Here is a 50,224-nt window from a genome sequence, read left to right on the forward strand (position 1 = left end):
TGTACAAGGTCACCATCCTGGCCCGCGGTCGCACCGGTGGGCACGCCATGACTTCGCAAGAAGATGACAAGGGCATGTACACCCGCGATGAGCTTTTCTCCCGCTTAGTCTTTGCCATGGGCGGCCGCGCGGCCGAGGAACTGGTCTTCGGTGCGCCGACGACCGGTGCGTCCTCCGATATCGAAAACGCCACCAAGATCGCTCGTTCCATGCTCACCGAGTACGGTTTCTCGCCGGAGCTCGGCACCGTGAAGTACGGCAAGGAGCAGGGCGATCCCTTTAGCCAGATGGGTGGCGGTGGCTCCATCGATTACTCCGATGAGGTTGCCTCCAAGATTGATGAGCAGATGCGCTACTTGCTCGAGCGCGCGCACGAGCAGGCCTATGACATCCTGCGCAATAACCGCTACTACCTGGATAAGCTGGCCGAGGCCCTGCTGGAGAAGGAAACCCTGCGCCGCCCCGACCTGGAGCGCATCTTCGATGGCATCGAGCCACGCGAAGCCTTCGACGTTTTCCCAGGCGAGGACGATCGCTTCCCCCGCCAGATTGGTTATGCGCCGGTCAAGACCCCGGTCGAGCTGGCCAAGGAGCGCGGCGAGGAGCTGCCTAAGCGCATGACGCTTCTCGATGCCTCCCGGGCCGCCCGTGAGCGCCGCCTCGCCGGTGAAGAACCGAAGGGTGAAGTGGGCTTCAACTTTGGCCAGCACGCTGGCGATTACGTCGATCCGGACACCGCCCGCGAGTTGGGAAGCACCCCAACAAACCAGGGCAAGGAGTCCACAGACACCAAACGAGCTGGTGCACAGCCTGATCGGCCGGCTCAGCCTTCCGAACCCGCTGAGCGTCCGACGGCACGCCCTGCCGCACGCCCCGCTACGGGCGGCGGTAAGCATCACAAGCCGGATGCCGGCGCGGATGCTGAGGCTGAGACCAGCCAGTGGTTTAATCCTGGCTGGGACGAGAAGGATCGCCGCAAGAATCCCTATGCGCGCGAGGACGACAAGCAAGAAGATAACTAATGCCTGATAATCACATTCCCGCCCGCGCCGCCTTCGACCAAGATCGGGCGGAGGCGGCGGTACGCGAGTTGCTCCTTGCGGTGGGGGAGGACCCCGACCGCGAGGGTCTGCGCGAAACCCCGGCCCGCGTAGCCCGCGCCTACCGCGAGGTCTTTGCCGGTCTGCACGAGGACCCAACTGAGGTCTTGCACAAGACCTTCGCCGAGGACCACCAAGAACTGGTCCTGGTGCGCGATATCCCTATCTATTCCACCTGCGAGCACCACTTGGTGCCGTTCTACGGCGTGGCGCACATTGGTTATATCCCAGGTAAAGACGGCCACGTCACCGGCTTGAGCAAGCTTGCCCGCCTAGCGGATATGTACGCCAAGCGCCCCCAGGTCCAAGAGCGCCTGACCCAGCAGGTCGCGGATGCCCTGGTGGAGGTCCTTGGCGCGCAGTCCGTCATCGTGGTCATCGAGTGCGAGCATTTGTGCATGGCCATGCGCGGCATCCGCAAGCCCGGTGCGACGACGACCACCTCCGCGGTGCGCGGAGGCTTCAAAAATAATGCTGCCTCTCGTGCAGAGGTACTCAGCCTGATTCGTAGCTAAATTCGGTTCACCATTAAAAGCCTTAAGGAGCACGCCATGCAGCAGGCAACCTCGGTTTCGGATCTCACCAGGAGCAATCGCACTCTGGTGATGGGCATCGTCAACGTTACGGAGGATTCCTTTTCCGATGGCGGCCGGTGGTTGGACTTTGATGCCGCCATTAATCACGCCCGCGAGCTCGTGGCGCAGGGTGCTGACATGATTGACGTCGGCGGCGAATCCACCCGCCCGGGCGCGGTCCGCGTGGAGGCGGACGTCGAGGAGCGCCGCGTGGTGCCCGTCATTCAGGCCTTGAGCAAGCTCGGCATCCGCACCTCCGTGGATACGATGCGCGCCTCGGTGGCACGTGCGGCGACAGCGGCCGGCGTGGACATGATTAATGATGTCTCTGGTGGCCTGGCGGATCCTGAGATGTATCGCGCGATGGCCGAGGCCGGCGTGCCCGTGTGCCTCATGCACTGGCGTACGCTGCAGGAGGGCGCATTCGGCTCCGCGGCCGGCAGCGCGGATCACGGCGGCGATGTGGTGCGCGATGTGCGAGAAACCCTAGAACGCCTGGCGAATAACGCGCTAGACGCCGGCGTGCGCCGCGATAATATCGTGCTCGATCCGGGCTTGGGCTTTGCCAAAACCCCGCAGGATAATTGGGCGTTGCTCAAGGCCCTGCCGGAGTTCCTCGGCGGCGAATTCCCCCTCCTGGTAGGAGCATCCCGTAAACGCTTCCTGGCCGCCATTCGGGAGGATCGCGGCGTGGAGTCCAGCCCGCTGCTGGCAGATCCCGCTACCGCGGCCGTAACCGCCATTTCCGCCCAGATGGGGGCGTGGGGTGTGCGCGTGCATGAGGTTGCCGTCTCCCGCGACGCCGTGGATGTGGCGGCCGCTTGGAACGCCGGCAATGACTACACAGGCGGGGTCAACGCCAGCGGCAGCTATAGCAATGGCGCTGATGGCAATGGAACTATGAAGTCCACGGCTCTATCACGTAAACCTGAGGAGTAAATCATGGCAGACCGCATTGAACTCACCGGCCTGGAATGCTTTGGCTACCACGGCGTCTTTGAGGAAGAAAAGCGTACCGGCCAGCCTTTCATCGTGGACATCACCTGCTGGTCCGATTTCGCCGAGGCCGCCGCTACCGATGATCTGACCAAGACCATCAATTACGCCGAGCTTGCCGACGTCGCTGCAAACATCATCGAAGGCCCCGCCCGCGACCTCATCGAGACCGTCGCTAGCGAGATGGCCGATACCATCATGGCTACCTTCGAGGGCCTGCACGCCGTCGAGGTCACGCTTCATAAGCCGAAGGCACCGATTCCGCGCACTTTTGCCGATGTCGCCGTGGTCGCCCGCCGCTCCCGCAAGCACGCGAGGACGCTCTAATGCGCGCGGTGCTATCCATCGGATCCAATATGGATGACCGCGTGAAGCTATTGCGCACGGTATTCGACGAATTCGCCGGCGACATTGTCGCCGCCTCGCCGGTTTATGCCACCCCGCCGTGGGGAGTAACGGACCAGGACGAATTCCTCAATGCCGTGCTCATTGTGGATGTGGACGAGTCACCCAAGGAACTGCTGCGCCGCGGGCAGAAGCTCGAGGAGGCCGCGGAGCGGGTGCGGGTGCGTCACTGGGGCCCGCGCACGTTAGACGTAGACATCGTGGACATCGAGGGATACACCTCCGATGACCCGGAGCTCACCGTCCCGCATCCTTATGCCCACGAGCGCGCCTTCGTGCTGATTCCCTGGTTGGCGGCCGATGGTGGTGCTAGGTTGAGTGGGGAGGGCGTCGCCAAGCGGGTGGCAGCACTCGACCCGAAGGAGCGCGCCGATATTCGCCGGTTGGGCATGATGGAGGAGCTATGAAACGGACCTCGTTGGGTGCCCTCATTGGCACCGGGGTCTTCTTTGCCGCCGCCGCGGCCATCCTCACTACGCGCTTTTATGGCTCCATGCTGCACATCCCAGTGACGGTTTCGGCCACGCTGTGGCTCATGGCGGTCATCTGCTTAGTGCTGACCTGGAAGGTGGACCAAGCCACCGAGGACGAGCATGGCATCGGCCTAGATAGTTCGCAGCTTAATCCCATGACCATCACGCAGTTCATGCTGGTGGGCAAGGCCTCGGCGTGGACCGGAGCCATCGTGGGGGGAATCTATGCAGGCGTGGCCGTCTACGTTATCCCCAACGCCGGCACGCTTGCGGCCGCCTCCGATGACCTGGTGGGGGTCATTGCCTCGGCGCTCGGTGGCCTTGCCATGTGCGCTGCTGGCCTGCGGCTGGAGCGACACTGTGAGACCCCGCCCCCACCAGATGGGGTACAAACGGTACATTAGTGAGCATGACTGAGCCGCGCTCTTCTTCTCACACTACTTCCGCCAAGACGTCCAAGCCGGATCTGGGCCAGATCGGGCTCATCGTCCTCGTGGTGCTGGCCGTCCTAGCCAGCATCGTCATGCTGATTTCCGGCTCTGCCGCAGCGCTAAAGATTGCGCTCATCGCCGCCCTATGGGCCGCTGTGCTCGGCTTCTTCCTAGTGATGCGCTACCGCCGCCAGGCAGAAGAATCCGTGACCAAGCTGGAACTGCAGGAGCGCGCCCACCGCGCCGAGCTGAAGCAAGCCCGCGCGGCCGATGGCCAGCCCCTACCGGACCAGGAACTGCTCGATGAGATCCGCACCGAGCTGGCGTCCATCCGCAAGCAGATTGAGGATCTTTCCGGCCACGAATTCACCTATGAGCCGGCCGCCCTACACGCAGAAGCCCGCCGCATCATGCAGCTGGAGGCCCAGACCGCGGCCGCCGCGCGCCCGGATGCGGAGGAAGGCAACGTGGACTTCACCCAGTCTTCTTCCGGCGCCCCGTCCGCCGATGCTATCGCCGGCCGCCTGGGGAACCAGCCGTCCGCGGCGCACGCTGAGTCCAACCCACTCAATGACATCATTAGTGAAAAGACGCGCGCGCAGCGTACCTCCGGCAAGTCTTCTGGCGCCTCTACCTTTAATACCGGCGGTTTCCAGGCCGTGCGCTGGGATACCGGTGGCGATGACTCCTTGAAGACCACCCACGCTTCCGCCTCCAGCGAGCACCACGGCAGCCACCGTAAGCCGGAGGCTGCGACCACGGCCAATGACGAGACCCAGGACATCCCGCAGCAGCCGGCATCGCAGCGCGATGAGCGCGCGGAGTACCCGGGCTCCGGCCAGCACGTGGCCCCAGAAAAGTCCGAGCCAGTACGCCAGAAGGCGGCCCGCTCGCATCATCGCGCGGCTGCTGAGGAGCCGGAGTCGCGTGGCCGCCGCCGCAGCGACGATAAGCGCGAGGGCGCGGTCTCCGTGGCCGAGCTGCTGGCCCAGGCAAAGAATAAGAAGGATAAATAAATGCGCCCGCCACGCATGCGGGTAGCTCTCTTTGGCCGTAGCTTGGCCGGTTTTACCTTGGCCAATGCCATGGAACGCGCCGGCCATGAGGTGCAGATGCTCTCGGATCCAGCCGAGCTTTCTTCCTTCGAGACTCTCATTATCGCCGTGGGCGATGCCCGTCTGGAAGCTACCGTGGAGTTACTCGAGCCACACGTCCATCGCGGACTAATCGTCTTCCACACCTGCCTTTCGCGCGGAGTGCAGGTATTGGATCCCCTGGAAACCCACGGCTGCGTTGTCGCGGCGCTCGCCCCATTTACACTGAAGCGCTGGGCGGTGACCACCCTGGATGAGTTGGGCGAGACCGTGGTGGAACTTAATATCGCCGAGTTTTACGCAGAGACCGTAGCGCTTTCCGACGCCGAACGTGCCCCCTTTGCCGCCCGCGCCTACTACGCCGAAATGCTGCGGCGCTTGCATATCTCTGCGGCGGTTGATGCTCATTTCCTCTCGCCCTCAGAAGAGCCACCCCTGGTGGGTGAGGACATGGACACCGAAGAAATTATCGCCGCCTACCGCGGCGCCACTGACCCCGGCTTGCGGCGCAGCTACGTGGAAGTTGCCCGCCGCCTAGGAGAGGTGGACGGCCGCGAAGAGCTAGAAATGTGGGCCCTACAAGAGGAGAGCCGATGAGCCTGGAGCTGGGAAACGCTACCGTCATCAACGATATTGAGCGCATCCGCATGGTCGGTAGTGCTTTTCACAAGACTGGCCGCCCGGTCGCCTTCGTGCCGCTGACTACCGGCGTGCACGCCGGTCATATCGCGCTGGTGCGCGCGGCGAAGCGCATCCGGGGCGCCGTTACCGTCGTGGCCCTGCAGTCCCCGCAGAAGGAGGACCTTGAGCTTCTGCGGGCCGAAGGAGTGGACATCGTGTGGGAGTACTCGCCCGAGTCCTTGTGGCCACACGGACGCCGCATCGCCGTAGCACCGGCCGACGCCGCCACCGCTCTCGAGCCGGATCTCAGCGGGGATCTCACGCTTTACCTCGCGCTCATTTTGACGCTTGCGCCAACCGACGTCCTTTTAGGCGAGAAGGACTACGAGCTTCTCCTTGCCATCCACCATGCGGTCCAGGACTTCCACCTAGGAGTCCGTGTGCAAGGCGTACCCGCTGTGCGCATGCCCGACGGCGTGGTAATGAGCCTGCGCAATACCCACGTGCCGGCCGAATCCCGCGAGCAGGCCGCGGCACTATCTGCCGCGCTCACCGCTGGCGCGCACGCCGCCGAGGCCGGTGCGCAGAAGGTACGTGAGGTTGCCGCGGAGGTGCTTCGCGCCGCGGGGGTTGAACCCGAGTATCTCGAGGTGCGCGGTCGAGATTTAGGGGCCCCTCCCGTAGAAGGTGATGCCCGCCTGCTTGTTGCCGCGACAATCGGTGGCGTCCGGCTCATCGATAATGTGGGCCTGCCGCTGGGCATCGGTTTTAATAATATTGAAGAACACGAAGCCAAGGCCGAGCTCGAACGCGAACAGCAACGCGAGCAACAGCGCGCACAAGATGCCGCTTCCCAACAGCTATCGGAGGACTAATGACCGATATCCAGATCCGCGACCTAGACCCGCGCGATGAACCCCAGGCCATTTCCTTTGCCATTGAAGGCATGCATCTGCACTGGTTTGTGAAAAATCCTCGCTTCGAGCGCGCCTATGGCCGCTATTTTTGGGATTTAGAGCGCGCCAAGGCCACCGATATCTTGGCCGCTTACGATGGCGACCGCTTCCTCGGCGTGCTGCTGGCCTCCATGAAGGGCAAGCCCGCGTTGCCATATCCGTGGTGGCGCAAGGCATTTGTCCGCGCGGTGGAAATCTTTAATAATCTGCGCCCGGGCGGGCACCGCGATGATTACGATGCCGCCAATCAGGACATGCTGCTCAAGTACCTAGGCGAGCATTCCATTGACGGCGAGATTGGTTTCCTCGTCGCCGACCCCAACTCTGGCGTAAGCGGCGTGGGCACGGCACTACTTGAGGCCTTCGAATCTCGCCATTCAGGGAAGAATATCTACCTGTACACCGATGGCGGCTGCACTTATCAGTTCTATGACGCCCGCGGCTTTAGCCAGGTGGGCGAGCGCACCATCGCGGTCAACGAGGACCGCGACTTGGTGTGCATGCTCTATGTGCGGCGCTTGGGCGCACCGCAGACCTAGCGCGCCAAGGCCCCCATCGGGTCCCAGGCCGGCAGGGTAGTCACGGACTCGGACTGCAAAGCCGCTTGGTATTGCTCCGGCAGTCGGGAAGGGTGCACGGCGATTTCGAAGACGAACTCATCGAACCAGTCATCGGCCATGGTCCAAAAGCCCTTATCGGCCTTCTTTGGACCCCAGGAATTCTCCACGCGCCAGCTTTGTACTGCGCCGCCTTCGGCGATATCGGCGCCGGTAAACACCATCGCGTGGGTCATCATGGACTCGTGCAGGCGCAAACGCTGTGCCTTGTCCAGATCCATCTCCACGCCGTAGAAGGCCTCATAATCGTGCAGCTGCTTGGCCCACACGCCGTGCTCATCATCGGATTGCTGGTCGGTATCGCAGCCGAACCACACCGGCTGGCCATCGTTGATGGAGTCACGCGCGGCATCGCGCAGCACCTCCACCGGCGCGTTCAGATAGGTTACGCGCTCGCCGGCCACATTGCCCAGGTATTCCACGGTGTAGAGCTTGCCGTAGGCATTGCGGGGATCATTGACAACGCACACGTACTCGCTAAGGTCCGCGGGCAGGTATTCCTTGGCAAACTCCTGCGGGGTAAAGGTGCCCGCGCGGTGGAACTCATCATCCTTATCGCGATACTGCCAGACAAAGTCCTCCGGCGGCAGGCCCAGGTTGGCGGTGAGGATACGGTAGACGTCGGCAAGCGCCTGCTTGTGCGCGCCCTCTTCGCCGCTGCGGATCCGGTGCGCGGCGCGGCGCAGCACGGTCTGCAGGTTACGGTTCAACATCGCCGTGGCCTCCGAAGAAGCGGTTTCCGGCATGGCGTACTGCGGTACTACACCGTATTTTTCCACCAGTGCGACAAACATGGACCACTGGCCGCCGTCATCGATCGGATCATCCATGAGCTTGGTTACGGGGCGGTCCGTAATATCGCGGTCCTTCAGCTCAGCCATGGCGCTAAGGAACCAATTGGCCTTCTCGAGCTTGTCAAAGAAGTAAATATAGGTCTGGGAAAGCTCAAAATCTTTAAGCTTGGCCTTGTCCATCAGCCCACCGCGCAGGGAATTCAGGCCGGCAAAAATCCAGCAGCGGCCCGAAGCCTTCTGGTCGGCCACGCCCCAGGAATCTAGCTTATGGCTGGTCACCCGGTTAAGGGTGTGCAGTACCTCGCGGTCGAGGCTGAGCTTATCGACGCCTTCCTGAGCCACCCCATTGCGTACCAAGCGCAGCGTGGCATCACTGGCGAGCTCAGCATTGGCGGCATGAACCTCGTTCGGGTTAATCTCGGTCATTTCTCGATTCTCCTTAGTTCATCCGGTCCCAGAGGGGAAGCTCAATCGGTTCGGTATCTAGCGCCTGAGAAAGCTCATCGCTCAGGTGCTCCTTGCGCACGGCGATGTGGAAGACGTTCTGGTCAAACCAGGCATCGGACATGGTGGCAAAGCCCTTGCCGGGCACATCCTCGCCGTCTTCCTTGCGTGGTGGCTTGGAGCCCCAAGAGTTCTCCACGCGCCAAGCTCGGTCCCCATCCACACCGGTGAGCGCCATCGCGTGGGTAGGCGCGGTCTCGCCGGAGGTAAAACGCTCCTCCTTAGTCATGGTGGAATCGATGCCGTAGAGGCCATCGGTATCCACCAGTCCCTCGTCCCATACGCCGTTGAGGAAAGAGAATTGACGGTTGACGTCGCAGCTAAACCACACCGGCTCGCCGGCGGCTAGGCTGCGCTTGGCGGTCTCCTTGAGCTCTTCCACGGTGACGTTTAAGTACTCTTGTGGCGCGCCACCCAGCACATTGCTTTCATCAGCGCTGCTAAATACGCGATGCTTGGGGTTGGTGGAACGGGGGTCATCAGCCAGCACCACGAACTCGTCGAGGTGGGGTAGGTATTTCTTGGCAAACTCGCGCGGGGTGGAGTGCAGGCGCACGAATTGCTCGTCCTTGGTGCGATACGCCCAGGTAAAATCCTCGGGCGGGGTGCCCAGGTGGATGGCCAGGATGCGGTGGAAATCTTTGCGTGCCTGAGCAAGGATGTCCTCGCGCGGGCCATCTAGCGCGGCGGCGCGACGCACCACCGTGGCGAGATCGCGGTTCATTTCCGCGGTATGTCCAGACGAGCGGACCTCCGGCATGACCTCGGCAGGTACCACGCCGTACTTGGCCACCAGGTTGCTAAAGAAGCACCACCAGCCGCCGTCGGCTCCAGCGTGGTCGAGCACTGCGGCCACGGTGCGCTCATCCCAACCAGCGTCCTTTTTATCCAGCAGCTGATTGAGAACCAGGTTGGCCCGCTCCAGCTTGTCAAAATACTGCAGGTAGGTGAAGGAAAACTCGAAATTATCTACGTTGAGTTCCTGCGCAGCGCGGTGGCGGAAGACGTTTAACGCAGCGAACATCCAGCAGCGGCCGGAACGCTTTTGATCCGTTACATCCAAGCTATCCAGCTTGGTTTCCGTGGTGGGGTATAAGGCGGTAATGCGGTCGCGGTCAAGCGCCGCCTTGGCCGCGCCAACGTTGGTGATGGCGTTGCGGGCCAGCCGCTGTCGTGAATCGGCCGCAGCCTCCTTGCGCAACTGGGACAGGTATTCCTTGGTGAGCAAAGTCATATTTCGGTTTTAGCAGACTAGAAATCCTGATGGGGCTGGTTGGGGGAAGAGCTAGAGAAATTCCGCCAGCTTTTCGACGGCCCCCGGAGTCCCCACTTCCTCCGGCAGCCACGGAACCTCGCGCACTGGGGTCTGCGGGAGCTTGGCGCGGAGAAGTGCGAGCGCCTCATCTTCGGCCGCGCGACGGGCGGCGAGGAATTCTCCCTGGTTGGCAGGGGTACGGCGGTTAACCAGCATGGACCCCACGCGCACGCCATTTCCGGTGAGGTCCGCGTGGAACTCGGCGGACTCGAGTACGGGCAGGCGCTCGGCGGTAAGGACAATATGGAAGACCGTGCGCGGTGAAGTCAGCGCCGCGCGCAGCTGGGAAAAGCGCTCGCGCCGCTGGAAAAGAGTGGCGCGAATTTCCTGATTGCGCCGGTCCACGGGGTCATTATTCGCGCTGTTGCCGGGCGACATTCCGCGTACTAGCGAGCCGAATTTATCGGATTTCTCGCGCCGGGAAAGTAAGCCATCGGTATAGGCGGCCATGATTTCTGGCAAAGCCATCAGCCGCGAGGTAGGCCCAGACGGGGCGGTATCGAAGATGAGGAAATCGACGTCGGACTCTTCGCCGACGAGCGCCGCAATACGCTCCAATAGTGCTGCCTCCTGCGTGCCGGGCGATTGCCGGGCCAAGTCCAGGTGCTTTGTGACCTCGCCATGCAGATGCTCGGGCATGAAACGGCGCATCGCAGAACCTACCTGCGCAAGATGTTGTTCCGTGGCGCGCGCCGGGTCGATCTCGATGGCGGAGAGGGAAGGGGTGAGGGCCACGGGGGCATCGCCAAGCGCGGTGCCAAAGATGTGCCCCAAGTTGTGCGCTGGGTCCGTAGAGACCAAGCAGACGCGGTGATCGCGGGACAGGCGCAGCGCGGTGGCGGTAGCCAGGGTGGTCTTTCCCACCCCGCCCTTGCCCCCAAAGAACATGATGGGTGCAGTCTCTAACAACATTGAATATTCTCCAGCGGGGATCTTTCCATTCCCATGCGCGTATGCCAGGCGTGGAAATCCTCATAGACCAACGGCAAAAGCTCCAGGGTGTAGTAACTGGCCGGGTTGGGAATGCCCAGGGCCTCCGAGACCACCAGCATCATGAAGAGATCGTCTTCCTGCTGCTGGGCTTTGGCAAAACTGGCGCGGTACGGGGCCTGGTAGAACTCATTGAGACCAGCCCCGAACGCCCTAAGCTTGTCGAGCATGCTCGGGCAGCGGGGCGTCAAGATCATCATCGGACCACTCCAGTGGGGCCTCCTTGCGGGCACGAGAGATGGCACCGACGGCCTCCACAATGACCCAGATGGTGGCGACCACGATGATGGCGTCCATGCAGAACAGCAGCCAGTTCTGGCTAGTAAATAGCGACTTTAGCTGCAGGAGCGCGGCCCACAGGGACATGGCGGTAACGAAGATGAGCGGGATGACCACTGGCCACGTCGGCCGACGTAGGTGGGTGAGGATGACTACCACGATGGCCAAGGAGAGTCCTGCCATGAGCTGGTTGGTGGTACCGAATAGCGGCCAGATGGTCATGCCGCCCGAGCCATCCACGCCGGCGGAGAAGGTCAGCCCAAAGGCCAAGCCCACCGCAATGACGGTGGCGGCCAAAGCCTTGATGCGTACGCCTATGATTTCGCCGATTTCTTGGACCACCAAACGCTGCAGGCGCACACCCGAGTCCATCGTGGTAGCCGCAAAAAGCACGGCCATGGTGGCCAAGATGGTGCCGGAAAGGGAGGTAGGAATACCCAAGCCCTCATTCATGAGCGCGCCGCCGCCTTGCACAAAGGCGTCCACGCCGCCGGCGTTCCACTCGGAGTAGATTTCTTCCCACTGCGCGGCGGTCTTGAAGCCAGCGGTAGTAGCGATGATGGTGCCCAGTGCGAGCAAGCCCTCGCCCACCGCGCCGAAGTAGCCCACAAAGCGCACGTCGGTTTCTTTATCCACCTGCTTGGAAGAGGTACCGGAGGCCACCACGCCGTGAAATCCGGAGACAGCGCCGCAGGCGATGGTGACAAAGAGCAGTGGAAAGATGCCCGGGGTGCCGTCTGGTACGTTATCGCGCAACGCTGGCGCCATAATCGAGGGCCGAGTGATAAGGAAAGACCCGTACAAGATGGCCAAACCTACGAAAAGCTGCAGGCCGTTGATGTAATCGCGTGGCTGCAGCAGCACCCATACCGGCAGCATCGAAGCGATGAAGGCGTAGATGAATAACAAGATGATCCACACGCCGTTGGCGGGAATCCCCAGGACGGTATCCGGCAAGACCACGGGAACGCGGTCACCGATGATCATCAGCGCGTAGAGCGCGATCACACCCACGATAGATACCAGCGGTAGGTTCCACTTCAGGCGGTAGATGGCTTGGCCGATAAGTAGCGCGACGGCGATGGCGCCCCACGTGGGAATGACGGCCATGGGAGTGGATACCAACAGGTTGGAGATGACCACTGCGAAGGCAGTATTCACCATCAAAAGCAACAGGAAAATGACGATGAGGAAGAGGTTGCGCCCGCGCTTGCCGATATAGCGCCCAGACAAGGTACCAATGGATTGGCCCTTGTGGCGTTGGGAGGCCCACAGAGCGCCGAGATCGTGCAAACCTGCGAAGAAGATGGTGCCGATGGTCACCCAGAGAAAGGCCGGTACCCAGCCCCAGATAACGGCTACGGCAGGACCGATGATCGGTGCTGCACCCGCTACGGAAGTGAAGTGGTGCCCCCACAGGACGTATTTATTGGTCGGGACATAATCCACGCCGTCTTCCATGGTGTGGGCCGGGGTGGAGTAATTCGGGGATAGCCGGAAAATTCTTCGCCCTAGGAATTTGGAGTAGAGCAGATAGCCGGCGACCATCATCGCGATACCGATGACGGCGAGGACAAGAGAGTTCATAGTGTGTGTCTCCTCATAGACGGGCAGGTGGCGTGCATCACACGTGCGAATAGTATGCCATAACTCACATATGTGTTTGCCTGTGGGGGAGACCGATGGGTGGATTTATATTTGAAGGGTACCCGGAGACTTTTGGTTCAGTCGCCGTGGATAGACGAAAGCGCGGCCCTTGCTCGAGCAGGAACAAGGGCCGCGCGGTGGGTACTTAAACCAGGTGGTGGTTACTTCTTATCGACGCCGATATTGCCGTCCTTCTTCCACACCACAACCACTGCCGGGCGTGGGGTGGACTTGCCACCGTCAGGCCAGTGAGAGGTCTGCTTTTCAAAGGTGGCATCATCGGTTTCACCTGGGTGCTGGACGTTGACCATCACGCGCTCATCGGTGACGATGGGGCCACAGGTCTCGGCACCTGCCGGAACGGTAAGGAAGCACTTCAGCTCACCGCGGGTATCGCCCTCGGTGGTCACCGCGTAGAGGCCATCGTTGGACTCCAACGCGTTACCGTCGGTGGAGATCCACAGATTGCCGTGGCTATCGAAGGCCAGGTTATCCGGGCAGGAAATCGGGGAGACCTTCTCCTTGTCAAAACCACCGAAGTAGGTATTAGCCTCCTTCGGATCGCCACAGACCAAGAAGAGGTTCCAGGTGAACTTCTCGCCAGCGTGGTCATCTTCAATCTCCATGACCAGGCCGTTCTTGTTCTCCTTGATAGGAGCCCATTCCATAGGCTCTTCCTTGTTCTTCTTGGCGTTCTCGCCGGTAGCGCCACGGTAGTTATTGTTGGTCAGGGCAACGTAGACCTTCTCCGAGTCTGGGTGGACCTGCATATCCTCAGGGCGGTCCATCTTGGTCGCGCCCACCTTATCGGCGGCCTCACGGGTGTAGACCGCAACCTCTTCTGCAGACATGCCGTCGACGTGGGACTCGAACTTATTGTTTTCCGTATCGGAGGTCAGCAGCTTAATCCACTTGCCCTCGCCGTCGAAGGCACCGTCTTCGGGCAGTACGCCGGAGCCGTCAATCTCGTCGGCTGGGGAGTTGCCCTCTACCTTGGCTACGTACAAGGTGCCGTGGTCCAAGATGGTGAGGTTGTGCTCGATGTCGCCCTCTTTGTACTTCTTGGTGGAGATGAACTTGTAGATGTACTCGAAGCGGGAGTCATCGCCGGCGTAGCACACCACGGTGCCATCGGAGGCGATGTGGATGTTGGCGGCCTCGTGCTTGAATCGGCCCAGAGCGGTGTGCTTGACCGGGGTGGACTTAGGATCTAGTGGGTTAATCTCGACGATCCAGCCGAAGCGGTTCGGCTCGTTCGGCTCCTTGGAGACGTCGAAACGCTTATCAAAGCGCTCCCACTTGCGCTGGGACTCGCCATCTTCCATGCCGAAGCGCTCTAGAGACTCCTGCGCCTTCTTGTCATCCAGCTTGGCGTGAGCGAAGTACTGGTCAAAGTTCTCTTCGCCGGAGAGCATGGTGTTCCACGGGGTGATGCCACCGGAGCAGTTACTCAGAGTGCCCTTGACCTTCTTGCCCGTCTTATCGGCGGAGGTCTTTACAAAATCGGAACCGGCAGCCGGGCCGACCAAGGTGAATTCGGTGGTGGCGGTAATGCGGCGGTTGAGCGGGCCAAACTCGCGCTTGAGCTCACCGGTGTTTCCTACCTTGGATACTTCCACGATGGAGTGGCCGTGGCCAGCCCAGCCAATCTTGGCCTGCTCTTCGGTGGGGTTGTCCGCATCGTAGTTGGGGAACATCTGCGGCTCGGTGGTGTACTCGTGGGAGCAAACGTAGATAAGGCGGTTGTCATCGTCCGGGTGCTCGATGAGGCCGGCGAAGTCATTGTTGAATCCGAACTGCTTCTCTGCTGCCTCGGCGGTCTGATTCTTGTCATCGAATTCCGGCGCGTCCTTAAACAGCGGATCGCCCCACGCGATGAGCACGGACTGCTCGTAGCCATCCGGGATGACTACTTCGTCCTTTTCATTCGGCTGTACTGGGTCAAACTTCATGCCCTCTGCGGAGGTTAGCTCGACGTTCGCCTCAGAGGTCTTGCCGCCCTTGCCCTCGGAAGAAGACGCCTCAGTAGAAGCATCGTCTGGGCTAGAGCAGGCAGCCAGCGCGGCGCCGCCGCCGACGGTTACGACGGACAGGCTGCCCGCGCGCAGGGCGGTACGACGGGAGAACTGGTCACCGAAGTACGGGTTATCGGACTTGTTCTCGCACTCTCCAAAGCAGGCATTACCGCACTTGTAGGTGCAAGTCAGGCTGGAACGAGAGGATGTGAAGAGACTAGAGAGAAGATTGCGGCCCTTAAGCGCCATGGGTAGTGCTCCAAAAATGTCGAAAAATATTGATTACATATGGGGACAGTCATATATAAAAGGTCATCTTCGTAACTGTGTGTTGACCCCGAGGTGACAGTGAAGTGAATTATGCGTAAATCCTTTCCCGGGAGAGGGTGGCGTGGGCTAAATCGCGTGCTGCGGTGGGGATCGACTACCCTTGGCTAACGTGAGCGAGCAGAAGAATAATGAAGTAAACGATGTCCCTGAGCAGCTGCGCATCCGCCGCGAAAAGCGCGATCGCCTGCTGGAATCCGGCGTAGAGGCCTACCCGGTAACCGTTGAGCGCACCATCTCTTTAAAGGATTTGCGCCATGATTTCCGCGTCGTGGCTGAAGGCGAAGAGCCTGGCAACGAAGAGGGCGTAACCTACCTGGCCCCTGGTGAGGAAACCGAGGTCACCCATGCCATTGCCGGTCGCCTTATTTTTATGCGCAATACCGGCAAGCTGTGCTTCGCCACCTTGCAAGATGGCGATGGCACCCAGGTGCAGGCCATGCTTTCCCTCGCAGAGGTAGGCAAAGAGCGTCTCGACGCCTGGAAGTCCGACGTCGACTTGGGCGATTTCATCTCCGTGCGCGGCCGCGTGATTTCTTCGCGCCGCGGCGAGCTGTCCATCATGGTCTCCGAATGGACCATGGCCGCTAAGTCCTTGCGCCCGTTGCCGGTGTCCTTCGCCGATATGGCTGAAGATACCCGCGTGCGCCAGCGCTATAACGACCTCATTATCCGCGAAGATGCCCGCAAGAACGCCATGATTCGCGTCAAGGTCATGCGCGCGCTGCGCAATTACCTGGAAAGCCAGGACTTTGTAGAAATCGAGACCCCGATGCTGCAGACCCTGCACGGTGGCGCAGCCGCTCGCCCGTTTATCACCCACTCCAATGCGCTGGATATTGACCTCTACCTGCGCATCGCTCCAGAGTTGTACTTGAAGCGCGCGGTCGTGGGCGGCATTGACCGCGTCTTTGAAATCAACCGCAACTTCCGCAATGAGGGCGTTGACCGCTCCCACTCGCCAGAGTTCGCTATGCTGGAGACCTACGCTGCGTGGGGCGATTACAACGATTGTGCCCGCATGACGCGTGAGTCCATCCAGGCTGTTGCCCGCGATGTCTTCGGCTCGACCACCGTCACCCTTGCCGATGGCACCGAGTTCGATTTCGGTGGCGAAGAATGGCCGGAAATCGAGATGTACCCCTCCCTGAATGAGGCCCTGCAGCGTAAGTTCCCGGGCCAGCCGGAGGTCACCATCGATACTGACGTCGAGACGCTCAAGGGCATTGCAGACGTCATTGGTCTCGACGTCCCTAAGGACGGCGGCTGGGGCCACGGCAAGTTGGTCGAGGAAATCTGGGAGGTCCTGTGCGAGGACCAGCTCGAAGGCCCTATCTTTGTCAAGAATTTCCCGGTTGAGACCTCCCCGTTGACCCGCCAGCACCGTTCCGAGCCGGGCGTGACCGAAAAGTGGGACCTCTACGTGCGCGGTTTCGAGCTGGCAACCGGCTACTCCGAGCTCGTGGACCCGGTTATCCAGCGCGAGCGCTTTGAGGATCAGGCCCGCCTGGCCGCCGGTGGCGATGATGAGGCCATGGTGCTGGATGAGGACTTCCTCGCGGCTATGGAGCAGGGCATGCCGCCTACAGCCGGTACGGGCATGGGCATGGACCGTCTACTCATGGCCTTGACTGGCCTGGGCATCCGCGAAACCGTGCTCTTCCCGCTGGTCAAACCCGAGCAGAAGTAGCACCTAGCGTCCTATCGCTTGGCCGTCAGCCCGCGCGGGCTGACGGCTTTGCTATTTCCTGCTCATGTTCGTTCCTGCACCCCTGCTGCAAAAGACCAGCGCAGTTTCTCACCGCATGGAAAAATGCGAGGCATGAAAAGAATTCTCCCTATCCTTGCCCTACCTGTATTGGCCGTTGGGCTTGCGTCATGTTCCTCTGCTGACAGTAACGAGGAAGCGCCCCAATTCCGTCCACGGATGACCGAAAGCACCGCAACTAGCTCGGCGGAAGCTTCCTCCCCAGAGAGCACAGCGGAAGAAACTACCGAATCAGAAAAGAAGGTGGATTCCTCGGGGCTGACCATGCGTTCGGCCGAGGACTTTTTGGCGAAGGGCCCCGAATACGCGCAGTCGAAGGCGTGGGGAGTTAAAAGTCCCGATGGAAAAGTTTCGTGCTCCTTTAAAGAGCTCTCCGCAGGCCCGTGGTGCACCGTGCAGTTCGCAGATCCACCCCTAATGCCAGACCCAAACCAGCCGCAGTGGGAGGCTAATATGGTCAGCTTCAAAAAGGGGGAGGGATTCTTCCCATCTGGCGCGGTGGATCCAGGTGATATGACTCCGTCGAAACAGCTCAAGGCAGGGGAGAAGGTAGAAATTGAAGGCGTTACCTTCGAGGCACCAAACTCGGATGAGTTCACGGTCACAGCGAAGGGACATCATTTCACCGTAAAAGACAACGGTCAGTACTACTCCGATACCTTCCCACCTAAGCCCGATTCCAATGGCAACGCCAAAATGGGCACTATCTGTGGGCAGATGGATACAAAATGGGGACGAAAGAACGTCTACGTGCAAGTCGATGGCACGAACTGCACCAAAGCTATGCAGGTCGTAGATAGCTACGTGAACCACGACTTTAAGCCGGAGGAAGTAAATACCCGCGGCTTCCTCAGGCTCGAAGGTTGGGCGTGCGATGTATCCGCGCCAAAGTTCTTAGATGACGCAAAGCCGGAAAACCGCTTGCCCAAATGCGTGGATTCGAGTGGCAGCGGGCGAGTAGTTCTCCTGGATATCTAAGTTTTTAGCGCACGAGTGGGCCGGCGGATTTATCGCCCCGCAGGCGCTTAATGATGTTCTCGGCCGAAATCAGGCACATTGGCACACCGACGCCCGGCACGGTGGTAGCCCCCGCATAGTAGAGGCCGTTTACCTTGCGTGAGGCATTGCGTCCGCGCAAAAACGACGACTGTCGCAGCGTGTGTGCCGGTCCGATGGAGCCGGCCGACCAGGCATGGTAGCGCTCGGCAAAATCGGCCGGGCCGAGCGTGCGCTTGACGACGACCCTCTCTCGCAAATCCGGCACTCCGGCCGTGGCCGCGATGCGGTTGAGGGCGGCGTCGGCAATCGCAGCAACGCGCTCGGACTCCTCAGCGTGATAGGCATTGCCAAACCCGGGCGCCTCCGCGGCCGGCACCGGCACCAGAATGAAGAGATTTTCGTGGCCCTCGGGGGCGACACTTGGGTCGGTGGCGGAGGTCTTGGACACGTAGATGGACTCGGAGGCCCCCAACGGCCGGGAGGGCTCTGGGCCGGAATAGACGGCGCGGAAATCCGGATCCCAGTCCTTGCTAAAGAGCAACGTATGGTGTGCCAGCTCGGGCAGCTTGCCCTTCACCCCGGCCAAGATGAGCACGGTACCCAGGCCCGGATTGCGCCGGCCCCAGTAACGCTCCGGGTAGGTGCGCAGCTGCGGCGGCAAAAGCTGGGTCTCGGTGTGGTGCAAGTCCGCTGCGGAGACCACGATATCGGCGTGGATGGCGCCCTTGTTCGTGCGCACGCCCGTTACCTGCCGATTAGATACCTTGATGGAGGTAACCTCCTCGCCCAAACGGAAGGTGGCGCCAAACTTCTTCGCTTGCCGGTAGATGGCCTGGACCACGGCGGCGAAACCACCTTGTGGGTAGCGTACCCCCTCCACCAGATCGGTGTGGCTCATCAGGGAATACAGGGCCGGGGCGGCGGCCGGCTCGGAGGATAAAAAGACCGCCGGATAACTCAGAATCTGGCGCAGGCGGGCATCAGCAAAGCTACGGCCCACGTGCTGCTGCAGGTTTGCCGCAAGCAGCGCCACGAGGCGAGAAAGCCGGGCGCGAATATCGCGGTGCACCAAATTGAGCGGCGCGGAGAAGGTGGTGTAGAGGAAGTGCTCGAGTGCCATGTCATAGGTATCGCTGGCCTGCGCCAAGTACTGCCGGACCTTGTCTCCCGCGCCGGGTTCCAAGGACTCGAACAGCGCGGTGACTTCCTCGATACCGGAGTGCACGTCTACGGGCGCATCCCCATGAAAAACACGGTAGGCGGGGGAGAGGTCCACCAGATCTAGCTCCGCCTCGGTAGAGGTGCCGCACAGCGCAAAGAAATGATCGAAAGCCTCGGGCATGAGATACCAGGACGGGCCCGTATCCCAGCGAAAGCCGTCTTCTGCAAAGCTGCCGGCGCGGCCTCCCACCTCATCCAGCGAGTCCACCACGGTGACCTCGTATCCTTCGCGGCCGAGCAAGGCGGCGGTGGCGAGTCCAGCGATGCCGGCTCCGATGACGACGGCGTGCATGACGTTCTCCTTAATCTTCGGCTGGGTGTGGGGCGTGCTTGCTGTGGCCGCGGCGGCGCACTGCGCGGGCCGCTAACCAAGCCTTGGTGTGGTTGGGCACGGATACGCGCGTGGTGGCGAGGTCCGTAGCAGGGGTTGCGGCGAGGCGATTGGTCAGCTCGGCAAAGATATCCGCCGCCGCGCTCACACCAACCCGTGCGGAGGCAGGTAGCAAGTCGATGGTGAGCGCGGCGGTAGCAAGCTCCTGGCGGATCTCTGCGATGAGCGCGGACTTGGTGGCCTCATCAATCCGGCCGGATGGGGCCTGCTGAAAATAGGTGCGCCCCAAAGTAGAGCTATCCTCGCCCAAATCACGCAGGAAGTTTATCTTCTGGAATGCCGAACCTAGCGCGCGGGCGCCGCGTTCCATGGCAGTGCGGTCGGCGGGTGAAACGCTTTCCTCGGCTAGGAAAATCTGTAGGCACAAAAGCCCAATGACTTCCGCCGAGCCGTAGATATAGTCTTGCAGCTCGGCCGAAGAATACTCGCGTTGTTTAAGATCCGCGCGCATGGAGTGAAAGAAGGCAGCAAGGTACTCGCGGGGGAAGCCACAGCGACGCGCGGTTAAGGCATAAGCGTGGACCACGAGATCCGTGTGCAGTCGCTGCTGCGGTGCGGCCAGGATGGTTTTCTCGTAGGCATCCAATGCGGCGGCGGGGTCGGTGTGGGCTTGGGCAGCGGCGCCGTCGACAAGCTCATCGGCAATGCGCACCACCGCGTATAAGTGGCGGATATCGGCGCGCACCCGCCCGCGCAAGAGCCGCGTGGCCAGCGAGAAGCTGGTGGAGTAGCGCCCCATAACCTGTGCGGCCGCGCGGGAGGCCGCTTGGTCATAGCGAGTTAGCATATCTGTCAACGTAGCATGCAGCCTATTAACGGTTCGTGGCGCGCGGCTGCCCCTCCGCGAACCCGGCGGCGGACTGCACGCCCACAGTGGCGCGTTCGTGGAAGCTAGCCAAGGAATTGGCGCCGGCGTAAGTGCACGAGGAACGGACGCCAGAAATGATTCGGTCCACTAGATGCTCCACGCCGCCGTGCTCAGGGTCGAGGTAGATGCGCGAGGTAGAAATCCCCTCTTCGAACATCTCGCGACGGGCGCGCTCGAAGGCCTCCGTATCGGAGTTGCGGCCGCGCACTGCCCGGCGCGAAGCCATGCCAAAGGATTCCTTGTAAAAGGCGCCATCGGCGTCCTTGTGCAGGTCACCTGGGGATTCAAAGGTTCCGGCGAACCAGGAGCCGATCATGACATTGGAGGCACCGGCGGCCAGAGCAAGAGCGACATCGCGCGGGTCGCGCACGCCGCCATCGGCCCAGACGTGGGCGCCAACCTCGCGGGCTGCCGCAGCGCACTCCAGGACGGCCGAGAATTGCGGGCGGCCCACACCCGTTTGCATGCGGGTGGTGCACATCGCGCCCGGGCCCACGCCGACCTTGATGATGTCCGCGCCGGCGGCCACCAGTTCGCGCACGCCCTCCGCTGTGACGATATTGCCGGCAGCAATGGGAAGCCCTAGATTCAGCGCCTTTACCTTGCGCAGCGCGCTGAGCATGCTGTCTTGGTGCCCGTGTGCGGTATCAATGACTAGGACGTCGGCTCCCGCCTGCGCTAGGGCACGGGCGCGGCCTTCCACATCGCCGTTGATGCCCACGGCCGCACCAATGTGTAACCGGCCCTGCTTGTCGACGCCCGGCTTATACATCTTCGCCCTCACCGCCCCCTTCCTGGTGAGGATTCCGGCCAGGGTGCCATCCGGGTTGACCACCGGTGCCAACTTCCGCGAGGTTTTGCGCAGCTTGGTGAAGGCCTCCTGTGGGTCAATGCCCACCGGCAGCGTTACCAGATCCGTGGTCATCAATTGGCCGACGGCGGTGAAATTATCCTGCCCGCGCAGATCCTTCGGTGTGATAATGCCGATGGGCATGTCCCCGTCGACCACGATGGCCGCGCCATGAGCGCGCTTGTGCAAAAGGTTGCTGGTATAGCCCACGGTATGGTGCGGCTTCACGATAATGGGGGTGTCATAGACCAAGTCAGCCGCTTTCACGGAGGCGATGGTCTCTGCGGCCGCATCCAGGGATAGGTCCTGTGGCAGGATAGCGAGCCCGCCGCGGCGCGCGATGGTCTCGGCCATGCGGCGACCGGCCACGGCGGTCATATTGGCCACGATGAGCGGGATGGTATTGCCAGTGCCGTCCTCAGTGGTGAGATCCACCGACTGGCGCGAGCCCACCTCGGAGTGGCTGGGCACCATGAACACATCGGAATAGGTCAATTCGTACGGCGGGCGGGAATCCTGGAGAAAACGCACTGGGATGGCCTCTCTATATATTCGGGTGGCGCGGTCTGACCGCGCGGAGGAAGACATTAAAATTATACTCCCCGACTTTCCCCATATCGGCAGCCTCAGTATCCTATCTGGGTGTCTCAGAAACCAGATCCGCACATTTCCGCAGAGGTAAAAATCAACCTCACCATCCTCGTCCTTGGTGCGATGGTGATGATCCTGAACGAGACCGCCCTTTCGGTGGCATTGCCTGCCATCATGGCGGACTTTGACATCCCGGCTACCTCCGCCCAGTGGTTGCTTACCGGTTTCCTGCTCACCATGGGCGTGGTCATCCCGACCACCGGCTTTCTCATGGATAAATTCACCACCCGCCAGATCTTTCTCGCCTCCGCGGGTGTATTCCTTGCCGGTACAGTCTTTGCGGCACTCGCCCCAGCCTTCGGCATCTTGCTGGTGGGGCGCGTTTTCCAAGCGGCGGGTACTGCGTTGATGATCCCCACCTTGATGACGGTGGCGATGACCCTCGTCCCGCCGCAGCGTCGCGGCAGCGTCATGGGCATTATCTCCGTGGTCATTTCCGTGGCCCCGGCGCTCGGACCTACGGTGGGTGGTCTGGTTCTTAGCATGTTCACCTGGCACGTCATCTTCTGGACCATGGTTCCGCTGCTCGGCCTCATCGGCGTCGCCGGCTACCTCCGCCTAGTCAACGTGGGCGATAAACGCGATACCCCGCTGGATTTCCCCTCAGTTATTTTGTCCGTCCTTGCCTTTGGCGGGTTGGTATATGCCGTATCGTCCCTAGAAAATATTCTGGAGGGCGAAGGCCTCATAGACATCCTCGTCCTCGCCATAGGACTTGTGGCCTTGGCGCTTTTTACCCTCCGGCAAGTGCGCCTGGCTAAAGACAATCGCGCCCTGCTGGATATGCGACCATTTAAGGTTCCGAACTTCACCGTGGCGGTACTCGGCATGCTTTTGATGTTCGGGCTATTGCTTGGCGTGGTCAATGTCCTGCCCATCTACCTGCAGACCTCTTTGGCGGTAAGTTCCCTGGTCACCGGGCTCGTCGTCATGCCCGGCGGCTTGCTGCAAGGCGGCATCTCCCCGATGGTAGGCCGCCTCTATGATGTCCACGGGCCCCGTCCGCTGATGATTCCAGGTGCCCTTCTCCTTGCCGCGGGTACGTGGCTGATGACCCTGCTCACTGAGGACAGCGCTGTGTGGATGGTCATTGCTATGCACGTCCTATTCGCCCTCGGCATTGCGCTCATGATGACGCCACTGATGACGACGTCCCTGGCCTCCCTGCCGGATGAGCTCTACTCACACGGCTCCGCCATCCTTAATACTTTGCAGCAGCTGGCGGGCGCGGCCGGCACTGCCTTTTTGATGACGTTCCTTAGCCGTGGCACCAAGGCTGGCCTGGCACAAGGCATGAATGATGCTGCTGCCACCGCTCACGGTGCGCACTGGGCATTCCTTTTTGCAGGCGTGCTCTCGCTGGTGGTTATTGTGCTGGCCCCCTTCCTCAAGCGCGTGCCGTCGACGGAGTAGCCACTAGGACAGGCATAAGGCCCGCACACGCTATGCGCGGCGGGCCGGAAACTCTGAGAGTGCGATTTAAGAGGCGCACAGCGGCAGGTTCAGCCGCTCGTTTTCAGCCTTATCGCCCCACACGAGGAACGCGGATTGGGTGCCTTCAACGGCCATGACGTAAGTAGGAACATCCGCGGTGGTCTCATAGCTTTGGATGGTGCACTGGTCATTGGAAAGCTCCACCGGCTCGGCGTCGGGAAGCATGGCATCGCGCTCTTCTATGCTGGGGTAGTAGGTCACGATATAGCTAAACCCATCGCCCACGCAGGAAATCTTGGCCTCCTGGCCAGACTCCGGCTCACGCGAGGAACACTTTGCCCCATCGAAGCCCTCCTGGCCACTACGGGAGCTCACCAGGTTCGGGTACGCATCCGCCAGGTTTTGTTCTTTGTCATTCCAGCTGGGGTAGGACAAGAAGAACCACAGTGCCGCCGCGGCAGCAATCGCGGCCACCGCCAACACGCTAATCAACGCAATGAGACCGCCCTTGCCCTTCTTCTGCGGCGCTGGCGCCATGGGCTGTTGCCCCATGGGTTGCTGCCCCATGGGCTGGGCCATCGCCTGCTGCTGCTGCGGCTGTGGCTGCGGCTGCGGCGGGGCGAATTGCTGCTGGGGGCGCGGTTCGGGGGCTTGCACGCGCGGGATCTGCGCGGTATCGAACTCTCGCTGCGGGCGCAGATGCGCCACCACATCCTTGGCGCTATCCGCCGTGCCGGTGGCCTTATAGTCCGGGCACTTGCGCGCGACGAGTTGCTCGAATGCTTCTACCGCATCGCCGTGCTCCTCACCCGACGGGCCGACCGCGGCCAGAACCGAAATCTGCCGCTGCTTGTCGACGCCTACCCGGGCCTCCCTTAGCCCATGGACCGCAAAGCCTGCCTGTTTGCGAGAGATTAAAAAGTCCACCGCACCGGCCAGGGGGCCAAAGATCTCCGCCGCGTCCGTGCGGCTGAGATTATTGGGAACTTGCGAAAGCTGGGTGCCGACAAACCCCTCGCGGACAATGAACTCTTGCCCGTCGGCGGTAGTGCCCGTGCCTACCAGCGGTGCGATAGCCGGGTGATGCAATCCATGTAGCGCGGTGGACTTTTCCACCATGCCGGTGATTCCTGGGGCGAAAATCTCCACGCTCAACGGCTGATGCGTGGCCCCGTCTTCCACGGCGAAGAGCGTGGAGGAAGGAGCTTCATCCACTACTGCCAATTCGTGCAGGTTGTGTTGGGTGGCGAAGAACTCAGGAAGTTGCGGCACGGTGGAGATTTCCTTAAACAGTGCGGAAGAGGGGCGGGGAACAATAAAACGATTCCAGATTACATGCCCGTGCCCCTGTTCGCTACCGGCGTACACCCGTGTGAGCTGCGAAGATGGGGAATTATCGCGGTATTGCGGGCATCTGGGAGTAAAACCGGAAATGATCGGCGGATTGCCGCGTTAGAGTGGGTGACACATTAGAAGCGAAAGTATAGGGGAATCATGTTCGAGAGGTTTACCGATCGTGCTCGCCGCGTCATCGTTTTGGCGCAGGAAGAAGCACGCATGCTTAACCACAATTACATCGGCACCGAGCACATCTTGCTCGGCCTTATCCATGAAGGCGAAGGCGTCGCTGCCAAGGCACTGGAATCCATGGGTATTTCCCTGGAGGATGTCCGCCGTGAGGTCGAGGAAATCATCGGCCAGGGTAGCCAGCCACACACCGGCCACATCCCCTTTACTCCACGTGCCAAGAAGGTTCTTGAGCTCTCCCTGCGTGAGGGCCTGCAGATGGGACACAAGTACATCGGTACTGAGTTCTTGCTGCTGGGTCTCATTCGCGAGGGCGATGGCGTCGCCGCGCAGGTGCTGACCAAGCTCGGCGCCGACCTGCCACGCGTGCGCCAGCAGGTTATCCAGTTGCTGTCCGGCTACGAAGGCGGCCAGCAGGAGGGCGGCTCCTCCAATGGCCAAGGCTCCGGTCCCGTCGGTGCAGGTGCTGGCGCCGGCGCTCGTGGCGGCTCCGGTGGTTCCGGTGAGCGTTCCAATTCCCTGGTGCTTGATCAATTCGGCCGCAACCTCACCCAGGCTGCCAAGGACGGCAAGCTTGATCCTGTCGTTGGCCGCGAGTCCGAGGTAGAGCGCATTATGCAAGTGCTCTCTCGCCGCACGAAGAATAATCCGGTGCTCATCGGTGAGCCGGGCGTTGGTAAGACCGCCGTGGTCGAGGGCTTGGCGCTCGACATCGTCAACGGCAAGGTCCCGGAAACCCTCAAGGACAAGCAGCTCTACTCGCTTGACCTAGGTTCCCTGGTGGCCGGCTCTCGTTACCGCGGTGACTTCGAGGAACGCCTGAAGAAGGTGCTCAAGGAGATTAACCAGCGCGGCGATATCATCTTGTTCATCGATGAGATCCACACCTTGGTCGGTGCCGGTGCTGCTGAAGGTGCTATCGATGCAGCTTCCTTGCTTAAGCCAAAGCTGGCCCGTGGCGAGCTGCAGACCATCGGTGCTACCACTTTGGATGAGTACCGCAAACACATCGAAAAGGACGCCGCTCTCGAGCGTCGTTTCCAGCCGGTCAAGGTAGACGAGCCTTCCCTAGATGACACCTTCTTGATTCTGAAGGGCCTGCGCGATAAATACGAGGCTCACCACCGCGTGTCTTATACCGATGAGGCGTTGCACGCTGCAGCTTCCCTCTCGGATCGCTACATCAATGACCGCTTTTTGCCGGATAAGGCCGTTGACCTTCTCGATGAGGCTGGCGCGCGCATGCGCATCAAGCGCATGACCGCGCCAAAGGGCCTGCGCGAGGTCGATGACCGCATCGCTGAGGTCCGCAAGGAAAAGGAAGCGGCCATCGATGCCCAAGACTTCGAAAAGGCAGCTGGCCTGCGCGATAAGGAGCGCAAGCTGGGCGAGGAGCGCGCTGAGAAGGAAAAGCAGTGGCGTTCCGGTGACCTCGAGGAAATCGCCGAGGTTGGCGAGGACCAGATTGCAGAGGTGCTGGCGCACTGGACCGGCATCCCTGTCCTGAAACTGACGGAGAAGGAATCCAACCGTCTGCTCAACATGGAAGAAGAGCTGCACAAGCGCATCATTGGCCAGGACGAGGCGGTCAAGTCCGTCTCCCGCGCCATCCGCCGTACCCGTGCAGGCCTCAAGGACCCGCGCCGTCCATCCGGCTCCTTCATCTTCGCTGGCCCGTCCGGTGTGGGTAAGACCGAGCTGTCGAAGTCCCTGGCTAACTTCCTCTTCGGTTCGGATGATGACCTCATCCAGATCGATATGGGCGAGTTCCACGACCGCTTCACCGCTTCTCGTCTCTTCGGTGCTCCTCCGGGATACGTTGGCTACGAAGAGGGCGGCCAGCTGACCGAGAAGGTTCGCCGCAAGCCGTTCTCCGTCGTGCTTTTTGATGAGATTGAGAAGGCCCACAAGGAGATCTACAACACCTTGTTGCAGGTGCTAGAGGATGGCCGGCTTACCGACGGCCAGGGTCGCGTTGTTGACTTCAAGAACACCGTTCTCATCTTCACGTCGAACTTGGGTACCCAGGACATCTCGAAGCCGGTGGGCTTGGGCTTTACTGGCTCTTCCGAAAATGATGCGGATGCTCAGTACGATCGGATGAAGCAGAAGGTCAACGACGAGCTGAAGAAGCACTTCCGCCCGGAGTTCTTGAACCGTATCGATGACATCGTTGTCTTCCACCAGCTCACTCAGGAGCAGATTGTGGAAATGGTCGAGCTGCTCATCGGCCGCGTGGCCAAGCAGCTGGATGAGCGCGATATGGGCATCGAGCTCACGCAGAAGGCCAAGGACCTGCTGGCTAAGCGAGGCTTCGACCCAGTATTGGGTGCTCGTCCGCTGCGCCGCACCATCCAGCGCGAGATTGAGGATCAGCTCTCCGAGAAGATCCTCTTCGGCGAAATCGGCGCCGGTGAGATCATCACCGTCGACGTCGAGGGCTGGGACGGCGAGTCCAAGGACAACACTGGCGCGAAGTTCACCTTCAGCCCACGCCCGAAGCTTCTGCCGGAGGACACCGAGGAGCCGCAGCTTGACGACGCCGAGGTGCGCGAAAACGACGCCGACTCCACCGATGCCGGCGAGCCCGACACCATCACCCCGGACGTTCCGGGCGATGGCGGCTCCACCGCCGCCGGAACCGACCTAGAGTCCGGCTCCGGTTCCGACTCCGATGACGATGGCCATAACCCGCCGCCAGCAGGCGCCGGCCAGCCGATGTAGTGGCGCTATAGCGCCTTAAAGCCGCCCAGCCCTCGCTTTCCCTGCGAGAACTGGGCGGCTTTATTTGCGCCCAGGAATCTATTTATGCTGTGCAGTTAGTGGGTGCCGGTTTGCCCTCAAAGCGGTCAAAGAGATACTGCAACCCGACCGGCATCTCTAGGTACAAGGGCACGGCGTGGTCGATTCCAGTGCGTGGAATCGTTGCGGTGCCGGGTGCGGCTACGAAATCGATGGTTCCGCCCATAGAGCAGTACGCTCCAGCAGTCCTGCGTACCTGGTCATGAGAGATTAAATCATCACTAGGTGAGCTAGCCATCATTACCGGTGCATTTGGCACCGCTTTGCCCAGGTTTTGGCGCTCTAAAGTTTCCTTAACGACAGGTTTGCGTTCCACAATCTCGGACAAGGATTCCCCGGTGCGGGTAAGCATTCGGGTATTTGTAAAGCCCCACATGAGAACAGAATCGCCCGTGCAGCTGGTGGCCGCGGAACGTAAGAAGTCAATGCCTCGTGGGTTGAGTTCCGCCAACACTGCATCGCGGAATTCTGGGCTACGCTCAGAAAAGCCATTAATGGCATAGCCCAGCACGTGGGCGATAGCTGAACCGTCAATGCTGCGCATAGTCTCCGGCAGGTCCGTTGGCGGCGCGCCAGCGTATGTGCCGGCTACGTTGAGGTCAGGAGCGTAGCGTTCGGCATACTCGGCTGCGGAGAGCGAGGCGCCGCCGCCCTGCGAATAGCCCGCAAAGCCAATAGGGGCGTCCTTCGGGGCGTGCGCGAGTTCTAGGCCGGAGCGGGCGGCGTCGAGAAGCGCGTGTGCTTCTTCAATGTGGTTTACATACGTGTGGTGTCCTGGCATGCCCAACCCAATAAGGTCGGCAACGATAACGCGTGCCCCGTGGCGCAGGGCCATCATATAAAATGAGTACTCGTAGCTGGCATTAATGGTGGGAGAGCCCACTTTGCTCAGGCCCACCGACCCCAGCTGCATGCCCGCGCGCGACGGCGCGCATTGGTCGCCCTGCCCACGCGTGCTTGGTCCGAAGACGATGGTCGGGCGCTCGCCCTTGCCACGCCACGGTGCAGTGGGCTCGTACAAGGTAGCCGAGGCTTGCACCGGCTTGCCGGCATCGGTGGTGGTGTCATATGTAAACACCTGCGCCTGGCCCGCCGATTCTGCCAGGTGCGGCGCCGGGTGAGCTGAAGTCACCGCCGCGTTGGCAGCTGGCGGCAGAAAGAGCGACCCGAGGATTAGTGAACAAACTGTGAGGAGTCTCATACAAATCTTTTCCATGACCAAAACCTACTGCGCAGTAGGAACGGTGGAAGTGGAATTGCTAAAATAAATGCTTATGGGACTTCAGTATCGTTCAAGAAAAAAGACCGGCAAGAATAGCTGGATCAACGTCTCTGGATCCGGCGCGTCGATGTCTACCAAGGTAGGGCCGGTCACCTTTAATTCCCGCGGCGGCATGTGGGTGAACCTGCCGGGCGGATTCAATTTCCGCGGCCGCTGGCGTTAACCAGATCACACGCCCTGGATCGCGACCTGCGATTATAGCTGGCCATTATTAACCCCCTAAATAGGGAGGTGGAACAGGCCAGCGTCGTTTTGCTCGGCGAGGCCGTCGGCAAGCAGCGAAGCCAACGCCCGGGAGCGCTGCGCCGCATCGGGCCAGACCACATCAATTTCGGACTGCGGAACCGGCCCGTTCGCTGCGCGCAGCACATCCAAAATCTTGCCTCGCACCTGCCGGTCTGTGCCTACAAACTTCTGCACCCGCTTTTTCGCCCGCGCCTGCTCCTCCGCACTCGGCTGCGGTCGACCAGCCAGCTGCCACGCGCAACTAGTGCGCAGTGGGCACTGCTCGCAGGCGGGATTCTTCGCCGTGCACACCAGCGCGCCTAACTCCATGAGTGCGGCCGAAAAGCGCGGCCCATTCTCGGCCGGCAAAAGCTCTGCCACGGCCGCCAGCTCCCGCTTCGATGGCTGCGGCGCAAGGAACCGGCCCTCTTCTGCGCGGGTATACACCCGCCGCACATTGGTATCGACCACCGGTACGTTTAGCCTGAAATGAAAACAGGCCACGGCGCGCGCGGTGTAATCCCCAATGCCAGGCAGGCGCAGCAATTCATCGACGTCCGCCGGTACCTCGCCTTCGCCGATGGCCGCGGCACATTCCCACAGGCGCAGCGCGCGCCGCGGGTAGCCCAGCTTGCCCCAGGCGCGCAAGACCTCCGCTCGAGTAGCCTGGGCAAAATCTGCCGGGGTGGGCCAGCGCCGCATCCAGTCCTCCCACACCGGAGCCACGCGCGCGACTGGGGTCTGCTGGCTCATGACCTCACTGAGCAGCACACCCCACGCGCTTGTGCCAGGCCGGCGCCAGGGCAGGTCTCGTTCATTGGCATCGAACCAGGAAAGAAGAGCTTGCGAATCCATCGTGGGAGATAGTCTAGGGCATTAGAATATGGCCTATGCCTTTACGTAATATTGCCCACGAACCGCAGGCCGTATGGGAGGCCCTCAAGGCGGGAAATCAGCGCGTATTGGACGGCGAGACCGTCGACGTGCGCGAGATTTATAACCGCGAGGGCCTAACTCACGGCCAGGACCCTCGCGTGGTGGTTATTTCCTGTTCCGACTCCCGCGCCCCTATCGAGCACGTCTTCAATATCGGCTTCGGCGATGCCTTTGTCATCCGCACTGCCGGCCACATTCTTGACGACGCCGTTCTAGCCTCCCTCGACTACGCCCTTGCCGCCCTCAGACCCAACCTGCTGGTAGTCCTCGGCCATCAATCTTGCGGCGCGGTGGGCGCGGCTACCGGTTTTGTGTCCGGCGGCGAGCTGCCCACCGGCCTGCAGCGTCCCATCATCGAGAAGGTTGCCGCCTCCGCACTGGTGGCGGGCCCACATGCCACGACTGACGACGTCGAGCGGGAGCACACCCGCCAGACCGTCGCCCAGCTGGTTGCCAGCGTGCCCAACGTCCGCCGACTGCTCGACGAGGGTGCCCTGGGCGTTATCGGCGCGCGCTACCTGCTGGAAGATTCCAGCGTGGAAACCCTGCAGACCTTCGGAGTGGACTAGCCCGCCTGACACGCGGCGCGGGCTTAGCGCACCGGCCCGTGCCCACCGCTTAAAATTGACAGCGTGACGCAGAAAAAGCCCCTACCAGAAGAGATTTACAAGCGCCGACGAGTAGCGGCGCTCATTATCGTACTCGTGCTGGTCGTGGTGCTGATCTGGGCGGCTGTGGCTGCCTTCGGGGGCAGCAGCGATGAGCCGGCCGATACCGCCGCACCCGCGCCTACGCCGGAGCAGACCGCATCTTCTGCCGCCCCAGAAACCTCCGCGACCTCCGCGGAGGCGTCGGCCGAGGGGGCGTCGGAAAGCGTGTCTGCCGAAAGCGAGCCGTCCAGCTCCGCGGCCGCGAGCTCCGAAGCCGCAAAAAAGACCTGCGACCTGGCAGACCTCCAGGTGCGCACCTCCATGTTGAATTACTCCGTGCCGGAGGGCGAACTGCCGAAGTTCTTCATGACAGTCACCAACCCCACGGCCGCAGACTGCAAAATCGACCTAGACAAGAACCTGCTGCGCTTCGAGGTCTACAAGATGGCCGATAACGAGCGCGTGTGGTCCGATACGGATTGCTATGCTTCCGTGCAGACCGGCTCGCAGACTTTCCCGGCCGGCAAGGACGTAAAATTCGAGGCCGAATGGTCCCGCCAAGCCTCCAAGCCGGGCGAATGCACCAATCGCCCCGCGGCTGAGCCAGGCGCCTACTTCGCCCACACCATCATCGGCGATAACTCCTCCCCGCCGCAGGACTTCACGCTGCGCTAGGCGCTAGCCCGCCACCGCAGCGATGGCCTGCCCTAGCGTCCCAGCTTGGTGGACGCGAATGCCGTCTACTGGCTCGATTTCCCCGCGTGGGACAATCGCGTTCTTATAACCCAGCCGCGCGGCCTCCATTAAGCGCCGCTCCACATTGGGCACTGGACGCAACTCGCCGGCCAGGCCCACCTCGCCAATGACAACCGTCTTGGCCGGCAGCGGTTGCTCGTGCAACGAGGACCACGTCGCCAACGCCACCGCCAAATCCGTCGCGGTTTCCGTAATGCGCATGCCGCCGACCGTGGCGACGTAGGCATCTTTATCATTGGTGCGCTGGCCGGCGCGGGCCTGGAGTACCGCGAGCACCATCGGCACGCGGTTGGAATCTAGCCCGGTAACCACCCGCCGCGGGTTTTTCGCCACCGGGTCCACCGTCAGCGCCTGCACTTCCGCCAGAATCGGCCGCACCCCGTCCATCGCGACCGTCACGGCCGAGCCATCCGGCGTAGCACCGCGGTGCGAGAGGAAGAGCCCGGAGGGATCCGCTACCTCCCGAATTCCGCCGGAGGTCTGCTCGAAGCAGCCCACCTCGTCGGTGGCGCCAAAGCGATTTTTGATGCCGCGCAGCATGCGCAGGCTGGATTGGCGGTCACCCTCGAAGTTTAAGACGACGTCGACAAGGTGCTCCAGCACGCGTGGCCCGGCCACGTTGCCGTCCTTCGTGACGTGGCCGACCAGCAGCACCGGTATGCCGGTGGACTTCGCCAGCGAGGTCAGCGCGGCCGTCACCGCGCGTGATTGCGCCACGCCGCCCGATACACCTTCCACGCCCACAGCGTGCATGGTCTGTACCGAATCGACGATAATGAGGCTAGGCTGCAGCTTATCGACGTGCCCGAAGACCCCATCCAAGTTGGACTCGGCCGCCAAATACAAAGTTTCCTGCAAGGCGCCGGTGCGCTCGGCGCGGGAGCGGACCTGGCCGGCGGATTCCTCGGCCGTCGCGTAGAGCACGGTGCGGCCGAGCTGTGCCCACCGCGAGGCTACTTCCAGCAGTAGCGTGGATTTGCCCACGCCGGGCTCGCCGGCCATAAGCACCACCGAGCCCGGCACGATGCCGCTTCCCAGCACGCGATCCAACTCGCCGATACCGGTGCGCACCGTCTTTGTTGCCTGCGCCCCAATCTTGGTAATCGGCTGTGCCGGACTCGACGGGGCTACGCCCTTGCTTGCCGACGCCCCTGGCACCGCCACCACCGGTGCCTTTTCCTCCAGCGTGCCCCACGCACCGCAGTCCGGGCATCGCCCGAGCCATTTGGGCGAGACGTAGCCGCATTCGGAACAGGTATGGATGGGGCGGGTTTTCTTGGCCATGGCTTCTAGCCTAAAACACACAGACGCTCCCAGCCCGAAGCGGGCTGGGAGCGGGGCAGGAAAGTGGTATGGCTTAGTTCTCCGGAGCCTCGGAGGAGTAGCCCTCGGAGGACTCGACGTCGCGGTCGAACTCGCCGGACTGCATCTGGGTGGCAGCGATGGTGGCGTTTACGTCGATGGAGCCATTGGAGAACTCGAAGGTAACCGGGCGGTCACCGGCGTAGCCGAAGTCATCATTCTTCAACTTGGTGGCGATGTACTGGACGGTTTCGGAATCCTGCTGGGGGTTAGCTTCCAGGTTCTTCTGAGAATCAGCGATGATGGACTCATCGCGGTGCAGCGGCTGTGGCTGCTTCATCTCAACGCGCTGGCCATCGACCTTCACGGACTCCAAGGAAATGACATCGGTGTCGTAGCCCTGGTTAATGGCGCTGAACTTCAGTGCAGCAGTGCCGTCCGGCTCTACCAGGATGGTGACATCGCGAACTGCAGCCTTATTATCTTCCGTGCTTGCAGAAGCGCCATCGACCGCAGCCACTTTTTCAGCGGTCTGGGTGACATGACCCGCCGAGCAAGAAGCCAACGCCAGAGCGGAGACGGCGGTAACGGAAATAATGGCACCGCGGCGGGCGGCGGACTTCAGGGACTGCACGTTGAGCATCCTCCATCAATTGCGATCACAGGGCTTGTCAACGCTTTAGCCTAGTCCCTTTCGCGATAAAGTACACAGTTGTCCCAAATCGGGCGGGTAGACCGTGGGGGTATACGGGGGTATCCGCAGTCGGGGCGGCCGTGCGTGATAAAATAGCGGCCTTAGTCAACCGGGATAAATCGGGAACACAAGGAGTGGCAATGGAGTATAAGGTCGGCGAGGTCGTCGTCTACCCGCACCACGGTGCGGCCGTCATCGAGGATATCGAGACCCGCGAAATGGGTGGCGAGACGCTCGAATACCTGGTGCTGCACATCAACCAGTCCGACCTGGTCGTCCGCGTGCCCATCAAGAACGCCGATAACGTCGGCGTACGCGACGTCGTGGGCAAGGAAGGCCTAGAAAAGGTCTTTTCCGTGCTGCGTGACGAGGACGTCGAAGAGGCCGGCAACTGGTCCCGCCGTTATAAGGCTAACCAGGAGCGCCTGGCTTCCGGCGATATCAATAAGGTCGCCGAGGTTGTGCGTGACCTGTGGCGCCGCGACCAGGATCGCGGCCTTTCGGCCGGCGAGAAGCGCATGCTTGGCAAGGCCCGCACCATCCTGGTAGGTGAGCTCGCACTGGCCAAGCCGGTCGATGAGAAGAAGGCCGACACCATGATGGAAGAAATCGATGCCACCATCGAGCGCCACCGCGCCGCCGGATTGGTAGATGATAAGTCCATCACCACCGATATCGACAACGACATCGATCTCGATGACCTCTCCTTCGACGACGAAGACTAAACAGCGCGTCATCGCGCTCATCGCGGCCGCAGGCCAGGGAACCCGCCTCGGCGCCGAGGTGCCCAAAGCTTATGTCGAGTTGCGCGGTCGCACCCTCCTGGAACGCTCCGTGCGAGCATTGCTGGCCTCCGGGGTAGTCGATGAAATTATCGTCCTGGTCAGCCCGGACATGGAGGCTGAGGCCGCGCGTATTATCGGCCGCATCGACGCCGTTGGTGCTACTGACGCTGCAAGCGCCGCCCCGATTCGCCTCGTTCACGGTGGCAGCGAGCGCGCCGATTCCGTGTGGGCCGGCCTGCAAGCAATCCCGGACGAGGATGCCGTGGTGCTCATCCACGATGCGGCCCGTGCGTTGACGCCGCCGGCGATGGTGCGGGGCGTCGCCAAGCGGGTGCTGGAAGGCGCTCCCGCGGCCGTGCCGGTGGTTCCGGTGGCCGATACCATCAAGGAAGTCGCGGATGAGGCCGTGTTGAGCACCCCCGATCGCTCCCGCCTGCGCGCAGTGCAAACCCCGCAGGCCTTCCGCCTGTCCGCGCTGCGCCAGGCCAACCTCGATTATTGGGCCCAGCAGCCCGAATTTACCGCCACGGATGACGCCAGCCTCATGGAATGGCACGGCGAGCGCGTGGCAACCGTGCCGGGCGATACCCTGGCTTTCAAGATCACCACGCCCATCGATCTCACCCTGGCCCACGCCCTGACCGAGGAGACCCATGACTAATCCGATTATCCCGCGCGTTGGAATTGCCACCGACGCCCACCAAATCGAGGCCGGCAAGGATTGCTGGATCGCCGGCCTGCTCTTCGAAGGCGTTGACGGGTGCGAGGGCCACTCCGATGGGGATGTTGTAGCGCACGCGCTTGTCGACGCCCTTTTATCCGCCTCCCACCTCGGTGACCTCGGCTCCTTCGTGGGCGTCGGCCGCCCCGAATACGATGGCGTTTCCGGCGCGAAGTTGCTGCGCGAATGCCGCCAGCTCCTCGAATCTGAGGGCTTTATCATCGGCAACGCCGCCGCCCAGCTCATCGGCCAGACCCCCAAGATGGGTCCGCGCCGCGAAGAGGCCGAGGCCGTGCTGAGCGAAATCCTCGGTGCCCCCGTGTCCGTATCTGCTACCACGACGGACCACCTGGGGTTCACCGGCCGTAAGGAGGGGCGTGCGGCGGTTGCTACGGCCGTCGTCTGGCGCGCCTAGCCCACCGCACTAACCCCGCGCACGCGTCAATTAGACTAAGTGGCGTGAGTACTTTGCGCATTTATGACACAGCCACCCGCAGCCAACGCGATTTCGAGCCGATCCGCCCCGGCCATGCCTCGATTTATCTGTGCGGCGCCACCCCGCAGGCCCAGCCGCACATCGGGCACCTGCGCTCCGGCGTCGCTTTCGACATCCTGCGCCGCTGGCTGCTCGCCCAGGGCTATGACGTAGCCTTGGTGCGCAACGTCACCGATATCGATGACAAGATCCTCACCAAGGCGGCCGAGAATAATCGCCCCTGGTGGGAGTGGGTATCCACGTATGAGCGCGAGTTCACCAAGGCCTATAACACCCTGGGCGTGCTTCCGCCTTCGGTAGAGCCGCGCGCGACCGGCTTTGTCACCCAGATGGTCGACTATATGCAGCGGCTTATCGACGCCGGCTTTGCCTACCCCGCCGAAGGCTCCGTCTACTTTGACGTTGCCGCATGGACCAAGGCCGAAGGCTCGGATTATGGTTCGCTGTCCGGCAACAAGGTAGAAGAAATGGAACAGGGTGAGGGCGAAGATTCGGCCAAGCGCGGCGCCCAAGACTTTGCTCTGTGGAAGGCCGCGAAACCGGGCGAGCCCAGGTGGCCCACCCCCTGGGGTGACGGCCGACCCGGCTGGCACCTGGAGTGCTCGGCCATGTCTACCTATTACCTGGGCTCCAATTTCGATATCCACTGCGGCGGGCTGGACCTGCAGTTCCCGCACCACGAGAACGAGATTGCTCAGTCGCACGCGGCCGGCGATAAGTTTGCCAACTACTGGATGCACAACCACTGGGTGACGATGTCGGGCGAGAAGATGTCGAAATCGCTGGGCAACGTGCTCTCTATTCCGAATATGCTCGAGCTGGTGCGTCCGGTGGAGCTGCGCTACTACCTGGGCTCGGCGCATTACCGCTCCGTGCTGGAGTATTCCGAGGCCGCGCTGACCGAGGCCGCCGCAGGCTACCGCCGCATCGAGGACTTCCTCGCTCACTTCGATGACCTGGAGCTGGGCGAGTGGACGCAGGGCTTTGAAGACGCGATGAATGATGATATCGCGGTGCCCAAGGCGCTGGCGGAAATCCACACCACCGTTCGCGCCGGCAATAAGGCCCTTGCCGCCGGCGATGAGGCCGGGGCGCGCACGCTGGCCGGCCAGGTACGGGCGATGGCACACGTACTTGGCTTTGACCCGCTGGAGTGGGAAGATGGAGCGCAAGCTAGCGGGGCGGATGCCGCGTTGGATGCGCTGGTGCAGGCTGAACTGGAGCGGCGCACCCAGGCGCGTGCGGACAAGGACTTCGCTACTGCCGACGCCGTCCGTGACCGCCTCGCGGCCGCCGGCATCACCATCACCGATACCCCAGACGGCCCGACCTGGTCGCTGGCGCAGCGTTAAGCACTCCGAAAGGACAATAAACTATGGCACGTACCCACGGCCGCGGTGGCGCGGGAATCCGCAAGACCAATAAGAAGGGCGCAACCAAGGGCTCCGGCGGCCAGCGCCGCAAGGGCTTGGCCGGCAAGGGCCCGACACCCAAGGCAGAGGACCGCATTTACCACGCCAAGCACAAGGCCAAGCTGGAGCGCGACCGCCGCAACTCCGGCCGTCACCAGAAGGAGACCGCCGAGATGGTCGTGGGCCGCAACCCGGTCATCGAGTGTCTGCATGCCAAGGTTCCGGCCACCACGCTCTATATCGTGGCCGGTACCCGCAACGATAAGCGCCTGTCTGAGGCCGTGGCCATGTGCAATACCCGCAATATCCCCATCATCGAGGTGCAGCGCCACGAGATGGACCGCATGACCGGCAACGGCATGCACCAGGGCATCGGGCTGCAGATCCCGCCGTATAAATACGCCGATGTCGATGAGCTCATCTCCCGTGCGGCCGAAAGTGCCCGTCCGGGCATGTTCGTCATCTTGGATAATATCACCGACCCGCGCAACCTCGGCGCGGTGATTCGCTCTGTGGCAGCTTTTGGTGGCGACGGCGTCATCATCCCAGAGCGCCGCTCCGCATCCGTGACTGCCGTGGCGTGGCGTACCTCGGCCGGCACGGCGGCGCGCCTGCCGGTCGCCCGCGCGACGAATATCACCCGCACCGTACAGCAATTCCAAAAGAGCGGCTACCAGGTCGTCGGCCTAGATGCCGGCGGCGAGCACACGCTGGATACATATAACGGCGCGACGGACCCCGTGGTCATCGTCATCGGTTCCGAGGGCAAGGGGATTTCTCGCCTCGTGCGGGAAAACTGCGACGTCATCATGTCCATCCCTATGACGGATTGGGTCGAGTCCCTCAATGCTTCCGTCGCGGCCGGTTCTGTGCTTTCCGAATTCGCACGCCAGCGCCGCGCGGCCCAGTAGTCTCTAGCGAGAGTTTCTAGCCGCCTTCTGCCCAGGGCGGCAGCCACCTAATGGTGCCATTCACCCGGGCCAGGCGGCCGCGAACTGGCGGGCCGTTGGGGTCATCGTCGTTGACGCCGTTGTGGTACGGGCAGGCGATGGTGAGGTTTTCGGGGTTTGTCTCGCCGCCGTGGCGCCAGGCGGTGAGATGGTGGACTTGGCATTCGTCGGCGGGATAATTGCACTGGGGCCAAGGACAAGTGGGATTTTCCGCGGCCGCCATGGTGCGCTGCTTGGGTGAGGCGAGCCGCTCCGTGCGATACAGATTCACCGGGCCTTTAACGGGATGGATGAGGGTGACATAGCCATGCTCGGTAAATGCGCGGCGCACGAGGTCTGCGCCGGTCATCCGGGCGCCATTGGTGAGCTGCAGTGTCACGTCATCGCCCGCGCAGTCGACGACGCGGTCGAGCTCGTCCAAGCGCAGCACCACATTGGTGGTCACGGACGCACCGGAGGCGGCGGTCTTGCCCTGGAAAATCTTGCGCACCGAATCTAGCGGGGCATCTTTATCCAGCGCGGCATGCATATCCGCAATATCGGCGGATTTGCCGGTAATCGTCATAGTCCAGGGGCCCTCGGCGCGGCGGTAGAGCTTGACACCGGGTGTGCGCTGCGGCGGGCCTTTAATCTCGCGCACGCGTTTACGCCCCCGCTTTTCGACGTCCGAGGCATCCCCCTTCATCCCACACAACTCCCGACGCAGCGCCCAGGCCTGACGCTTATTTCTCAGCCGAGTGGCGTAGCGCTCGATGGCCAGCAGCGCGGTAAGGCTGTGCCCATTGGTGCGAGCGGCGGCGATGGATTCGCGCTGGAGGCGGCTAAACGCGGTCGGGCCGAAGTAGGTATCGGCGAGGGCGAGCAGGCGGGTGGCGGTGGTGTCGGGGCAGCCGGCCTCGATTAGCGCGCGCTGAGTTAGGCGGTGGCAGTCGGCGATGATGTCCATGCCGGCGGCTAGGCCTGTCAAGAAAGTGTGCAGCGCGTTCATGGCTCCACACATTAGGTGCGGGACGCGACCAGAGGCGAGGGATAAGGCGCGCCGCTGTGGATAACTAGGACTGCGCGGTGCCGAGTCCGAAAAAGTCGCGGACCTTATCCACAGCGCGGAAGGAATCTGTATTGGGGCCTATGCGCGGGTCGGTTCTCATGCTAGAGGGAATCACGTGGCCAAGGCCCTCCATGGTCCATAGTTCGACGGGAAAATCGCCGGCGTATTCGGTGGCGGTGACATCCGGGGCGGGGTGGTAGTCGCGCGGTGGCTGGCAGCCATTGGCCAACGCAAAGTATTCCGCGGTGGCAGGCGCGGAGAGCACGCGGCCGCGGGTGCGCTCGGCGTCCAGCCCGGCCACACCGCCTTCATAAGGCGCATATGGGTCCGCGGTGCCGTGGAAAAACAGCAGCGGCGTGGGCCGGTAGCCATCCGGGTTGCTGGGCGCGTGGTTATCGCCCTCGCCCAAGGTGGAGGCGAAGATGCAGGCGCGGGTGAGGGTAAAGGGAGCGTCGAAAAGCAGGCGGAGCACCATCTGACCGCCATTGGAATAGCCGCAAGCAAAGGTGCGCGCGGTGCCGAACTCGCGCTGCATAGCTTCAACGAGATACGTGGCGAAGGCGATGTCATCAACGTTCTCCGTGCGGGCGGTGACCGGTAGGATGCTGCGGCAATCATTGAAATGGCGATCCACGCCGTCGGGGTAGACGAGGATGGTGTTGGTGGCATCGGCAAGCTCGTCGAAGGTGCCATTGGTAAAGCGGCGCATCACGTTGCCGGATTGCAACGAGCCGTGGAAGAAGAGCAGCAGGTCCGGATGCGGGCCGGGATTATCCGGCGTGATGACGAGGAAGCGGCGGGTGCGGCAATCCACATCCGCGGTGCGGCGGTGTACGTGCATAGCCGCCCAGTTTAGTCGGCGTGGTGCTCCTCGGCCGTGGTGTGGCAGTCGGCGTGGAAGCGTTTGGCAGCGACCTCGTCGCGCACTGCGCTTTTATTGCGCCGCCAGCCGATGAGCCGGCACACCAGATAGATGACAAAGGAAATGGTGGTGACGAAGACCGAGACCGGAAGACCAGGCGCGAGCGATAAGATGAAGCCGCCTACGGCCGACACCTCGGCGAAAATGGTGGCCCACATGACCGCGCGCAGGGGCGAGGAAGTAATCTGCACGGCCGCTGCGCCGGGGGTGATAAGCAGCGCCATGACGAGCAGTGAACCAACGATTTGTACCGACTGCGCGGCCGCTAGGCCCACGAGTACGGCGAAGGCGACCGAGATGAAACGGGTCGGCACGCCGGCCGCCTGGGCCATAACTGGGTCGGCCGAAGCGAAGAGCATGGGGCGCCACAGGATGGCTACGGCGGAGAGGATGACTACGGTGGTTGCGGCCAAAAGCCATACCGAGGCCGAAGATACGCCGACGATCTGGCCGGTCAGCAGCGTCATCGCGGTATTCGCGTTGCCCGGATAGAGGTGCAGAAATAGCACCGACAGTCCTAGGCCAAAGCTCATGACCACGCCGATGGCGCTGTCTTGCTGGCCCTTAAAGCCCAGTACGGCGAGGATGATGGCGGCCACGATGGCCCCGGCGACCGCGCCAAAGCCTAAGTTGAGACCGAAAAGTAGTGCGGCGGAGGCACCCATGAGCGCGAGCTCGGAAGTCGCGTGGACGGAAAAGGACATCTGGCGCAGCACGATGAGCGAGGTCATCACGCCAGAAAGAATGCCCAGCAGCGCGGAGGCGATGAGCGAGGACTGTACAAAATCAACGCTCAGCAGGTACTGGGTGTCTTCTATGAAGCTAGACAACGATAAGCCTCCCATCGACGTTTAAGACGTTGACTTTGGAACCGTAGAGCTCGGAAAGGACATCGGAGCGCATGACCTCATCTACCGCGCCGAAGGTATGGCCGCCGGGAGCAAGGTAGAGCACCTTATCGGTCACTCCGAGTACCGGATTGATGCCATGGGTGACAAAGATGATGGAGGTGCCGCGCTCGCGGCGTAGCGCATCTAGCTTCTCCACGGTGTCTTGCTGGCGCGCCGGATCGAGCGAGAGCAGCGGCTCATCGGCAAGGATGAGCTCCGGGTCATTGGCCAGCGCTTGGGCCTGGCGGATAAGTTGCTGCTGGCCGCCGGATAGCTGTCCTACGCGGCGGTCGCGCAGGCCGGTGGCACCTACCTCGGCGAGGAGCTCGTCGACGCGGTGGCGGGGAGGGCGGCGGCGTCGGAAAGCGCCGTGCGCAAGGGAGAGCGATACTAAGTCGCGGGCGCGCAGGGGCAGGTCGGCCGGGAACATGCGCTGCTGCGGGATGAATCCGACGCGGCAGTCCACGTCGACGCTGCCGGCCGTGAGTTTGCGGGTGCCCAAGATAGTGCCGAGCAGGGTGGATTTGCCCACGCCATTGGGGCCCAAAACGGCGATAAACTCGCCGCGGTCAACGGCGAGGTTAAGGCTGGACCACAGCGGGGCAACCGCTGCGTCATGAAATTGGATGAGCACTAGAGCTTCCCCAGGGAGTCGGTGACCTCGTCATAGTAGGTCCAGAACTCCTTGCCATCCGGCGGGGTCTCGCCGATTTCGACGATATTGACATCCGCATCCTCCGCGGCGGACTTGATACGGCCGGCGGTATCGGTTTCGGTCTGCGGGTTAAAGATGAGAAGGTCCACCTTGTGGTCCTTGATGGCCTTGGTGAAGGCGGCAAGGTCGGCCGCGGTGGGCTCGCCCTCAGAAATGGTGGCCTTGCGGTAGCCCTCTGGGGTGACGTCCTTGCCGGAGGTGTACTTCATGATGTAGTCCGCAATCGGCTCGGTCTGGGCGTAGGAGAGATCGCCCGGTAGCTCCTTGAGCTTGTCGCGCAGGCGGTTGACGTGGGAGTCCACGCGCTCGGTGCTGGCGTGCGCATCGGTATTGAGCTCATTGATCTGGTCCGCGATATTACCGGCGACCTCGTCGAGCGCAGCTGGGTCGTACCAGATGTGCTCGTTGCCTTCGATATTGGTGACCTTCTTTGGGTCCTTCTTGGCGGTGGCCTTGGCGGCGTCGATGGTCATGACATTGGGGTCATCGGCCAGCTTGCCGTGGTCGGTCAGCGGCAGGGCGGAGATGATGTTGTCTTGCTCGGAGACGGCCTGGTAAATCCAAGAATCGTAGCCGCCGCCGTTGACTACGAGCAGGTCCGCGTCTTCGGCCTTGGCGATATCGGCCGCGGAAGGCTCGAAGTGGTGGGGGTCGACGCCATTGCCCTCCACGATGGGCTTGACCTCAATGTCCACGCCGGAGGCGGTATCGGCCACGGCTTGGGCAACATCGGCCCAGATAGAAGTGGAAGCGACGATAGAGATTTTCTTCTGAGCGCCGGGCTCGGCGGCCGAGTCTTGAGAGTCAGAGGAGGAGCAAGCGGTGGCGGTGAGGAGGAGGCCGCCGGCCGCGAGGAGGGCGGCGGTTGCGCGAAGTGAGTTATGCATAGCTCCCAGTGTGCTGTTGATGGTAATTGTTGTCAATTGAATATGTATTGAAAACGCGGCCGCGGGGTAAGCTTACGGCCATGGTGAAACGCAGCCCCACCCGCAAGACGCTGGCCTCGCTGGCCGCCGAACTGGGTGTTTCGCGCACGACGGTGTCCAATGCCTATAGCCGGCCGGACCAGCTCTCGGCCGCAACGCGCGAGCGCATTCTGGCAGCGGCGAAAGCGCGAGGGTACCCCGGGCCGGACCCCACGGCTCGTAGCCTGCGCACCCGCCGTGCGGGCGCGGTGGGCGTGCTGCTGACTGAGCACCTGTCCTATGCCTTCGAAGACATGGCCTCGGTGGATTTCTTGGCCGGCATGGCGGAGGCCTCGGCCGGCGCGCAAAGCATGCTTACCCTCATCCCGGCCGGCCCGGAGGGGGAAGCGGAAGCGACCAGCCTGGTCGGCTCGGCTGCCGTGGATGGCTTTGTGGTTTATTCCGTGGCGGCTGGGGATGCCTACCTGGAGGCGGCGCGCGGGCGCGGCCTGCCGGTGGTGGTCTGCGATCAACCGACGGATTCGGGCCTGCCTTTTGTAGGGATCGATGACCGAGCCGCGATTGCTCCGGCCGCCCGCGCGCTGGTGGAGGCCGGCCACCGCAAGATTGGCGTGCTGGCCATTCGCCTCAAACGCGAGCGCCACGATGGCCCCATTTCCTGGGAGGAGTTGCAAGAGGCCGATATGCACGTGCAGCACGCGCGCGTCATGGGCGCTATGGACGTCTTTGCGCAGGCGGGGATCGCGCCGGAAACCGTGCCCGTGGTCACCCAGCACATCAATGATGCGCAAACCACGCGGGCGGCCGCGCAGTTGCTTCTCGACGCCCACCCTGAGCTCACCGCAGTCCTGTGTACCACCGACTCCATGGCGCTGGGCGTGATGACCTATGCGCGCGAACGGGGCATTGATATTCCCAGTGAGCTTTCCGTCACCGGCTTCGACGGCATCGATGCGGCGCAGCGCCTTGGCTTGACGACCATCATCCAGCCCAATAAGGCCAAAGGCGCCGCCGCCGGCCACATGCTCTCTAACCTCATCGCCGCCGCGGATAATGCGGCGGCGGCCGTGCCGGCGGTGTCGCGGCGGGTACTGCGGACGAATTTCGCGGCGGGGCGGACCGTGGCACCACCGCGTTAAGTCGGGGCAGGCCGGGGTTTACCGGCTAGGCGTCGTCGCCGCGGGAGTGACCTATATGGGCCGCGCGGGCGGTGGCAAGCTCAGTGAGGAAGTGGGCGACGGCGTCGACGTCGGCAAGCTGCACTACGGCCGCCGTATCGCCCTCGCCTACCTTGACACCGACGTCCGGCGGCTGATGGAGGGCGCGGAAACCGTCCTCGTCGGTGACATCATCGCCCAAAAAGACCATGGCGGTGGCGCCGGTACGCTCGCGTAGCTCGTCTAACCACGTGCCCTTGGTGGCCTGAGTGGCAGAAAACTCCACGACGGACTTACCGGCCGTGCGTGGGAAGCCGCCCGGATCGAGTGCGAGACCGGCTTCATAAGCCTGGGCGGCCGCCTCAGGATCGGATTCCTCGAGCGCCCGCAGGTGCAGTACGCGCTGGAACGGCTTGACCTCGATATCCGCGCCTGGGAAGCGCTCCATAATTGCGCGGATCTCGGTTTCCTTGGCGGTCAGATGCTCGCGCATCGCGGGAGTTAGATCCGTTTCTTCCCAAGAGGATTCGGCACCGTGGGAGCCGCCAAAAAGCACGGGCTCGCGCAGTGGACACACGCGCTGCAGGCCTGCGAGGTGGCGGCCGGACAGCACGGCCGCGGTGGTATGCGGCAGATGAGCAAGTTTATCCAAGGCGCGCAGGGAGTCTTGGTTCATCTCGACGTCATAGATGGCCGTGGCAAAGGGGGAGAGCGTGCCGTCAAAATCCGAGACCACCGCGAGGTGCTCGGCGGCGGCAAGGGCCTTGATGGTGGTGGAAAGCGTCATGGCTTCCAGCCTACGTATTTAATTGCCGAGGGAAACCAATTTGATAGACGGCGAGTCTACCTCGTCTGTAACCAGCTCTAAGACCAGCTGGTTATTGCTATTGACGGTGTAGTGGAAATCGCGGCCAGCGGATATCAAGTTGCGCAGCAGGTTATCGGCCCACACGGACGCGCCATGGCAATCCTGGGCGGTCTCGTCATAATCCACCTCATCAAAGTGCAGGCGGTTGCCGTCCTGGATATTTTGGCGCTCCTCATCGGCGGAATAGGTCACCTTTCCCACCATTTGGGTGCAGCCGGTGGTGCCTACCAGCGTAGATTCACCAAAGCTCAACGTGGGTGCCTGCGGGATGGATTCGGGGATGGTAGAGGCAGCATCCGGGGTGGTGTTGATGGAGACTACTTGCCACTGTTTATCCAGGATCTGCTCATCACCAGGGGCCTGGGGCTCTTCTTCGCCGGAGCCGCAGGCAACTAGCAGCGTGGCGGCGCACGCAGCGGCGAGCGGAGTAATGAGGCGGGCACAGCGAGGAATCATGCGCCAGCCTCCTCGGCGTCGGCATGGCGCAGGCAGCTCAGGAAGGACTGGGACCATAGCTGTACGTCGTGCTCAGTGACCTGCTGGTGCATGGCGAGCATGCGCTGGGACATGGCAGAGGGGGCATCGTCAAGCGCGGTGAGCGCATTGAGCAAGGCGGCCTTGACGGACTCGATATCGAAGGGGTTGCACAGGTAGGCCTGGCTGAGCTCATCGGCAGCCCCGGCAAACTCAGAGAGCACTAGCGCGCCCGAACCATCGTCGTGGCAGGCCACGTATTCCTTGGCCACCAGATTCATGCCATCCTTGAAGGGGGTGACCAGCATGACATCGGCCATCCGGTAATAGCTGCGCAGCAAGCTTTTGGCTAGGCCCCGGTGCTGATAGTGCACCACTGGGTGGCCCACGCGCGCAAAGCGCCCGTTGATGCGGCCGACGGCTTCTTCCACCTTGGAGCGGGTGGCCTTGTAATGATCAAGTCGCTCGCGCGACGGCGTGGCCAGCTGCACCATTGCTACTTCTTCCGGGTCGAGCGCCCCGGACTCCAGCAGCTCCTCAAAAGCAGTCAGCCGCTGCAGGATGCCCTTGGTGTAATCGAGGCGATCCACTCCCAGGATAATGCGCTGGGGCGAGCCCAGCTCTTCGCGCAGCTTGGCGACGTCCCGCTCATCCTCCGCAGTGAACCTGGCAAAGTCCTTCGCGGCGATAGAGATGGGAAAAGCCCCCACGCCGATGGTGCGTCCCTGCGGTAGGTGAATATGTGCGGTGACCTCGCGGGTACTGGCCTCGCCTTCTACGTCGAGGCCGTGGCGGCGGGCGAGTTCCAGGAAGTTGCGGGCATTGGCCTCCAAGTGGAAGCCAATGAGATCCGCGCCGAGCAGCCCGCGCACGAGTTCCTCTCGCCAGGGCAGCTGACGGAAGAGATCGGCAGAAGGGAAGGGGATGTGCAAGAAGAACCCGATGGTGAGATCGGGGCGCTTTTGGCGCAGGATGCCGGGCAAAAGTTGTAGCTGGTAGTCCTGGACCCACACGGTGGCACCCTCGGCGGCGACCTCGGCTACCTCATCTGCAAAGCGCAGGTTGACCTCGCGATAGGCGTGCCACCAATCGCGGTCGTAGGTAGGGGTGACTATGAGATCGTGGTAGAGAGGCCACAGGGTGGCATTGGAAAAGCCCTCATAAAAGCCCTCGAAATCGGACTCGGTGAGCTTGACCGGATGCAGCAGCACGCCGGCATCGGTGCGGAAGGGCTCAGGTGCGGTGTCAGTCACGCCGGGCCACCCTACCCAGCAGCCCTGATGGGACTCCAGGACCGGGGACAAGGCGGTGACCAGTCCGCCTGGCGAGGGTGTCCACGTATGGCTGCCATCGGGCCGGGTTTCTAGATCAACCGGCAGGCGGTTGGCCACCACCACGAAGTCATTGCCATGCTCACTCATGGTGCAAGAATAACTTAAGACTTCTTAACAGACTTCTTTGTTGCCTTCTTAGAGGCCTTCTTCGTCGCTTTCTTCGTGGCCTTCTTGGTCGACTTCTTTGTCGATTTCTTGGTGGACTTTTTGGTCGACTTCTTCGTGGACTTCTTGCTGGATTTCTTGGTCGACTTCTTCGGGGCGGCATCGGCCTGCTCCGCCAGAACCTTCTTGTGTACCAAGCCCTTGGGCTCCACGCCCAGCATGGACATCAGGGTCACGCCGTCGAGGAAGTCCTGGGCGTAGGTGGCCACGATGCGGCGGGCTGCGCGGGAGGTCTCCTCCTCAAGGGCGTGATTCTGGTCAGCCTGTGGGTGGGTGTCTTGGACCTTGGGTGGCACGACGTGTCCTCCTGAACGTTGTGGAAACTACTTAAGCGCTTGCAAGAAAAGCTATCAGAGCAAATATTGTACGCTACCGGCGGCGTTTAGGGCCGCTCGGGTCCGGATTCGGTGCCCGGCTGCTCCGGTTTCTGGGCACGAAACGTTTCGGTGCCCGGCACGGTATAGGTGGTCTTCTCGTGCTGCTGCGGCTGCGCCGGCCACTGAGAATCCTCCGGCCACAGGTCCGCGGCGGAGCGGGTATGCGGCCCGTGGTTTTGGGCCTCGTGGCGCGGGTGCTGCTGCGGCGGCTTCGGCCCGAGCTTGGGTGGTAACTCCGGGCGATTGACGCGCGGGGCAAATGGGGACATCGGCACACGCGGGATTCGCGGGGCCTTGCGGGCCAAGTGCGTGGCCTTGTGGAAGGAGAAGCGGCCGATGCGCTTGAAAGCGGAGTAGGGGCGGAAGTACTGCGGGCGGCGCAGGCGGCGGGCCACGCGCTCGCCTAACACCACTCCGGCGGCCAGCGCGCCGGAAATGGCTAGCGCCATTGCCATGTTGGTAAAGCCGGTAATCATCTGCTCATTGAGCGAGGCGTACATGCCGCGGTAGAGCATGAGGCCGGGGAGCATCGGCGTATAGCCCACGATCATGGTGATAAGCGGCGGGATGCCCCAACGGCGCGACATCAAGCCGCCGGCCAGGCCGACGACCACAGCGGACAGGCCCGAGGCAATCACCGGGCCGATGCCAAACGGCACCACCACGAAGTAATAGAAGATCATGCCGGCCGCGGCGGTAAGCCCCGACATGGTGATCTCGATCCAGGCAGCCCCGCAGGCTAGCGCAAAGGCGGCGGAGCCGGTGCCACCGAGCACCACCAGCAGCGGAATCTCGTGGTAGACCGGCGGGGCCAGCGTGGCCAGCGGCGGCAGGTTAAAGCCCAGCGAATCAGCCAGCTGGATGCCCACGCCCACGCCAGCGATGATGGCGCCGGTAGATAGCAGCGCCTCAAAGAAGCGGGCGGAGGAGGTTACGGGGGCGCGCGTGATGCCGTCGACCAGCGATTGCACCAAGGTTAGACCCGCTACCAGCACGATGATGCCGGAGGCGATGATCTGTGCCGGCGAGAAATTAATGCCGAACGAGGCCGCCACGTTGTACAAAATGGCGGCAGGGAAGACAGCGAAGAAGCCACCGACCACATTCTGATAGAAGGGCGGCAAGCGATAGTTGGCCAACCAAGCGTTCAGACCCATGATGAAGGCGGAAACCACAAAGGCCACCACGCCGACGAGCAGATCGCCGCCGAGCATCATGGAAATCAGGCCACCCATCGCGCCCCAGCCGAGCATGACCGTGGCCGGCTTATAAGGGGCGGGCATGCGGTCAATCTCGTCGAGGCGCTGCTCCGCCATGGCCGGTGGCATCTGGCCGGAGTGGATAGAGCGAATGAGCTTATCGACGGCCGAGAGCTTGGAAAAATCCACGCCAATGCTCGGCACCACACGGAAGACGTGCAGGTTTTGGCGCTGCTCGCCGGTGCCGATGGTGGTGTGGATGGTGATGGTATTCATCAAGATATCCACGTGGCAGTAGTGCAAGCCATAGGAAGATGCCGCCAGGTGTACCTGGGCGCGGGCATCCGAGTTAGCCGTACCGGCGCCGATGAGGATTTCACCAATGCGGGCGGCGATCTCCATGACGCCGGTGACCTGGGCGGCATCATGGAGATCGACCGGGGCGAGTGGCGATGGCGGCGGTGCGGCTTTAGCCGCGTCGATGATGGCTACTTGGCCCGAGGAAGCGCGCAGGCGCTCCCGCATAGCGGACAAAAATGACACGGAAATAACCCTCGAAAAAGCGCTGAGAAAGTGGGATAGATTCTGCCTGAACTTTAGCCCCTGTACCCTGTCAATGCATAGATGGGGGACCGGCTTTCCCTTTAGCGTTGGTGCTCGGGTACTATGCAACGAGCGGGATATCTCCCGCGGTGCTGGAGTGGCGCAATTGGTAGCGCAACGCACTTGTAATGCGTAGGTTGCGAGTTCAAGTCTCGTCTCCAGCTCAACGAAATGAAGGTCAGGGAGCCTTTTTAACGCATCGGAACTTAAACACTTTCTTCAAAGTGTCCAAAAAATGTCCACTTAAAGATCCTTTGGCTGAGCAGCCTCGCGGCGCAAAAGCTCCTGCAGCAGCACCTTCTTTGAAAGTCCTCTCAGCTCATGCTCGTGACTGCAGGGCCGTGCCTCATCGGGAGTGAGCAGCCCCGTCTTGGACAGCGCCACAACGGGGTTGTGGCCATAAGCTCTTGCAACTGCCACCACTACGCCAGGAGGGGGAGTGGCAGCCTTAGACGCCCGGGTGATGGTGGTATGCGACAAACCTGTCAACTTCGCTATTGCGCGTGCACTGTCAGTGGTCATAGCTTCTAGCCACGTTGGTGTGTATTCTTCCATATGGTGCAGTCTAGCAACACTGAAGGGAACGGGACAGTAAGAAACGGACAACGACAATAAGCGGTACGATATGTCTTCTATACAGGCATTTATGCAGGTAGTGACGGTGTATGCACAACCTTGAATTGTATGTTGTCCGATAATATATGTTATGTCATATTGGTGCATAAAGTTTCAGGACTATGCACAGTGCCACGTGGCTTTAGTAAACGGGTAAGTGTACCGCTATCACCCACTAACTAGTGACCTATAACGGTACACTTAAATCATGGGCAGGGGACTGGGCAAGGTACAACAAAGCATACTGGCGACACTCGCAGCCAAGGGCGACAACTGGACATACAACTGGCAATTGTCTGAACAGCTAGGAAAGTCACCCGGCAAACACTAAGCGCCCTAGCCGCCATCGAACGCCGCGGCCTAATTGAAATGCGCCGTGACGGAAACCATACAAGCGCACGCACACTACAAGACGATGGCAGCACGCGCCCTGAAGCACCACTAGAAATAAAGGCCCGGCAACGTAGGGGAGTCTATGAAGCGGAAAGATTTCTGTACTTCCAAGCAATAGATGAAGTAATAGCCTGCGGTGCGAGCTTCACGGCGGAAGATGTGCGCGCCGTGGTCAATGCCAATCACGTACCTGGTAAACCCTTTCCCGCGAACCATAATGGCATAATGGCCGGCGTATTCAGTACATACCTACGGAAGCGGTATATCGAGAAGATAGGCACCGAAAAGAACATACTTGCCCAGCCAATCAACCGATATGCGCCACTTCCTGCATGGCAATTCCGCGACTAGGGTAGGGCCTTGGTAAATCACTAGAGCTTTCGGCCCGGCCCATGTGCCGGCGGGGCTATGACCTCTCTCCCCGCGCACTGCATACCCCATCGTGTGCGCGTGATACCACACCAGCACCTGAAGTAGTGGGGCAGTACCCAAACCTGTATGAGACACCCGCCCCGGATGGGATAGGCGGCGCCACCATGTACGGGTTAGAAGATTCCTAACCCCGGCACAATTCATAAGCGGGTTAGTATCATGACTCCCCGCCCGTCACTGTGAGTCGCGTTATCTCTCTCCACACCACTGGGAGGGGGGAGTACCCCGCCCCCACCCCAGTCTCTTA

Annotated in this window: 49 protein-coding genes and 1 tRNA gene (1 of these 50 running past the window's edge); 24 read left to right on the forward strand and 26 right to left on the reverse strand. The window is 61.8% G+C overall.

Annotation, left to right across the window (positions count from 1 at the left end; genetic code table 11):
- The 10 genes in view from ftsH to MHK04_RS06820 are tightly spaced (at most 36 nt apart) and all read left to right on the forward strand, a layout consistent with a single transcriptional unit that may run on beyond the window.
- Window positions 1-1,022: the final stretch of an ATP-dependent zinc metalloprotease FtsH gene (ftsH, locus tag MHK04_RS06775; protein ID WP_239208085.1), read on the forward strand. It extends 1,336 nt beyond the left edge of the window; 1,022 of the gene's 2,358 nt are visible here — the last part of the coding sequence; the start codon falls outside the window, past its left edge; the stop codon is at window positions 1,020-1,022.
- Entirely contained in the window at window positions 1,022-1,615 is a 594-nt protein-coding gene (gene folE / locus MHK04_RS06780; protein ID WP_005325658.1) for a GTP cyclohydrolase I FolE, read from the forward strand. Before ftsH ends, folE begins: the two co-directional genes overlap by 1 nt.
- Before the next feature lie 36 nt (window positions 1,616-1,651).
- Complete coding sequence (gene folP, locus MHK04_RS06785) at window positions 1,652-2,614, forward strand: dihydropteroate synthase (protein ID WP_023019933.1); 963 nt, start codon at window positions 1,652-1,654, stop codon at window positions 2,612-2,614.
- A 3-nt stretch (window positions 2,615-2,617) separates the two neighbouring features.
- Complete coding sequence (gene folB, locus MHK04_RS06790; protein ID WP_239208084.1) at window positions 2,618-2,998, forward strand: dihydroneopterin aldolase; 381 nt, start codon at window positions 2,618-2,620, stop codon at window positions 2,996-2,998.
- Window positions 2,998-3,483, forward strand: coding sequence for a 2-amino-4-hydroxy-6-hydroxymethyldihydropteridine diphosphokinase (gene folK, locus MHK04_RS06795; protein ID WP_023019931.1), 486 nt, complete (start codon window positions 2,998-3,000; stop codon window positions 3,481-3,483). Before folB ends, folK begins: the two co-directional genes overlap by 1 nt.
- Complete coding sequence (locus MHK04_RS06800) at window positions 3,480-3,953, forward strand: DUF3180 domain-containing protein (protein WP_023019930.1); 474 nt, start codon at window positions 3,480-3,482, stop codon at window positions 3,951-3,953. Before folK ends, MHK04_RS06800 begins: the two co-directional genes overlap by 4 nt.
- Before the next feature lie 5 nt (window positions 3,954-3,958).
- Window positions 3,959-4,996: a DUF6779 domain-containing protein gene (locus MHK04_RS06805; RefSeq protein WP_239208083.1), complete on the forward strand. Its 1,038-nt coding sequence runs from the start codon at window positions 3,959-3,961 to the stop codon at window positions 4,994-4,996.
- Entirely contained in the window at window positions 4,997-5,671 is a 675-nt protein-coding gene (locus MHK04_RS06810; RefSeq protein WP_239205455.1) for a 6PGD fold domain-containing protein, read from the forward strand. It abuts the gene before it with no gap.
- Entirely contained in the window at window positions 5,668-6,570 is a 903-nt protein-coding gene (locus tag MHK04_RS06815; RefSeq protein WP_239208082.1) for a pantoate--beta-alanine ligase, read from the forward strand. The genes MHK04_RS06810 and MHK04_RS06815 overlap by 4 nt, the downstream gene beginning before the upstream one ends.
- On the forward strand, window positions 6,570-7,190 hold the full coding sequence (locus MHK04_RS06820; RefSeq protein WP_239208081.1) for a GNAT family N-acetyltransferase: 621 nt from the start codon (window positions 6,570-6,572) through the stop codon (window positions 7,188-7,190). Before MHK04_RS06815 ends, MHK04_RS06820 begins: the two co-directional genes overlap by 1 nt.
- Here MHK04_RS06820 and MHK04_RS06825 read toward each other — a convergent pair.
- From MHK04_RS06825 to MHK04_RS06850, 6 genes are all read right to left on the reverse strand, one after another.
- Entirely contained in the window at window positions 7,187-8,488 is a 1,302-nt protein-coding gene (locus MHK04_RS06825) for a C1 family peptidase (protein ID WP_239208080.1), read from the reverse strand. The genes MHK04_RS06820 and MHK04_RS06825 overlap by 4 nt on opposite strands.
- Before the next feature lie 13 nt (window positions 8,489-8,501).
- Window positions 8,502-9,800: a C1 family peptidase gene (locus tag MHK04_RS06830; RefSeq protein WP_239208079.1), complete on the reverse strand. Its 1,299-nt coding sequence runs from the start codon at window positions 9,798-9,800 to the stop codon at window positions 8,502-8,504.
- Between the two features lie 51 nt (window positions 9,801-9,851).
- Complete coding sequence (locus tag MHK04_RS06835) at window positions 9,852-10,793, reverse strand: ArsA family ATPase (RefSeq protein WP_239208078.1); 942 nt, start codon at window positions 10,791-10,793, stop codon at window positions 9,852-9,854.
- Window positions 10,784-11,041, reverse strand: a complete 258-nt coding sequence (locus tag MHK04_RS06840) for a cory-CC-star protein (protein ID WP_239205465.1) — start codon at window positions 11,039-11,041, stop codon at window positions 10,784-10,786. The genes MHK04_RS06835 and MHK04_RS06840 overlap by 10 nt, the downstream gene beginning before the upstream one ends.
- Entirely contained in the window at window positions 11,025-12,737 is a 1,713-nt protein-coding gene (locus MHK04_RS06845) for a carbon starvation CstA family protein (RefSeq protein ID WP_239208077.1), read from the reverse strand. The genes MHK04_RS06840 and MHK04_RS06845 overlap by 17 nt, the downstream gene beginning before the upstream one ends.
- A gap of 221 nt (window positions 12,738-12,958) precedes the next feature.
- On the reverse strand, window positions 12,959-15,061 hold the full coding sequence (locus tag MHK04_RS06850; protein ID WP_239208076.1) for a PhoX family protein: 2,103 nt from the start codon (window positions 15,059-15,061) through the stop codon (window positions 12,959-12,961).
- 190 nt (window positions 15,062-15,251) lie between these two features.
- Here MHK04_RS06850 and lysS point away from each other — a divergent pair, with 190 nt between their 5' ends.
- Entirely contained in the window at window positions 15,252-16,829 is a 1,578-nt protein-coding gene (gene lysS, locus MHK04_RS06855) for a lysine--tRNA ligase (RefSeq protein ID WP_086588204.1), read from the forward strand.
- Between the two features lie 132 nt (window positions 16,830-16,961).
- A complete protein-coding gene (locus MHK04_RS06860; protein ID WP_023019918.1) occupies window positions 16,962-17,885 on the forward strand; it encodes a hypothetical protein in 924 nt (307 codons plus the stop codon).
- A gap of 4 nt (window positions 17,886-17,889) precedes the next feature.
- Here the strand turns inward: MHK04_RS06860 and crtI are convergent, their stop codons facing one another.
- The 3 genes from crtI to MHK04_RS06875 are packed head-to-tail and all read right to left on the reverse strand — an operon-like array spanning window position 17,890 to window position 21,767.
- Complete coding sequence (gene crtI, locus MHK04_RS06865; protein WP_239208075.1) at window positions 17,890-19,419, reverse strand: phytoene desaturase family protein; 1,530 nt, start codon at window positions 19,417-19,419, stop codon at window positions 17,890-17,892.
- 10 nt (window positions 19,420-19,429) lie between these two features.
- Complete coding sequence (locus MHK04_RS06870) at window positions 19,430-20,305, reverse strand: phytoene/squalene synthase family protein (RefSeq protein ID WP_239205475.1); 876 nt, start codon at window positions 20,303-20,305, stop codon at window positions 19,430-19,432.
- 25 nt (window positions 20,306-20,330) lie between these two features.
- Complete coding sequence (locus MHK04_RS06875; RefSeq protein WP_239208074.1) at window positions 20,331-21,767, reverse strand: GuaB1 family IMP dehydrogenase-related protein; 1,437 nt, start codon at window positions 21,765-21,767, stop codon at window positions 20,331-20,333.
- Between the two features lie 111 nt (window positions 21,768-21,878).
- Between MHK04_RS06875 and MHK04_RS06880 the strand changes: the two genes are divergently transcribed.
- The gene (locus MHK04_RS06880) at window positions 21,879-23,300 is read left to right on the forward strand and encodes an MDR family MFS transporter (RefSeq protein WP_239208073.1); all 1,422 of its coding nucleotides are present in this window, start codon (window positions 21,879-21,881) and stop codon (window positions 23,298-23,300) included.
- Between the two features lie 66 nt (window positions 23,301-23,366).
- Here the strand turns inward: MHK04_RS06880 and MHK04_RS06885 are convergent, their stop codons facing one another.
- Window positions 23,367-24,593 carry a serine/threonine protein kinase gene (locus tag MHK04_RS06885; RefSeq protein WP_239208072.1) on the reverse strand — a complete coding sequence of 409 codons (1,227 nt, stop codon included), beginning with the start codon at window positions 24,591-24,593 and terminating at the stop codon, window positions 23,367-23,369.
- A 222-nt stretch (window positions 24,594-24,815) separates the two neighbouring features.
- Between MHK04_RS06885 and MHK04_RS06890 the strand changes: the two genes are divergently transcribed.
- Window positions 24,816-27,572, forward strand: coding sequence for an ATP-dependent Clp protease ATP-binding subunit (locus MHK04_RS06890; RefSeq protein WP_023019912.1), 2,757 nt, complete (start codon window positions 24,816-24,818; stop codon window positions 27,570-27,572).
- An 82-nt stretch (window positions 27,573-27,654) separates the two neighbouring features.
- Here the strand turns inward: MHK04_RS06890 and MHK04_RS06895 are convergent, their stop codons facing one another.
- Entirely contained in the window at window positions 27,655-28,782 is a 1,128-nt protein-coding gene (locus MHK04_RS06895; RefSeq protein WP_232212554.1) for a lipase family protein, read from the reverse strand.
- Between the two features lie 142 nt (window positions 28,783-28,924).
- Between MHK04_RS06895 and MHK04_RS06900 the strand changes: the two genes are divergently transcribed.
- Window positions 28,925-29,095 carry a DUF4236 domain-containing protein gene (locus tag MHK04_RS06900; protein ID WP_080970400.1) on the forward strand — a complete coding sequence of 57 codons (171 nt, stop codon included), beginning with the start codon at window positions 28,925-28,927 and terminating at the stop codon, window positions 29,093-29,095.
- A 56-nt stretch (window positions 29,096-29,151) separates the two neighbouring features.
- Here MHK04_RS06900 and MHK04_RS06905 read toward each other — a convergent pair whose 3' ends face one another.
- Window positions 29,152-30,012, reverse strand: a complete 861-nt coding sequence (locus MHK04_RS06905) for an iron-sulfur binding domain-containing protein (RefSeq protein ID WP_023019910.1) — start codon at window positions 30,010-30,012, stop codon at window positions 29,152-29,154.
- Window positions 30,013-30,047: 35 nt separating this feature from the next.
- On the opposite strand from MHK04_RS06905, the gene MHK04_RS06910 reads away from it, so the two are divergent.
- Together MHK04_RS06910 and MHK04_RS06915 are read left to right on the forward strand one after the other, a co-directional pair.
- On the forward strand, window positions 30,048-30,662 hold the full coding sequence (locus MHK04_RS06910) for a carbonic anhydrase (RefSeq protein WP_239208071.1): 615 nt from the start codon (window positions 30,048-30,050) through the stop codon (window positions 30,660-30,662).
- 63 nt (window positions 30,663-30,725) lie between these two features.
- A complete protein-coding gene (locus MHK04_RS06915) occupies window positions 30,726-31,418 on the forward strand; it encodes a hypothetical protein (protein ID WP_023019908.1) in 693 nt (230 codons plus the stop codon).
- Window positions 31,419-31,421: 3 nt separating this feature from the next.
- On the opposite strand, the gene radA is transcribed toward MHK04_RS06915, so the two are convergent.
- Together radA and MHK04_RS06925 are read right to left on the reverse strand one after the other, a co-directional pair.
- Complete coding sequence (gene radA / locus MHK04_RS06920; RefSeq protein ID WP_239208070.1) at window positions 31,422-32,783, reverse strand: DNA repair protein RadA; 1,362 nt, start codon at window positions 32,781-32,783, stop codon at window positions 31,422-31,424.
- Window positions 32,784-32,856: 73 nt separating this feature from the next.
- Window positions 32,857-33,444 carry a hypothetical protein gene (locus MHK04_RS06925; protein WP_200288644.1) on the reverse strand — a complete coding sequence of 196 codons (588 nt, stop codon included), beginning with the start codon at window positions 33,442-33,444 and terminating at the stop codon, window positions 32,857-32,859.
- Window positions 33,445-33,635: 191 nt separating this feature from the next.
- Between MHK04_RS06925 and MHK04_RS06930 the strand changes: the two genes are divergently transcribed.
- The 5 genes from MHK04_RS06930 to rlmB are packed head-to-tail and all read left to right on the forward strand — an operon-like array spanning window position 33,636 to window position 37,820.
- Complete coding sequence (locus MHK04_RS06930) at window positions 33,636-34,220, forward strand: CarD family transcriptional regulator (RefSeq protein WP_005325718.1); 585 nt, start codon at window positions 33,636-33,638, stop codon at window positions 34,218-34,220.
- On the forward strand, window positions 34,192-34,941 hold the full coding sequence (gene ispD / locus MHK04_RS06935) for a 2-C-methyl-D-erythritol 4-phosphate cytidylyltransferase (protein ID WP_239208069.1): 750 nt from the start codon (window positions 34,192-34,194) through the stop codon (window positions 34,939-34,941). Before MHK04_RS06930 ends, ispD begins: the two co-directional genes overlap by 29 nt.
- A complete protein-coding gene (gene ispF / locus MHK04_RS06940; protein WP_023027768.1) occupies window positions 34,934-35,416 on the forward strand; it encodes a 2-C-methyl-D-erythritol 2,4-cyclodiphosphate synthase in 483 nt (160 codons plus the stop codon). Before ispD ends, ispF begins: the two co-directional genes overlap by 8 nt.
- Window positions 35,417-35,460: 44 nt before the next feature.
- Entirely contained in the window at window positions 35,461-36,849 is a 1,389-nt protein-coding gene (gene cysS / locus MHK04_RS06945) for a cysteine--tRNA ligase (RefSeq protein WP_239208068.1), read from the forward strand.
- Between the two features lie 23 nt (window positions 36,850-36,872).
- A complete protein-coding gene (rlmB, locus tag MHK04_RS06950; RefSeq protein WP_023019902.1) occupies window positions 36,873-37,820 on the forward strand; it encodes a 23S rRNA (guanosine(2251)-2'-O)-methyltransferase RlmB in 948 nt (315 codons plus the stop codon).
- 16 nt (window positions 37,821-37,836) lie between these two features.
- Here the strand turns inward: rlmB and MHK04_RS06955 are convergent, their stop codons facing one another.
- From MHK04_RS06955 to MHK04_RS06975, 5 genes are all read right to left on the reverse strand, one after another.
- The gene (locus MHK04_RS06955) at window positions 37,837-38,847 is read right to left on the reverse strand and encodes an HNH endonuclease signature motif containing protein (RefSeq protein WP_239208067.1); all 1,011 of its coding nucleotides are present in this window, start codon (window positions 38,845-38,847) and stop codon (window positions 37,837-37,839) included.
- A gap of 64 nt (window positions 38,848-38,911) precedes the next feature.
- Window positions 38,912-39,748 carry a CE1 family esterase gene (locus MHK04_RS06960; protein ID WP_239208066.1) on the reverse strand — a complete coding sequence of 279 codons (837 nt, stop codon included), beginning with the start codon at window positions 39,746-39,748 and terminating at the stop codon, window positions 38,912-38,914.
- Between the two features lie 11 nt (window positions 39,749-39,759).
- Window positions 39,760-40,674: a metal ABC transporter permease gene (locus tag MHK04_RS06965; RefSeq protein ID WP_239205497.1), complete on the reverse strand. Its 915-nt coding sequence runs from the start codon at window positions 40,672-40,674 to the stop codon at window positions 39,760-39,762.
- The gene (locus MHK04_RS06970) at window positions 40,652-41,353 is read right to left on the reverse strand and encodes a metal ABC transporter ATP-binding protein (protein ID WP_023019898.1); all 702 of its coding nucleotides are present in this window, start codon (window positions 41,351-41,353) and stop codon (window positions 40,652-40,654) included. Before MHK04_RS06970 ends, MHK04_RS06965 begins: the two co-directional genes overlap by 23 nt.
- Window positions 41,353-42,321 carry a metal ABC transporter solute-binding protein, Zn/Mn family gene (locus MHK04_RS06975; protein WP_200288650.1) on the reverse strand — a complete coding sequence of 323 codons (969 nt, stop codon included), beginning with the start codon at window positions 42,319-42,321 and terminating at the stop codon, window positions 41,353-41,355. The genes MHK04_RS06970 and MHK04_RS06975 overlap by 1 nt, the downstream gene beginning before the upstream one ends.
- 80 nt (window positions 42,322-42,401) lie before the next feature.
- Here MHK04_RS06975 and MHK04_RS06980 point away from each other — a divergent pair, with 80 nt between their 5' ends.
- Window positions 42,402-43,499: a LacI family DNA-binding transcriptional regulator gene (locus tag MHK04_RS06980; protein WP_239208065.1), complete on the forward strand. Its 1,098-nt coding sequence runs from the start codon at window positions 42,402-42,404 to the stop codon at window positions 43,497-43,499.
- A gap of 25 nt (window positions 43,500-43,524) precedes the next feature.
- On the opposite strand, the gene otsB is transcribed toward MHK04_RS06980, so the two are convergent.
- The 5 genes from otsB to thrE form a co-directional block, all read right to left on the reverse strand.
- Window positions 43,525-44,304, reverse strand: a complete 780-nt coding sequence (gene otsB / locus MHK04_RS06985; RefSeq protein ID WP_200288652.1) for a trehalose-phosphatase — start codon at window positions 44,302-44,304, stop codon at window positions 43,525-43,527.
- Window positions 44,305-44,322: 18 nt separating this feature from the next.
- On the reverse strand, window positions 44,323-44,841 hold the full coding sequence (locus MHK04_RS06990) for an META domain-containing protein (RefSeq protein WP_023019894.1): 519 nt from the start codon (window positions 44,839-44,841) through the stop codon (window positions 44,323-44,325).
- Window positions 44,838-46,280 carry an alpha,alpha-trehalose-phosphate synthase (UDP-forming) gene (locus MHK04_RS06995; RefSeq protein WP_239208064.1) on the reverse strand — a complete coding sequence of 481 codons (1,443 nt, stop codon included), beginning with the start codon at window positions 46,278-46,280 and terminating at the stop codon, window positions 44,838-44,840. The genes MHK04_RS06990 and MHK04_RS06995 overlap by 4 nt, the downstream gene beginning before the upstream one ends.
- Before the next feature lie 14 nt (window positions 46,281-46,294).
- Entirely contained in the window at window positions 46,295-46,654 is a 360-nt protein-coding gene (locus MHK04_RS07000) for a hypothetical protein (RefSeq protein ID WP_239208063.1), read from the reverse strand.
- An 86-nt stretch (window positions 46,655-46,740) separates the two neighbouring features.
- Window positions 46,741-48,477, reverse strand: a complete 1,737-nt coding sequence (gene thrE, locus MHK04_RS07005; RefSeq protein WP_239208062.1) for a threonine/serine exporter ThrE — start codon at window positions 48,475-48,477, stop codon at window positions 46,741-46,743.
- A 151-nt stretch (window positions 48,478-48,628) separates the two neighbouring features.
- Between thrE and MHK04_RS07010 the strand changes: the two genes are divergently transcribed.
- Window positions 48,629-48,701, forward strand: a tRNA-Thr gene (locus MHK04_RS07010).
- A gap of 79 nt (window positions 48,702-48,780) precedes the next feature.
- On the opposite strand, the gene MHK04_RS07015 is transcribed toward MHK04_RS07010, so the two are convergent.
- Complete coding sequence (locus MHK04_RS07015; protein WP_239208061.1) at window positions 48,781-49,092, reverse strand: hypothetical protein; 312 nt, start codon at window positions 49,090-49,092, stop codon at window positions 48,781-48,783.
- Window positions 49,093-49,593: 501 nt separating this feature from the next.
- Entirely contained in the window at window positions 49,594-49,731 is a 138-nt protein-coding gene (locus MHK04_RS07020) for a hypothetical protein (protein ID WP_239208060.1), read from the reverse strand.
- Between the last annotated feature and the right edge of the window lie 493 nt (window positions 49,732-50,224).

Origin of the sequence: Corynebacterium nasorum, assembly GCF_022345765.1 — a bacterium.
GTDB lineage: Bacteria > Actinomycetota > Actinomycetes > Mycobacteriales > Mycobacteriaceae > Corynebacterium > Corynebacterium kefirresidentii.

Coding starts and splice junctions, on each gene's coding strand:
- folE (WP_005325658.1), top strand. CDS start 1,022: ATGCCTGATAATCACATTCCCGCCCGCGCCGCCTTCGACCAAGATCGG.
- folP (WP_023019933.1), top strand. CDS start 1,652: ATGCAGCAGGCAACCTCGGTTTCGGATCTCACCAGGAGCAATCGCACT.
- folB (WP_239208084.1), top strand. CDS start 2,618: ATGGCAGACCGCATTGAACTCACCGGCCTGGAATGCTTTGGCTACCAC.
- folK (WP_023019931.1), top strand. CDS start 2,998: ATGCGCGCGGTGCTATCCATCGGATCCAATATGGATGACCGCGTGAAG.
- MHK04_RS06800 (WP_023019930.1), top strand. CDS start 3,480: ATGAAACGGACCTCGTTGGGTGCCCTCATTGGCACCGGGGTCTTCTTT.
- MHK04_RS06805 (WP_239208083.1), top strand. CDS start 3,959: ATGACTGAGCCGCGCTCTTCTTCTCACACTACTTCCGCCAAGACGTCC.
- MHK04_RS06810 (WP_239205455.1), top strand. CDS start 4,997: ATGCGCCCGCCACGCATGCGGGTAGCTCTCTTTGGCCGTAGCTTGGCC.
- MHK04_RS06815 (WP_239208082.1), top strand. CDS start 5,668: ATGAGCCTGGAGCTGGGAAACGCTACCGTCATCAACGATATTGAGCGC.
- MHK04_RS06820 (WP_239208081.1), top strand. CDS start 6,570: ATGACCGATATCCAGATCCGCGACCTAGACCCGCGCGATGAACCCCAG.
- MHK04_RS06825 (WP_239208080.1), bottom strand. CDS start 8,488: ATGACCGAGATTAACCCGAACGAGGTTCATGCCGCCAATGCTGAGCTC.
- MHK04_RS06830 (WP_239208079.1), bottom strand. CDS start 9,800: ATGACTTTGCTCACCAAGGAATACCTGTCCCAGTTGCGCAAGGAGGCT.
- MHK04_RS06835 (WP_239208078.1), bottom strand. CDS start 10,793: ATGTTGTTAGAGACTGCACCCATCATGTTCTTTGGGGGCAAGGGCGGG.
- MHK04_RS06840 (WP_239205465.1), bottom strand. CDS start 11,041: ATGCTCGACAAGCTTAGGGCGTTCGGGGCTGGTCTCAATGAGTTCTAC.
- MHK04_RS06845 (WP_239208077.1), bottom strand. CDS start 12,737: ATGAACTCTCTTGTCCTCGCCGTCATCGGTATCGCGATGATGGTCGCC.
- MHK04_RS06850 (WP_239208076.1), bottom strand. CDS start 15,061: ATGGCGCTTAAGGGCCGCAATCTTCTCTCTAGTCTCTTCACATCCTCT.
- MHK04_RS06860 (WP_023019918.1), top strand. CDS start 16,962: ATGAAAAGAATTCTCCCTATCCTTGCCCTACCTGTATTGGCCGTTGGG.
- crtI (WP_239208075.1), bottom strand. CDS start 19,419: ATGCACGCCGTCGTCATCGGAGCCGGCATCGCTGGACTCGCCACCGCC.
- MHK04_RS06870 (WP_239205475.1), bottom strand. CDS start 20,305: ATGCTAACTCGCTATGACCAAGCGGCCTCCCGCGCGGCCGCACAGGTT.
- MHK04_RS06890 (WP_023019912.1), top strand. CDS start 24,816: ATGTTCGAGAGGTTTACCGATCGTGCTCGCCGCGTCATCGTTTTGGCG.
- MHK04_RS06900 (WP_080970400.1), top strand. CDS start 28,925: ATGGGACTTCAGTATCGTTCAAGAAAAAAGACCGGCAAGAATAGCTGG.
- MHK04_RS06905 (WP_023019910.1), bottom strand. CDS start 30,012: ATGGATTCGCAAGCTCTTCTTTCCTGGTTCGATGCCAATGAACGAGAC.
- MHK04_RS06910 (WP_239208071.1), top strand. CDS start 30,048: ATGCCTTTACGTAATATTGCCCACGAACCGCAGGCCGTATGGGAGGCC.
- radA (WP_239208070.1), bottom strand. CDS start 32,783: ATGGCCAAGAAAACCCGCCCCATCCATACCTGTTCCGAATGCGGCTAC.
- MHK04_RS06925 (WP_200288644.1), bottom strand. CDS start 33,444: ATGCTCAACGTGCAGTCCCTGAAGTCCGCCGCCCGCCGCGGTGCCATT.
- MHK04_RS06930 (WP_005325718.1), top strand. CDS start 33,636: ATGGAGTATAAGGTCGGCGAGGTCGTCGTCTACCCGCACCACGGTGCG.
- ispD (WP_239208069.1), top strand. CDS start 34,192: ATGACCTCTCCTTCGACGACGAAGACTAAACAGCGCGTCATCGCGCTC.
- ispF (WP_023027768.1), top strand. CDS start 34,934: ATGACTAATCCGATTATCCCGCGCGTTGGAATTGCCACCGACGCCCAC.
- rlmB (WP_023019902.1), top strand. CDS start 36,873: ATGGCACGTACCCACGGCCGCGGTGGCGCGGGAATCCGCAAGACCAAT.
- MHK04_RS06955 (WP_239208067.1), bottom strand. CDS start 38,847: ATGAACGCGCTGCACACTTTCTTGACAGGCCTAGCCGCCGGCATGGAC.
- MHK04_RS06960 (WP_239208066.1), bottom strand. CDS start 39,748: ATGCACGTACACCGCCGCACCGCGGATGTGGATTGCCGCACCCGCCGC.
- MHK04_RS06965 (WP_239205497.1), bottom strand. CDS start 40,674: ATGGGAGGCTTATCGTTGTCTAGCTTCATAGAAGACACCCAGTACCTG.
- MHK04_RS06975 (WP_200288650.1), bottom strand. CDS start 42,321: ATGCATAACTCACTTCGCGCAACCGCCGCCCTCCTCGCGGCCGGCGGC.
- MHK04_RS06980 (WP_239208065.1), top strand. CDS start 42,402: ATGGTGAAACGCAGCCCCACCCGCAAGACGCTGGCCTCGCTGGCCGCC.
- otsB (WP_200288652.1), bottom strand. CDS start 44,304: ATGACGCTTTCCACCACCATCAAGGCCCTTGCCGCCGCCGAGCACCTC.
- MHK04_RS06990 (WP_023019894.1), bottom strand. CDS start 44,841: ATGATTCCTCGCTGTGCCCGCCTCATTACTCCGCTCGCCGCTGCGTGC.
- MHK04_RS06995 (WP_239208064.1), bottom strand. CDS start 46,280: ATGAGTGAGCATGGCAATGACTTCGTGGTGGTGGCCAACCGCCTGCCG.
- MHK04_RS07015 (WP_239208061.1), bottom strand. CDS start 49,092: ATGGAAGAATACACACCAACGTGGCTAGAAGCTATGACCACTGACAGT.